We start from the raw sequence: 40,834 nt of genomic DNA on the forward strand, positions 1-40,834 counted from the left end.
AACGACCTCCCATAAACCCCGCAACGCCCGCCTCGATCGCCCCATCTTAATCGAGGCACCGAGACTTACGACCCATAACCCCAGGGAGTAGTTTTGCGGAAGGTCTCTACAACCGAGTTTCATGGAGAGATCACGCGGTATGGGTCCCCCGATGCGCAATTGCGCATCTGCGTTCGCCGGGACGACGATTCACAGGGTGCCATATGCCCCCCAAAAACAGTCCAATCCGGCCAAAACCCTATACTTAACAAACCCGTAATGGCCCGGACCGAAACCGCCTTGATCCGACCAAAAAGCCGTTGTTGGTTGACCGCGCCGGAGCCCGGGACGCCGATTCACATGATTTTGGCGGTTGATAGCGAGAAGGATCGCAAATGCGCAGGAATCTCACCTTTCTCCTCGGCACGGTCACCGGCGCCTGTTTGACCTTTCTGGTCGCCGGACCGCAGGGGACGCATCTGGTTGCGGCCGCCAAGGCTGCGGCCCGCACCGACGGCACCTATTCGCAGCTCAATCTGTTCGGGGACGTGTTCGAGCGCATTCGCAGCAGCTATGTCGAGAAGCCCGACGATTCCAAGCTGATGGAGGGCGCCATCAACGGCATGATCTCCTCGCTCGATCCGCATTCGCGCTACATGAATGCGAAGGGCTGGAGCGACATGCAGGAGACCACGAATGGCGAATTTGGCGGGCTCGGCATCGAGGTGACGATGGATGACGGCCTCGTCAAGGTGGTGGCGCCGATCGACGACACGCCCGCCGCCAAGGCCGGCATCATGTCGGGCGATCTGATCACGCAGATCGACGATGATTCCATTCAGGGGATGACGCTCGATCAGGCCGTCAGCAAGATGAAGGGGCCAGCCAACAGCAAGATCCGCCTGAAGATCGTTCGCAAGGGCGCGGATACGCCGGTCGAGGTCGCGATCGTGCGCGAAATCATCCGGGTGCGGCCGGTGCGCTTCCGCACCGAGGGCGGCGATATCGGCTATATCAGGATTACCAGCTTCAACGAGCAGACCACCGACGGCCTGCGCAAGGCGATCGGTGAGATTACAAAGTCGATCCCGTCCGACAAGCTCGTGGGCTACGTCATCGATCTGCGCAACAATCCGGGCGGCTTGCTCGATCAGGCGGTGTCGGTGTCGAGCGCCTTCATGGGGCGGGGCGAGGTGGTCTCGACCCGTGGCCGGACGCCGGAGGAAACCCAGCGTTTCGTCGCGCGCGGCGGCGATCTGACCAAAGGCAAGCCGCTCGTCGTGCTGATCAACGGCGGATCGGCATCGGCGTCCGAGATCGTGGCCGGCGCCTTGCGCGACCACAAGCGCGCCACCATCATCGGCACGCGTTCGTTCGGCAAGGGCTCGGTGCAGACGATTATTCCGCTCGGCAAGTCCAACGGCGCGCTGGCATTGACGACCGCGCGCTATTTTACGCCGTCCGGAAAATCGATCCAGGCCCAGGGTGTCACGCCTGACATCGAGGTGCTGCAGGACGTGCCGGACGAGTTGAAGAGCCGTGCCGAGCTGAAGGGCGAAGCGTCGATGCGCGGGCACCTGGCCGCCGACGGCGCCGAGCAGACCGGTTCGCAATCCTACGTGCCGCCGTCCGAAAAGGACGACAAGGCGCTCGGCGCCGCCTACAATCTGCTGCGCGGGGTCACCGTCAACGCCAATGCGCCGGCGGTTGCGGCGAAGCGGCCGGTGCCGAACTAGAGCGTCCTCAAACGAAGAAGACCCGTCTAGGCGGCGGGCTTGCGCCTGCGGGAGCCCACAGGGCTCGCGGCGGCAGGCATCGGCCGGTGCGCGAGCAGCAGGGGCTTGATGTCGGCGCCGGGTCGTGGCGGGCTGAACAGATAGCCCTGCATCTCCGAACAGCCGAGCGCGCGCAGCAATTCGCGCTGCTGCTCGGTCTCGACCCCTTCCGCGGTCGTCGTCATGTGGCGCGCGGCGGCGATGTTCACGACAGCCTCGACGATGCTGGCCGACCCTTCCGGCTCGGCGATATCGGTGACGAAGCAGCGGTCGATCTTGATCTTGTCAAACGGGAAGCGCTTCAGATAGCTCAGCGAGGAATAGCCGGTCCCGAAATCGTCGAGCGCGATTCTGACCCCGATGGCGCGAAGCTGGTGCAGGATGGCAAGCGCCGCATCGTCGTCGCGGATCAGCACCGCTTCGGTGATCTCGAGTTCCAGCCGGCCCGCGGCCAGGCCCGACGCCCCAAGCGCTGCCATCACCTTCAGCGCCAGCGTGCCGCTCTTGAACTGTACCGGCGAAACGTTGACCGCAAGGCGGACATCGTCCGGCCAGGTGGAGGCCTCGGCGCACGCCGTGGTCAGCACCCACTCGCCGAGCTGGTTGATCAGGCCGGTCTCTTCGGCGATCGGCACGAAGTCGGCCGGCGAGATGATGCCGCGCTCCGGATGGCGCCAGCGCACCAGCGCTTCGCAGCCGGTGATCCTGCCGTCCCCGAGGTCCAGACACGGCTGGTAGTAAACCTCGAAGCCGCCATCGATGATGGCCTGTCGCAGGTCCATTTCCAGCACGCGGCGGGCGCGCACCTGGGCGTCCATTTCCGGCTGGAAGAAGCGATGGGTGCGGCGGCCGGCGGCCTTGGCGGCGTACATCGCCAGATCCGCGTTCTTCAGGATCTGGTCGAGGTCGGAACCATCCTGCGGCGCCAGCGCGATGCCGATCGAGGCGTCGGTGGTCACCTGATGGCCGAGGCATTCGTAAGGAGCGCGGATCGCATCATAGATGCGGCGGGTGAGTTCGGTGACATCGTCGGCGCCCGTCACCCCGGTCTGCACGATGGCGAATTCGTCGCCGCCGAGCCTCGCCACGAAATCGGTCTCGCGCACGCAAGCACGCAGGCTGACCGCGACGGCCTTGAGCAACTCGTCGCCGATCATGTGTCCGAGCGAGTCGTTGATGCTCTTGAACTCGTCGATGTCGATATAGAGCACCGCAAGCTGCCGGTCGGCCGCGACGTGAGGCAGTTCCTGCTTGAGTTGTTCGTGGAACAGGGTGCGGTTCGGCAGGTCGGTCAGCGCGTCGTAATGGGCGAGGTGGGTGATGCGTTCCTCGGCCTGGCGTTGTTCGGTAACGTCTTCATGGGTGGCCACCCATCCGCCGTCCGCCAGCGGTTCGTTGACGACCTGGACCGAACGTCCGTCGGGGGTCGTGATGATCATCGCGTTGCGCTGCCCGACGTCGCGCAGCACCCGCACGACGTAGCGGTCGACGTCGCCGGTGAACGATCCGGTCTGTTTTCGATGCGCGATCACGTCGCGGAAGCTGCAGCCCGGCTTCACGATCTCGGCCGACAGGCCGTACATGTCGAGATAGCGCTGGTTGCAGATGACGAGGCGCTGCGAGGAATCGAACAGCAGCAGGCCTTGCGTCATGTTGTTGACGGCGGTGTCGAGCCGCTGTTTTTCCAGCGTCAGCCGCTGCTGCGACGCGCGATGCTGCTGCAAGAGCTTGCGCACAACCAGGAACAGCAGGATGGCGATCGCCGCCACGGACAATCCGGCCACCGCGATCAGGATGGAGATTTGCGCGCGCCAGTCGGCCAGCGCCGCCGCGGTGGTCGTCGCTGCGACGATCACGATCGGAAATTTGCTCAGCGCGCGCGAGGAGATCACCCGGTGCTCGCCGTCGAGCGGGCTGGTCAGACGGGAGGTGGTATTGGCGCGCTCGAACACAAGCCGCTGGCTGGCCGGGCCGGACTTGAAGTTCTTGCCGATCATCTCGGCGACATGCGGATAACGGGCGAGCAGCGTGCCGTCGCGGTGGTGCATGGCGATCGCGGCATCCGATCCGAGCGCCACCGAAGCGAAGAATTTCTCGAAATTGGCGGGTTCGATGCCGCGGCCGATGGCGCCGAGGAATTCGCCGTTCGGCCCCGTGACCTTGCGCGCGATCACTGTGGTCCAGACGCCGGTGACACGGCTGTAGACCGGCTCGATCACCACGGTCGGCGATTCCGGCCCGGACTTGAAGGTCTTGAAATAGGCCCGGTCCGCGACGTTGACGGGCGGGGCGGGCCAGGCCGCCGACGAATTGATCAGTCTGCCCTCGACGTCGAAGACGTTGACACCGCCGACATAGGACACCGCCTCGATCTTGGACTTCAGCATCAGATGGATTTCCTCGCTCGACATCCGGCGCCGGAAATGTTCCGTCGTCGTGATCAAGCTGGATCGGATGAAGCTGATCAGGTCCTTCTGGACCACCTCCAAATCCTCGAGTTGCTGGTCGAAATGGCGGGCCAGCAGCAGCACGGTGTTTTCCAGCTCGCGTTCGCTGTTGCGCAGCGCGCGTTCGCGGAAATTGCCGGCCATGATGGTCGCGCCGATCGCGATCGTGGCGATCAGCAGCACGCCGCCCAGGATCAGCCATCGGATCGGACCGCCGCGAAAGATGGGCTTGATCTTGAATGAGGCGGTGTTGATTGAACCCATTGAACGAGATCGCTGCCAGCAAATAATCCCGAAAGCAGTATTGCGTGCTTCCGGCCCGTGACTTTGCTACCGCGCCGAGATGGAATTGACGTTAGCAAGTCTGGTTAACGAAACGTTAGCCAGGTAGCGAATGCTGCCGATGACAACCTCGGCAGGGCCTAGTTCCGAAGGGGTGCGTGGGGTGGGCGGAACATGATCGCAACGATGGCGGCGGCGATGACGTTGGCGGCGACGCCGGCCAGGATCGGCAGCGTATAATCGCCCGTGAGATCGAATACGTAGCCGGCGGTGCTGGGACCGATCAGGGTGCCGAACGCGACGCTGGTGTAGAGGATGCCGATGATGCCGCTGACATGGCGCCCGCCGAAATGATCCATCACAACGGCCGGAAGTACCGCAACCCACGCGCCGTAGACCATGCCGTAGATGAAGGCGAATCCGGCAAGCTGCCAGAAACTCGTCGAGATCAACCAGATTGCGAGAGCGAGCGCCATGCCGATGAACAGCAGCAGCAGGGCGGTTTGGCGGCCGATCCGGTCGGCGAGCCCGCCGAGGAAGAAGCGGCCGGCGGTAGAACCGATGCCGATGATTCCGAGCAGCAGCACCGCGGAGGAGGCCGCAACGCCGTGATCCCCGGCATAGGGAACGAGGTGCACGAACGGCACGAACAGGCCGAACGAGCAGATCAGGCAGGCGGCATAAAGCGCAACGAAGTGTGGTGAGCGGATCGCCTCGCTGACCGTGGCGCCCTGCGCCTGCGCCGGGATGGCGCCCGGCAGGACCGCATCGCCGTCGGGGTTGAGACCGCGCGCGCGCGGATCGTTCTCCAGCAGCAGCGCCATCCCGCCGCCAACGACGGCGGCGATGGCGCCGAGCGCCAGGTAAGCGCCGCGCCATCCCAGCGTCTCGATCAGGAGCGTCGCCAGCGGCGGCATCACCAGTGTGCCGACGCCGATGCCGCTCACGGCAAGACCGGAGGCAAAGCCGCGCCGCCGTACGAACCACCGCTGCACCGCGCCGACCGCGGGCACATAGGCGCAGCCGATGCCAAGTCCGACACCGAGGCCGTAAGCGGTATAGACCTCGAGCAAATTGCGTGCGGCACCCGCCGCGGCGAGCCCGAGGCCGATCAGCAGCATGCCTGCCAGCGCGAGGCGGCGGGAGCCGTAGCGGTCGGCGAGGGGGCCACTGACGATGCCCAAGGCAAAATAGAGAAAGCCCGCGAGCGAAAACACCAGCGAGACCGAGCCGCGCGAGGCGCCAAAATCGCGCTGCAGCGATTCCAGGAACGCGCTGAACGTATAGGCGCAGCCGAAGCCGACGAAGGTTACGGCGAATGCGGCTGCCACGACGAACCAGCCGTAGAAAATCCTCGTACGGGACCAGGTTGCCTCGTGGCTCATGGCGGGTTCCTCTCGAACGGGTTGCGGGGCAAACACCAGTATATTAGTTATATTGGTGTCTCTTGCTGTCAACCGGTAAATATGCTTTACTGGTGTCGATGTCGCGAGAATCAAAAAAGTTCGGCGTTCCGGACGAGCTGGCCAATCTCTATGATTTCGCCAATACGCTCGACGTCAGGCACTTCACGCATCACGGCGTGCCGCATCCGCAAGGCGATGAACTGACCAGCGCGCGGGAGCTCGCGAGGTGGATGTCGCAGCGCGGGCTGGCGCCCACCAGCGCGAAGATCACGCCGGCGATGTTTGCAACCGCGATCGAACTGCGGACGTTGGTGCGCGACTATCTGCAGTGCGATCCGCTGGAGCGGCGCGGAAACAAGGATGCGGTTCGCGCGCTGAGCAAAGCGCTGAAATATTTTCCGTTGGCCGTGGCGGCAGGGGATGACGGCATGGTGCTGCGGGCGGCGCGCGAAGATGCGCTCGCGGGACTATCGCCGATTGTCGCAGAACTCTATGACGGCTCGAGAAATGGAACTCTTGATCGGCTGAAAACGTGCGCGTCTGACGAATGCCGCCGGGTGTTTTTCGACCGCTCGAAACCATCGACGCGGCGCTGGTGCATGTCATCGCTGTGCGGGAACCGGATGAAGACACGCAGCTATCGCGAGCGGCAACGCAACGCCGGATAAATCACATCGCACGGAGAATCAGGTTCCATTTCCGGAACTGCAGAAATTGCCGCCTCACGCGAATGGAGGTGGAACTATTTGCCGGCCTGCGCGCGCTGAAACCAACTCTTTACCATCTAACATCATGAAAGTGTTCAGGCGTGCTGCTGGCACGTAGTTTGCGAGTTCTCATCGCTTGCAAAGTTTGTCATCGCGTTTGTGCGTACACAGGTGAGGGCGTCATGAAAAAGATGTTGAAGGAATTCATTGCGGACGAAAGCGGCGCGACCGCGATCGAGTACGGGTTGATCGCTGCGGGCATCGCGCTTGCGATCATCGCTGCAGTTCAGGGCGTCGGAGGCAAGCTTGCCACCAACTTTGGCAAAATCAGCACGTCGCTCAAGTGATTTGACGTGAGCACGGACAAGCGTGGCGACCGCAGGGCTTCGGCTCGACCGGCGGACTGATCAGTCCCCGGCGCGGTAATGTCCGGACTTGCCGCCCTTTTTCTCGACCAGATGAATGCCTTCGATCCGCACACCGCGCTCGACTGCCTTGATCATGTCGTAGATCGTCAGGCACGCGACCGACACCGCCGTCAGCGCTTCCATCTCGACGCCGGTCGGCCCGGTGACCTTCACGGTGGCGCGGACGACGCAGCCGGGCAATTTCCTGTCGGGCGTGATGTCGAGCGTGACCTTCGATAGCGCCAGCGGATGGCACAGCGGGATCAAATCCGAGGTGCGCTTGGCCGCCATGATGCCGGCAATACGGGCGGTGCCGAGCACGTCGCCCTTTTTGGCGTTACCGGAGACGATCAGTTCGAGCGTCGCCTTGCTCATGACCACGCGGCCTTCGGTCACGGCTGTGCGTTCGGTGGCGGGTTTGGCCGACACGTCGACCATTCGCGCTTCGCCCGATGCATCGATGTGGGTGAGGGCGCCGCCTTTGGAAACCTTCCGCGCCATCGCCTAGCGCGTCCCGGTGGCGCGCGGCACGTCGGTACGGGCCAGTAACGCCCGCGTTGCCACCGTGACGTCGGCCTGGCGCATCAGGCTTTCGCCGACCAGGAAGGTCGCCATGCCGACGCGCGCGAGGCGCGCAAGGTCTGCCGGAGTAAAGATGCCGCTTTCACCGACCATCAGGCGATCCCCAGGGATCAGCGGCGCGAGCGCCTCGCTGGTCACCAGCGTGGTTTCGAAGGTGCGCAAATTTCGGTTATTGACGCCGATCATCGGCGAGCGAAGCTTTAGCGCGCGATCGAGCTCAGCGCGGTCGTGGATTTCGATCAGCACGTCCATGCCATGCGCGATGGCGGCATCTTCCAGATCCCTGGCCGTGCCGTCATCAAGTGCGGCCATGATGATCAGGATGCAGTCAGCGCCATGGGCGCGGGCCTCGACCACCTGATAGGTGTCGAACAGGAAATCCTTGCGCAGCACCGGCAAATTGGTCGCCGCACGTGCCGCGACCATGAAATCGAGATGGCCCTGGAATGACGGCGTATCGGTCAGGATCGACAGACACGCCGCCCCGCCGGCTTCATAGGCTTTTGCCAATGCCGGCGGATCGAAATCGGCGCGGATCAGCCCCTTGGAGGGCGAAGCCTTTTTCACTTCGGCGATCAGCGCATAGTCACCGCGATCAAGCTTTTCACGGATCGCGCGCAAGAAGCCGCGCGGCGGCGGCGCGGCTTTGGCCAGTGCTTCCAGGCTTGCCAGCGGATGCGCACGCTTGGCGGCGGCGATCTCCTCGCGCTTGTAAGTCTCGATCTTGCTCAGGATGTCGGACATGTCAGGCGCTCCCGCGGTCAGCCGTTGGACACCGCGATCAAATGCTTGAGTTTTGCAGCTGCGGCACCGCCGTCGAGCGATTTGGTGCCCAGCGCGACGCCTTCCTTCAAATCCCTGGCGCGGCCGGCGACGATCAGCGCCGCCGCGGCGTTCAGGAGAGCGACGTCGCGATACGCGCTCGGCTTGCCGTTGAGCACGCTTTGCAGCGCCACTGCGTTGGCGTCGGCATCACCGCCCTTCAACGCTTCGCCGCCGACGCGGGCGAGGCCGGCCTCTTCCGGTGTCACCTCGAAGGTGCGGATATTGCCGTTCTCGAGGCTCGCGACAAAGCTCGGGCCGGTGAGGGTAATTTCGTCGAGACCGTCGGAGCCGTGCACCACCCAGACCGACTCGGAGCCGAGGTTCTTCAGCACCTGCGCCAGCGGCTGCACCCAGTGCCTCGAGAATACGCCGACCATTTGCCGCTTGACGCCGGCCGGGTTGGACAGCGGCCCGAGCAGGTTGAAGATCGTACGCGTGGCGAGTTCGACCCGGGTCGGGCCGACGTTCTTCATGGCCGGATGGTGGGCGGGCGCGAACATGAATCCGATGCCGGCTTCCTGTACGCAACGGCCGACCTGGGCGGGTGAAAGGTCGATCCTGACACCGAGCGAGGCCAATACGTCGGCCGCCCCGGAGCGCGAAGACAGCGCGCGGTTGCCGTGTTTTGCGACGGGCACGCCGGCGCCCGCGACAATGAAGGAGGCGCAGGTCGACACGTTCACCGACCCGGAACCGTCGCCACCGGTGCCGACCACGTCGACGGCCTCAGCCGGCGCCTTGACCCGCAGCATCTTGCCGCGCATCGCCGACACCGCGCCGGTGATCTCGTCGACCGTCTCGCCGCGCACCCGCAGCGCCATCAATAGTCCGCCCATCTGCGAAGGCGTCGCCTCGCCGGACATCATGCTGTCGAAGGCGGAGGCGGCCTCCTCACGCGACAGCGTCGCACCGGTGGCGACTTTTCCGATGATAGATTTGAGGTCGTCCATCGCGTTGCTTTCAGGATTGGGACGTCTTTATCTCTTGAGCATGACCTTCGAGCAAACGCTACGCGCTTGTCGAGGGAAAACCGGTGCCCACGTCCCGGATCATGCTCAGTTGCTGTTCGCGCCCGTCACCTGTGCGAAGGCCGCCTGGTTGATGGTCGTGCCGATCTCTGACTCGATCTTCGTGACGTACTGTGCGACCTGTTCGTCGGTGAGGCCCCGCAGCAATGTCTCCTTCAGTTTCTTGACCTCGTCGGCAGCGACGTTGACCGAGGGCATGCTGACATCGGTGACGCGGTACACGATCCACTCGCTGCCCCCGGCGCCGGCGGTTTGTCCGACGCCATCCTTGGCGGTGCGAAACGCCGCGGTGATGAGGCTCGAGGGCACGCCGGATGGAGCGGCGTCGCGCCGGAAGCCGGTTGCGGTTTCGAACTTCGAGCCGATCGACGCGGCTTCTTCGGCCAAGGTGCCGCCACGCTCGAGCTTGCCGACCATCTCGGTCGCCTTCGCGCGCAGCTTGCTCGATATCTGGTCTTCGCGCCACTTGGTTTCGACCTGGGCGCGGACCTCGTCGAGATTGCGTTCACGCGACGGCGTAACGCCGATAACGTCGTACCAGACATAGCCGCCGGCAAACTGGATCGGATCGTTGTCGACGCCGACATTGCTTGCGAAGGCTTGCGAGACCACGTCGAGACCACGCGGAATATTGCCGACCGGCCGGCCGTCAGGGCCGCGGCCGGAGCGGTCGACGGCCTCGATGGTGACTGCGCTCAGTCCGAGCTTCTGGGCGGCTTCGACCACGCTGGCGCCGCCGCCACGCTCGTCTTCCATCTTGTTGTGGAGTTCGGCGACTTTGCTGCGCGCCCGCTCGGTCGCGATCTCCTTTTTGATCTGCGCTGCGACACTTTCATAGGAAGGCGTCGTAGCCGGTTCGATCTTGCCGACCTTGACCAGCGCCACGACGAACTGGCCTTTTATCGGCTGGCTCACCTCGCCGGAGGACAGCGCGAACGCCGCGTCGGCGATGGCCGGATCGATGATGGCGGATTTTGCCGTCATGCCGAGGTCAACAAGATTAGCGTTGTGTTCCTTGGCGACGTCGTCGAACGACATTCCGGATGTGATGCGGCTGCGCGCGGTGAGCGCTTCCTCGGCGTTTTGAAACACCATCTGCTGCACTTCGCGCTTCTCGGGCGTACCGATCCGGTTACGGCTCTGTTCAAATACCTTCTTCGCATCCTCGTCGGAGACTTCGGACCATTTGCCGATTTCCTCGGGGCTGATCACGATGAACGATAGTTTGCGAAATTCGGGTGCGCGGAACTGGGTCTTGTGGTCTTCGAAATAGGCGGCGAGCGTCTCGGGCGAGGGCGTGTCGATGGCGCCGGCCTGCGCGGCGTCGAGTTTGATGTAGTCGACCGACCGCTGCTCGTTCTGGAACCGGGTCAAGGCATCGATCATGAGCTTCGGCGGCTCGAGCCCGGCCGTGACGGTGTCCGCGATCTGGCGCCGCAAGCCCAGGCGCCGCCGCTCGGCGAGGTAGCGCTGCTCGGTGTAACCGAACTGGCGGATCGTGGCCTGGAAGCGCGCCGGATCGAAATTGCCGCCCAATCCCTTGAAGGCGGGATCGTTGTAGATAACCCGCATGGCCTCGGCATCCGACTGGGCAAGGCCCATGCGCCGCGCCTCCTCGTCGAGGGCGGCTTCCGCGATGGTCTGCTGCAGCACCTGACGATCAAGCCCAAACAAGCGGGCCTGCTCCTGGGTCAGCGGCCGGCCGAACTGACGGCCCAGTTGCTGGAGCTTGTCGGTGTAGATCTGGCGGAATTGCTCGGTCGAGATCTCGGTCTTGCCGATCTTGGCCAGCGTCGACTGCCCAAAGCCCTTGAAGATGTCGGCGATGCCCCAGACAGCAAAGCTGAGAATCAGCACGCCCATCACGACGCTCATGATGGCCTTGCCGAGCCAGTTTGATGAGGCTTTGCGTATTCCTCGAAGCATGGGTCCAACTTGTTTTGTAGGAGGGGAACCGGGTGATACCCAAGGCGGTTTCCGATTGGAATACCGCAACAGGGCGTCTACCCGAGTTGATATCGCATCATAAAGTGGCAGTCGCCCCCCCGCAACCTCGGTTCGGGCCCTAGCAACCTCGGTTGCGTGCCCGTAACCTCGCCAATTGAAGCGGTTAACGGCTCAGAGATCATTTGAAGCGGTGTCTGGAACTGGTGGCGCGCCTCTGCTAGCGGAGGGGGACCCCATTTTCGAGAGAAAATCGACATGCCCGACGCCATTCGGCACCTGATTGCCGGCAACTGGAAAATGAACGGCCTCAAGTCCTCGCTGGCCGAATTTGAGGCGATGCGCGAAGGTGCCGCAGCGGTGGCCGCCAAGGCCGACCTGCTGGTCTGCCCGCCGGCGACGCTGATCGCGGGCTTTGCCGATAAGGCGAAGGGCTCAAAAATCGCCGTCGGCGCCCAGGATTGCCACCCGAAGGCCTCGGGCGCCCATACCGGCGACCTCTCGGCTGAAATGCTGGCCGATGCCGGCGCCAGCGCCATCATTGTGGGCCATTCCGAACGGCGCGCCGATCATGGCGAAACCGATGCCCTGGTCCGGCAGAAGGCGGAAGCCGCCTGGCGGGCGGGACTGACGGCCATCGTTTGTATCGGCGAAACCCAGGGCCAGCGCGACGCCGGGCAAACCCTGGACATCTGCGGAGGCCAGCTCAAAGGCTCGCTGCCGGACGGATCGACCTCAGCCAATCTGGTGGTGGCCTATGAGCCGGTCTGGGCGATCGGCACCGGGCTGACCCCGACGGCAAAAGATGTCGAGCAAGTTCATGCGTTTATCCGGGGTGTTCTCACCGACCGATTTAAGGCTGAGGGCGGCAAGATCCGGATTCTCTATGGCGGTTCGGTCAAGCCATCCAATGCGGCCGAACTGATGGCGGTCGCCAACGTCAACGGTGCACTGGTCGGCGGCGCCAGCCTGAAGGCGGCGGACTTTTTGGCGATCGCAGCGGGATGCTAGCCTTGCGCGGGGGCGTTGTTCTGCAGGCGCTTCCAGTAGAACATCGTGCCCGTCATGCCGCCGAGGGGCTTGTACGCATAGTCCGGAATGATCCCGGCCAACTTGAAGCCGACACGCTCGTATAATCCGGACGCGCCTTCGTCGTCGGCGGTGTCGAGCACAAGCAGCCAGCGCCCATGATCGATCGCCACGCGCTCGGCCGCGTATAGCAGCGCCTTCGCCACGCCGCGGCCGCGATGGCTGACCCGCGTCATCATCTTGATGATTTCCGCCCGGTGTGGCTGGTTGAGCGCAAGGTCCAGCACCAGCGTTACCGTTCCGACCAGTTGGTCGCCGTCGAAGGCGCCCAGAATGATCCGTTCTCCGCGCGCCGCCGCGGCCAGCGATTTCTCCCAGAAGGCATTTGCGACCTCCTGGTGCAGCGGATGCATGAAGTTGACCGAGCCGCCATGGGCCACCGCTTCGATCAGTATCTCGCTGAGGCTCGCGCGGATATCGGGCGACGGGCTCAAGGGTTTGATTTCGATATCAGGCATGTCGTTCAGCCTCGTTTCCTGGCCGCACGGGCCTGCTTGATCTCTGCAATCCGCTCGACATCCTCGATCTGGAGATGGCGGCCGCGTTCGAGAATTTCCAACGTGTACTCTTCATAAGTGAGCCCGAGCCGTTCAGCCTTTTGAATACGAAAGGCGACGATGCCGGGTGAGAGGTTGTGCCACGCCCTGCGGTGCGCAGCCTTCCAGTAGAAGTAATTTCCGATTCCCCCATCACCCCATTCCGGCCTGTGCCTATCGTCGAGAGGTGGGCCGCCATTGTGGCCGGCCGCAATAGTGTTGTCGGGGGACGCTTGTTCGATCGCGGTGCTCTTGAGGGTGACCTCCGGCATCGTTGCTAGCTCCGGGCCAGCGCCACGACATAGGTGCAGGGTGCTGCGCTCTCGTTGGCGAAGGTCGTCTCCGCGGGCGGACCGAATCCGAGGCAATCGCCGGTGCCAAGAAGATACCGTTCGCCGGCCTCGATGATCACGAGCGCGCCGGCCTGTACCCAGACCACCTGACGGATATGCGCATAGGACGAAGCCGGCAGCGTGACGCGCTGGCGTGCCGGCAATTCGACCCTGATGACTTCGAGCGGATGATCGGGGCGATTGAATACCTGTGTGCGCAGGTAGCCGGTTTCGGGATCGCGCCAGACCGGCTGTTCGCCGGCACGCGAAAGGCGCTCGCCCTGGCCCTCGGCGCGCAGCATCAGGCCGGCAAGCGTGAGGTCGAAGGCGCTTGCGAGCCGAACCAGCACCACCGCGGTCGGGCTGACCTCGGCGCGTTCGATCTTGCTGATGGTCGCCTTCGAGACCCCCGAGCGTTCGGCGAGATCGGCCAGCGACCAGCCGCGGCTGTCGCGCTCGAGACGCAGGCGCTGCGCCAGCCGGTTGCTCAGATCGTCTACAATAGTATCCATATGTCCATTATAAGAGAAGTCGGCCGCCGTTCGCAAGCTGGAAATGTCGCGACTTCGTGCGCCTTCGCAGCTTGTTGGAAAGCCTGCGGCAATTATCTCCGGTGCAGCTGTTGGGGGTGACAATGCCCCGTCCGATCGTGTAACACCGCGCAACTTCAGGAAAACCCGCAAGCTCAATAGTGCAGCCGAAGCCCGGCGCTCATCGCTTGTGACGGAAGGTTAGAAATGCAGGCCGTCGTTATTGTCGTTCACCTCATGATCGTTGCCGTGCTGATCGGCGCGGTATTGCTGCAGAAATCCGAAGGCGGCGGCCTTGGCATGGGCGGCGGCGCCGGCTTCATGTCGAGCCGCGGAACCTCCAATCTGTTGACGCGGATGACCGCGATTTTGGCGGCAGGCTTCTTTGTCACCAGCCTGTATTTGGCCTGGTCCGCGGGCCTCGATCGCAAGCCAAGCTCGATTCTCACGGGCCCCGCGATGCCGTCCCAGCCCGGAGGGGCGCCGATCGCGCCGCCGACCAGCGGCGGCGTTCTGGATACGCTGAAGAAGGTTGATGAACAGCAGAGTCCGCCGGCGCCATCGGGCCCGCAAGCTCCGCGTTCGCAATAAAGCAGGGTGGCTATGCAGGACGGCGACTACCGTCCTGCATCAGAACTTCCCATCAATGCTCTGATATCGCTTTAAATTTCACGTCACCCACAGCCCGGCAAAATGTTCGCTCTGGCGAACGATTCGTTTTGGCGAATCGGAGCAGTGGCCTTAAAGGTTGAGTCCCATGGCGCGGTACATATTCATCACCGGCGGCGTGGTTTCTTCGCTCGGCAAAGGTCTGGCTTCAGCGGCACTCGGTGCGCTGTTGCAGGCTCGCGGGTACAAGGTCCGTCTCCGCAAACTCGACCCCTACCTCAACCTCGATCCCGGAACGATGTCGCCGTATCAGCACGGCGAAGTGTTCGTGACCGACGACGGCGCCGAGACCGATCTCGATCTCGGCCATTACGAGCGCTTTACGGGGCGTCCGGCCACCAGGGCCGACAACATCACCACCGGGCGCATCTATCAGGACATCATCACCAAGGAACGCCGCGGCGATTATCTGGGGGCGACGATCCAGGTGGTGCCGCACGTCACCAACGCGATCAAAGAGTTCGTCCTCTCCGGCAATGACGAATATGATTTCGTGCTGGTGGAGATCGGCGGCACCGTCGGTGACATCGAGGGCCTGCCGTTCTTTGAAGCCATCCGTCAGCTCAAGAACGAATTGCCGCGCGAGCACGCGGTTTACATTCATCTGACGCTGCTGCCGTTCATCCCGAGCGCCGGCGAGCTGAAGACCAAGCCGACCCAGCATTCGGTCAAGGAGCTGCGTTCGATCGGCATCCAGCCGGATATCCTGCTGTGCCGCACCGACCGCGAGATTCCGAAGGAAGAGCGGCGCAAGCTCGGTCTGTTCTGCAACGTGCGCGAAAGCGCGGTTATCGAGGCGAGGGACGTCGACAACATCTACGCGGTGCCGCAAGCCTACCACGAGGCCGGCCTCGATGACGAAGTGCTGGCCGCGTTCGGCATCGCGCCGAAGATCCCGCCCGCGATGCAAAGCTGGAACGACATCAACGAGCGGGTGCGCAACCCCGAAGGCGCGGTCACCATCGCCATCGTCGGCAAATATACCGGCATGAAGGATGCGTACAAATCGCTGATCGAGGCGCTGTCGCATGGCGGCATCGCCAACAAGGTGAAGGTCAATCTCGACTGGATCGAGAGCGAGGTGTTCGAGCACGAGGATCCAGCTCCGTTCCTCGAACACGTCAACGGCATCCTGGTGCCCGGCGGGTTTGGTCAGCGCGGCGCCGAGGGGAAAATCCGCGCGGCGCAGTTCGCCCGTGTCCGCGACGTGCCGTATTTCGGCATCTGCTTCGGCATGCAGATGGCGGTCATCGAAGCCGCGCGCAATCTCGTCGGCATCGAGGACGCCAATTCCACCGAGTTCGGTCCGACCAAAGAACCGCTGGTCGGCCTGATGACGGAATGGCTGCGCGGCAACGAGCTCGAGAAGCGGTCGAAGGCGGGTGATCTTGGCGGCACCATGCGGCTCGGCGCCTATCCCGCGGCGCTTACCCGCGGCAGCCGGGTATCCGAAGTCTATGGCGGGGCCACCGAGATTTCGGAGCGCCACCGTCACCGCTACGAGGTCAACACCGCCTACAAGGATCGCCTCGAACAGCACGGCCTGCGCTTCTCGGGCCTGTCGCCCGACGGCGTGCTGCCGGAGATCGTCGAATATGAGGACCATCCCTGGTTCATCGGCGTGCAATTCCACCCCGAACTGAAATCGCGCCCGTTCGAGCCGCATCCCTTGTTCGCATCGTTCATTCAGGCGGCGGTGGTGCAGTCGCGGCTGGTGTAGTGGCGGGCGGCCTTTGACGAACGCGCCAATTGTTGCGACAAACCGCTTCCGTGACCTGCAAGAACAACAATCAGGGGAGTGAAGCTGATGATTATGGAAATGCGTGTCTATCGCTGTCTGCCGGGCCGTCTGCCGGCGCTGATGAAGCGCTTCGATACGCTGACGCTGAAACTGTGGGACAAGCACGGCATCAAGCAGGCCGGTTTCTACACCACGCTGATCGGGACCTCGAACCAGGAACTGACCTATTTCGTCGCCTGGGACTCGCTCGCGGACCGCGAAAAGAAATGGACGGCATTTCAGTCCGATCCCGATTGGATCGCCGGCCGCGCCAAGAGCGAAGAGGACGGCCAGATCATCGACAACATCGTCAGCCAGTTGCTGGTGCCGACGGCGTTCTCCTCGGTGAAGTAACCAGCGGCGCAACCCTGACATTCCGGGGGTAAACAGGGTTGATCCTGATGGCGCGGACCGGCATGGTCCGCGTCAGGCAAGAAGGAAATGCCCTTGAACGCGAACATTTCTGCTGCGCCCATTGTGACGGTAGGCCCGGTCAAATTCGGCAATGCTTTGCCGATTTCGATCATCGCCGGCCCATGCCAGCTCGAAAGCCGCAGCCATGCGCTTGAAGTGGCGAGCGCGCTGAAGGAGATCGCAGGGCGCCTCGGAATCGGGCTCGTCTACAAGACTTCGTTCGACAAGGCCAACCGCACCAGCGTTTCGGCCGCGCGCGGCATCGGGCTTACGCAGGCGCTGCCGATCTTCGCCGAGATACGTTCCTCGCTCGGACTGCCCGTGCTGACCGACGTGCACGAGGCTTCGCAATGCGCCGAGGTGGCGCAGGCGGTGGACGTGCTGCAGATCCCGGCGTTCCTGTGCCGTCAGACCGACCTGCTGACGGCGGCGGCGGCGACCGGCAAAATCGTCAACGTCAAGAAGGGGCAGTTTCTGGCGCCGTGGGACATGGCCAACGTCGTCAGCAAGATCACATCAGGCGGCAATCCGAACGTGCTGGTCACCGAACGCGGCGCATCCTTTGGCTACAACACGCTGGTGTCTGATATGCGCGCGCTGCCGATTATGGCGCGCACCACAGGCGCGCCCGTGATCTTTGATGCCACCCATTCAGTGCAGCAGCCGGGCGGGAAGGGCACTTCATCCGGTGGCGAGCGCGAATTCGTGCCGGTGCTGGCACGCGCGGCCGTCGCGGTCGGGGTGGCCGGCGTGTTCATCGAGACTCATCCCGACCCTGACAACGCGCCGTCAGACGGACCCAACATGATGCCGCTGCGCGAGTTCGAAGCGCTGGTAAAAACCCTGATGGAGTTCGACGCGCTGTCCAAGCGCGGAGCGCGCCAGTGAGGCTGATATCACGGTGACCGCATCCAGCCGCCTGCCGCCGGCGCTCAACATCATTACGCTCGCGACCTTTTCGGCAAGCCTGTCCGCCCGTGCACTCGATCCGGTGTTGCCGCACGTCGCCGAGGATTTCTCCATCAGCATCGCCACGGCGGCCGGTTTCGCCGCCGTCTTTGCCTTTGCCTTTGCCATCATCCAGCCCGTGCTCGGTGCGGTCGCCGACATCTTCGGCAAGGCGCGCCTGATGATCGTGTGCCTGATGCTATTGGGCATCGCCAACATTCTCGGCGCGGTGGCGACATCGTTTCCGTTGTTGTTTGCAAGCCGCATCCTTGCCGGTATCGGCTCAGGCGGCGTGTTTCCGATTGCGCTCGGGCTCACCAGCGATCTCGTCGGGCCCGAGAAACGCCAAATCGCGATGGGGCGCACGCTGGCCGGCGCCATGACCGGCAATCTGCTGGGTGCTTCGGTATCCGGCCTGATCGGCGACTTTCTCGGCTGGCGCGGCGTGCTCGCCGTTCTCGGCCTGATCGTGGTTGTGGCCTCGGTCGTGGTGGCAATCGCCTTTCGCGGCGCGGCGTTGACGCGTCCGCCGCGGACCAGCCTGTCGGCGCTCAAGCAAGGCTATCGCACGATTTTCACCAACCCGAATGCGCGCATCTGCTACTCGGCCGTCTTCATCGAAGGCTGCTGCGTGCTCGGGCTGTTTCCCTTCATTGCCGCGTTCCTGTTCGAGCTCGGCGAAACCTCGCTATCGATCGCGGGCATCGTGATCGCGGGATTTGCGGTCGGCGGTCTTTTCTACACCATGACGGTATCGCGCTTCCTGCCGCGAATTGGTGTCAGCGGCATGATGATGACGGGTGCCGCCATGGTCGGCCTGCAACTCATCGGTGTCGCGATGGGACCGCAGTGGAAGCTGCAAACGCTCAGCCTGATTTTCATGGGCTGGGGCTTCTACATGATCCACGGCAGCCTGCAGGTATTCGCCAGCGAATTGTCCGTGGAAGCGCGCGCGACCGCGTTGTCGCTGCATGCGTTCTTTTTCTTTATGGGCCAGACGCTCGGCCCCATCGCCTACGGCTTCGGTATCCAGCACGCCGGCAAGGTTCCGACCTTGCTCACCGCGGCGGCCATCATGGTTGCGCTCGGAATTGTCTGCGCGCGATTGCTGAAGCAGACCCGGCCGGCGGATGCGCGGCCGGGCTAGCTTCGTATCGAGCCCTCGCTATTCCATCTTGATTCCCGCGTCGGTGATCACCTTGCGCCAGCGCGCGATCTCTTCAGTGACGAAGCCGCGGAATTCCTCCGGGCTGCTGCCCATCGGCACGATGCCCTGTTCGACCAGTTTTGCCTGCAATGCGGGGTCGGCCAGCGCCTTCTTCGCCTCGGCGGAGACGCGGTCGACGATCTCCTTCGGCGTGCCCGCCGGTGCGATGATTCCGGCCCAGGTGCCGGACACGAAATCCGGCACGCCCTGTTCCGCCATCGTCGGCACGTCGGGTGCCGCCGGAATGCGCTCTTTCGCGGTGACGACGATCGCCTTGGCGTTGCCGGAGCGCACCTGCGGCATCAGCGGACCAACGATGTCGAACATCACGTTGATTTGCCCGCCGACGGTATCCTGCAGTGCGCCGGCCGTGCCCTTGTACGGAATGTGCTGCATTTTGATGCCGGTGCGGCTCATGAACATCTCCATGGTGAGATGTGCCGCAGCGCCGATGCCGCTCGACGCAAAATTGAGCTCGCCCGGCTTCGCCTTTGCGAGCGCGATCAGCTCTTTCAAATTGTTGGCCGGCACCGAGGGATGCGCGATCATGATCAGCGGTGCGACGCTCATCAGCGAGACGTAGCTGAAGTCCTTCAGCGTGTCGTAGGGCAGTTTTGGATTGAGCGTGGCATTTGCCGCATGCGCCGCGATCACGGTGCCGAACGTGTAGCCGTCGGGCGCGGCCTTGGCGACGACGTCGGTGCCGATGATGGCGTTGGCGCCTGGCTTGTTCTCGAAGACGATGGGCTGGCCGAGCGCCTCGGAGATCTTTTGCCCGACGAGGCGGGCCATCAGGTCGGTGTAGCCGCCCGGCGTGTAGGGAACGACCATGCGGATCGACCGGTTCGGCCAGCCTTGTGCCCAGGCGCCGCCTGAGCAGCTCAGCAGAAGCGCGAACGCTGCAAGAGCGCGGAACAGATATTTCATGATGTCGTTTCCTCAACAGCGCCAGCGTCTGAGATGCGCGGCGCTTCCTGCGGGCAGGCTACATCATATGGACGTGAGTGAGATAGGTGTCGAGGCAACGTCTCTTGTTGCACAAGGTGCATGGCTAGCCGTCTGACGCGGGTGTGCAATGCACGCCGGAGTGCACGTGCGACGGCTCAGGATCAATGGGTTCACGCCCTGGCTGTGACGCCTCGCGCTAGTTTCCCATCGCCTCCGCCAGCAAGGCCTGCGCCTGCCTGGTCGCTTCGGCAAATGACGGCTGCTGCGGCGCGCGCTCGGTAAAGCATTTCTTGTAGGCGTCTTCGCCCTTTTGCCTGAGATCGCCGAGCTTGTCGTAGGACTTCCTGTCGATGCGTTTGGACTGCAGATCGTCGGCGGCCTTGTCGGCCTTCTTGTCGTAATCCGCCTTGATCGCAACGCAGGCCGGGACCTCCACCTTGGGCTTGATCGATCCATAGGCGACGTAGACCTTGCCGTTGGCCAGCGCTGAAACGAACACCTCGTCTGCGGCCTCGGGGACGGCGTCCTGGGTTCGCCCGCCCAGCATCGCAAAGGCTGACGTGGCGGAGGCGGGTTTGGCGATCGGCAATTCGTTGAAGTTCACGACCGCCGCATCGGTCGAGATCGCCTGGGTGTAGAAGCTTTCGTCCTTGAGCGCGGCGCCGATCTGTTGCGGCACGTTCTTGAGTTTCTTGCCCCACCAGTCCTTGTGCGCGCGCAGCCAGCGCTCGAACATCGGCTGCGTCGTCACGATGATATGAGACTTCGGCTCGACATATTGGCCGTCGCGGCCGTTCTGGCCGGCCTTCTCGCCGTTGTCGCCCAACTCGGAGTCGAAGCGCACGCCGTCGAGCAGGCCAAAGCCCATGTCGCCCTTGGACAAGGCATCGAGATTAAGCTTGGCCGTTCCAAATCCCTTGCGACCGGATTCGGCGACAATCGGCGCGAGCTTCGCCAGCAGGTCAGCGCGCAGCTTTTCCGCAGCCTTGAAGGCCTCGTCGTCCTTCTTGTCCGCGTACATTTTCGTGATTTTCGCGATCGCGGCGTCGCGGGCCGCGATGTAGCGGTCCTCGGGCGAGGGCTGTGCCGCTGAGGCATTCGAAAGCATCAGAACGACGCACGGCGCGGCGGCAAGTCGGATGAAGGCGGCGAGGGGCTTTTGCATGGGCGGTTGTCGGGATAATTAGCCGTTAGGTTCAACCCCGGCCGCGATAGGGCGCGACGCCCTGGTCGGGCACCCATACGCCCTTGGGCAGCTTGCCGGTCTGCCAGAACACGTCGATCGGGATGCCGCCGCGCGGATACCAGTAGCCGCCGATGCGCAACCATTTCGGCTTGATCTCGCCTGCGATCCGCTTTCCGATCGAGACCGTGCAATCCTCATGGAACGCGCCGTGATTGCGAAAACTCGCGACATAGAGTTTTAGCGATTTGGATTCCAGCAGCCATTGGCCCGGCACGTAATCGATCACCAGATGGGCGAAATCCGGCTGTCCCGTCACCGGGCAGAGCGAGGTGAATTCGGGCGCCGTGAACCGCACCAGATAATTGGTGTCCTTTTGCGGATTGGGCACCCGGTCCAGCGTCGCCTTTTCGGGACTGTCCGGCCATTCCACGGCGCGGCCGAGTTGCAATGATTTTTTGGCCATCATGATCGTCCTGTTGCGACCGCTGACATGGACGCATCAGGGGTGGCCGTCAACCGTCAGCGCGACGCGGGATCTGAGAGAAAGCGCACCAGTGCCGTTCGCTCGGTGGCATCTTCGATCCCGCGCATCGACATCCACAGCCCCGGAAACATCTCGGCGGGATCGGCCAGGAAGGCTTCCAGACGCGGCATATCCCAGCGCAAACCATCATCGCGCGCCTTGCGCAGCACCGGCGAATAGTCGAACGCCGGATCGCCCGCGACCACACGTCCGGCCACGCCGGCAAGATTGGGGCCGGGCAGGCCGCGCTCAGTGGGATCAAGGCTGTGGCAGGCCCGGCATGGCGCGAACAGCCGCGCGCCGTTTTCGTCCGCCGAGGCGGGGGCGGCAGCCAGCATCGGCAGCAGCAACAGGAATGCGTACCATTTCACGCAGGCGCGACCGTCTGGATCACGACCAGGCGGTTATTGCCGGACTCGCCGCCCCAGGTCTCGCCAGGCTTGCCGTCGAGCTGCCGCACATTCGCGCCGGCCTTGTCGCTCGGGAACGCGTTGAATTTCTCGGTCACGGGATCGAAGCGCACGATCGCGTTGGCGCCGAAATCGGTAAGCCACACCTTGTCCTTGTCGTCGACATAGACCGCATAGGTGCGCGGGTTGTCGCCGGGCAGCTTCCAGGCCTTCCAGGAGCCATCAGAAGGATCGTGCATCGACACGTTGCCGCTGTTCCATTCGCTGACCCAGATCCGGCCCTTGGAATCCGACCACACCCGCCGCGCGCCCTGATTGGGCGTCGGCGGGTCCACCACGGTGGCATTGCCGGTCGCCGGATCAATCTTCGCGATGTGATTGCCGGCGAGCGAGGCGTACCAGATGTCACCCTTCGGCGTGATGGTCATGCCATAGGTGCCGCGGCCGCGCGGCGACTTGAACACCGTCATGTCGCCCGATTTCGGGTCGAGCCGGCCATAGATGCCGGACTGGCCGGTGAACCAGTAGATGCCGTTTTTGTCGAACACCGCGGTGTTGAGGTTGGCATAGGCCTCGTTCTCGGGCAGGCGAAACAGCGTCACCTTGTGATCGCCGGGGTCGACGCGGGCGATGGCGTTCTGCCCGCCTTCGGTGACCCAGGGCGCGCCATCGGGGCCGATGATGACGCCATGGGGAGCGGCGCCCTTGCCGAGGTCGACCAGCTTGTACGACCCGTCGCGCGGATCGAGCCGGCCCAGCGTGCCGTTGCGCTGGCCGCAGAACCACATCGTGCCATCGGGCGCCGGCGTGACGTCGCGCGAGCCCATGCCTGCGGCGACCGGATAATATTTGACCCGGAACGGGCTCTCCTGGGCATCCGCAAAGCGCGCAAGCGCAGGCGTGGCTAAAATTCCGGCAGCGGAAGTTTTGAGAAACTGGCGGCGATTCATTGCGTTACCCCGGTTCTTGAACGAGAAGGTTTGGACGCGAAGATCAACCTCGAAACAGCATAGTCCTACCACATCCGCCCGTCAGGCGAACCCGGCAGACTAAGCGTTCACATTTGCTTGCGCGCCGTGTAAGACGCGCCCAAATCCAGCCCCGGAACCATCCAGGAAAGTGCAAGACATGACCGCCATCATCGACATCATCGGCCGCGAAATCCTCGATAGCCGTGGCAATCCCACCGTTGAGGTCGATGTGGTGCTGGAAGACGGCTCGATCGGCCGCGCCGCGGTGCCCTCGGGCGCGTCCACCGGCGCGCATGAGGCGGTGGAACTGCGGGACGGTGACAAGAAGCGCTATCTCGGCAAGGGTGTGCAGAAGGCGGTCGAGGCCATCAACGGCGAAATCTTCGAGGCGCTCGCTGACCGTCCGGTCGAAGAACAAGTCCAGATCGACCAGGTCATGATTGATCTCGACGGCACGCCCAACAAGAGCCGGTTAGGGGCCAACGCCATCCTCGGCGTTTCCTTGGCCTGCGCCAAGGCGGCCGCGGAATCCTTCGACATGCCGCTCTATCGCTATGTCGGCGGCACCTCGGCGCGCACTCTGCCGGTGCCGATGATGAACATCATCAATGGCGGCGTGCACGCCGACAACCCGATCGACTTCCAGGAGTTCATGATCCTCCCGGTGGGAGCGGCGAGTTTCGCCGAGGCGCTGCGCTGCGGCGCTGAAATCTTCCATACCCTGAAGGGCGAGCTGAAGAAGGCCGGCCACAACACCAATGTCGGCGACGAGGGCGGTTTCGCGCCCAACCTGCCGTCGGCGGATGCCGCGCTCGAATTCGTCGTCAGCGCGATCGGCAAGGCCGGCTACAGCGCGGGCAGCGACGTCATGCTCGGCCTCGATTGCGCCGCGACCGAGTTCTTCAAGGATGGCAATTACGTCTATGGCGGCGAGAACAAGACCCGTTCGCGCTCCGAACAGGCGAAATATCTCGCCGACCTCGTCGCGCGCTATCCGATCGTCACGATCGAGGACGGCATGTCGGAAGACGACATGGACGGCTGGAAGGAATTGACCGACCTCGTCGGCAAGAAGTGCCAGCTGGTCGGCGACGATCTGTTCGTCACCAACGTCACAAGGCTCGCCGATGGCATCAAGAACGGCCGCGCCAATTCGATCCTGATCAAGGTCAACCAGATCGGCACGCTGACCGAGACGCTGTCCGCCGTCGAACTGGCGCACAAATACGGCTACACCTCGGTCATGTCGCACCGTTCCGGCGAGACCGAGGATTCCACCATCGCCGACCTCGCGGTCGCCACCAATTGCGGCCAGATCAAAACCGGGTCCTTGGCGCGCTCCGACCGCACCGCCAAGTACAATCAATTGCTGCGCATCGAGCAGCAATTGGGCGCGCAGGCGAAATACGCGGGGCGGGCGGCGCTGAAGGCGCTGGCGTAAAGCTAGCGCGCTGCAGCAAGCCGGCTGGATGGTTTGCTGCCCGGCGGTTTCGCGGCAACCTGGCGCTTGGCCGTGCTGGCCTTGGCCTTGCTGGGCTTGGCCTGAGCGACTTGTTTCTGGCGTTTCTTCGCATCGGCGGCCGCCGTCTTCGTTCCGCCGCGGCGGGACGCATATTCCGGGCCGTCGATCGGGCCGACATGCGGTGGATCGAAGGCGAGATACGGTCGGCCGATCCCGAACTGCTTTCCGTTCGCATCGACCCATTTCCACAGCGTTTCGGTCGAAGCCCATCGCTGCGAGCGATTGACGCCATTGACGCTCACGATATCGGCGGCAAGCCCGCGGCCATAGCCGCCGCGGAGACTGCCGCCGTGAAATGACCGGTTGGCCGCCGCCTTCAGGCCGCTTGCGATCGATTGACGGTAGTCGTCGCGGAAGGCGCTGGTGATACCGGGTCTCAGTCCGGCGGCCTCGGCGGCGTAAAGCGTATGAAACAGCTTCATCTTGAAGCTGCGATCCATGCCGCCGATCACGTAGTCCATCATCGGCATGCCGACTCGTTCCGCCGCCTTGGGATCCTTCCAGGTGAAATCGTTGTCGACGAGCTTGGTAAAGCTTCTGGTGACCGTCACCAGTTTGCCCTTCCTCTTGATCGTCACTTTCCTGAGCTCACGCTCCTTGGTGGTGTCCTCCTTGGGCGTCCGCTGGTAAAGCGCCCACAGAAACTGGTCGATGCAGGCCTCTGCCAACTGGCATTCGCCGACAAGCTCGACGCGGCCGGGCGTCGTTGCGGCGGCGGCCATGCCTGCGGTTGGCGCCGCGATGGTCGGGATTTCCGGCGGCAGAATTTCCGCCGGATCGCTGAGCGCGGCCACGACGATGGTTTGCTGCTTGTCCGGGGCGGCTGTGGCTGCGACGGCCACTTCCGGGTTGGCCGTGCTTGCGATTGGCGCCTGGACGGTTGGGACTACCGGCGGCAGAGTTTGCGCCGGATCGGTCAGCGCGGCCACGACAATGGTTTGCTGTTTGTCCGGGGCGGCTGTGGCGGCGACGGCCACCTCCGGATTGGCCGTGCTTGCGGTTGGCCGCTGGACGGTCGGGACTACCGGCGGCAGAACTTCCGCCGGATCGCCCAGTGCGGCCACGACGATGGTTTGCTGCTTGTCCGGGGCAGCTGCGGCGTCGATCGCCACCTCCGCCAGAAGTTCGGCGGCCTTTGCCGTGTCAGCACTCTTGATGATCGGATTGCCTGTCGTAACGGCTGGATGGCCCGTCGCGGATGCCCGCGGTGCGGCCATCAGGGCGGCGTTGGCGGCAAGAGATGGTGCGAGGCGGTCCACGACGCGCACCGCGTTGACCTTCTCGGTGCCGGTCAAGCCGACGACCGCAAACCACACCACAAGTCCGCCCGTGAAAACGAGCGTGGGCCACATCTCGGTGGCAAGCCGACGCGGGTTCATGATTCCAGCCTCCGAGGCTCGAGTCAGTTCACAGCTAAGCACGCGACACCGCCAATGTTTCGGCTCACAATGTGGGCGTGCAAGGGCGGAAACGGTTGTCACAGCACGGTTTCCGGGAACTGTTGCCGGAGTGCAACGCGCCGGCCGACCCTGGTTCGGGCGTTCTTCGCTGCGCAATTTGATTGAAATTGCCGATACCGGTGGACATCACCGCCGGCCGCGACCATATCGCTGACACCAAGCGCGGATCGGCAACAGGTTGCCTAACCGCCGGCAGGGAGGAAACAAGTATGAGTGACGGCAAGACCGGGCTGCAACTTCGTTCGCTATTGAAGAAGAGCGGTGAACTCGAGCTATCGCTGGCCAGCGTCCCGACTCCAGAACCGGCCGACGATGAAGTCGTGGTTCGCGTCGAGGCCTCGCCGATCAATCCGTCCGATCTCGGGCTTCTGATCGGCCCCGCCGACATGTCGACGGCCAAGGTCTCGGGCACCAAGGACCAGCCCGTGGTCACCGCGAAGATGCCGGAAGCGGTGATGCGGATGATGGGGGCGCGGCTCGATCAGTCGCTGCCGGTCGGCAATGAGGGCGCCGGCACCGTGATCCGGACCGGATCATCCGATGCCGCCAAGGCGCTGATGGGCAAGACGGTCTCGATCATCGGCGGCGCGATGTATTCGCAATTCCGCACCATGAAGGTGAGGGACGTGATGGAGCTTCCCGCCGGCACCACCGCCGCCGACGGCGCGTCCTGGTTCGTCAATCCGCTGACCGCGCTCGGCATGACCGAGACCATGCGGCGCGAAAATCACAAGGCGCTGGTGCATACCGCAGCCGCCTCGAACCTCGGCCAGATGCTCAACAAGATCTGCATCAAGGACGGCATCGGCCTCGTCAACATCGTGCGCAGCAAGGAGCAGGCCGATATCCTGCACAAGATCGGCGCCAAATATGTCGTCGATTCCACCGCCGACGGCTTCATGGACGATCTCACCAATGCGCTGGTGGAGACCGGCGCCACGATCGCCTTCGATGCCATCGGCGGCGGCAAGCTTGCGGGCCAGATCCTCACTTGCATGGAGGCGGCGGCCAACAAGACCGCCAAGGAATACAGCCGCTACGGCTCGAATGTATTTAAGCAGGTCTATATCTACGGCAGCCTCAACACCGCTCCGACCGAGTTGAGCCGCGCGTTCGGCTTGACCTGGGCGGTCGGTGGCTGGCTGCTCACGCCGTTCCTGCAGAAGATCGGGCCGGCCGACATCGGCAAACTGCGCCAGCGCGTCGCCTCCGAACTCAAGACCACGTTCGCCAGCCACTACACCAAGGTGGTGTCGTTGCAGGAGACGCTCGATATTGCCAATATCGACGTCTACAACAAGCGCGCCACCGGCGAGAAATTCCTGATCAATCCGAACAAGGGCTGATAAGGCTCCCGCCAGCAAAGAGACAAACAGGCCGTCCGTATGGGCGGCCTGTTTTACTTAGCCTCAGTTACGCAAACGCTGCGTTTCCAGAATTGCTCATTTCATGCACTTGCATCCTTGTGCCGATGTGGCGTAAGTGAGCGCCGGCGCTTCAGCTTCAAAAGGGAATTCCAATGGCTCACACGATCGTCACCATCGTCGGCTCGCTCCGCAAGGAGAGCTTTTCTCTCAAGATCGCCAATGCCCTGGCCAAGCTCGCGCCGGCCTCGCTGAAGCTCGACGTCACCACGCTGGAGGGGATCTCCTTCTTCAACCAGGATCTGGAAGCCGCCCCGCCGGCCGACTGGCTCGCGTTCCGCGAAAAACTGCAGAAGTCGAACGGCGTGCTGTTCGTGACGCCGGAATATAATCGTTCTATCCCAGGCGTCCTGAAGAACGCCATCGACGTCGGCTCGCGCCCCTATGGCAAGAGCTCGTTCCTCGGCAAGCCGGTCGGCATTGTCAGCAACTCGCCGGGAGCGCTCGGCGGCGTCAGCGCGGCCAAGCATCTGCAGAACATCCTGCCGGGCATCTCCGGTCCGATTCTGGGCCAGCCCGAGATCTACCTGAATGGCGTCGGCGACGCCTTCGACGACAAGGGCGCGCTCACCAAGGAAGCCCTGCAGAAGACGCTGCAACAGTATATCGATGCATTCGCGGCCTTTATCGAAAAGCAGAACCGCTAAGCCGAACCCTCAGCGTCATTGCGAGCGAAGCGAAGCAATCCATCTATCCGTTATGCCGTGCTATGGATTGCTTCGCTGCGCTCGCAATGACGGGGTGTCGGAGACACCCAGTTTCCGTCATCTTAGGATTCAATTAACCTGACCGTCGCATCTTGGCGTCATGGTCTCCCGCACCCGACTGAAATCGATACTGACCGGGCTCGCCCTCTACACGATGGCGGCGCTGATGGTCGGCTATTTCGGCGTCAACGCCTATACCGGCAAATACGGGCTCAACGCGCGGCAGGAGCTCGATCAGGAGATCATCGCGCTGACGTCCGAATTGGCGCGGCTGAAGCGGGAACGGGCCCAGGGTGAGCAGCGCGTTTCGCTGCTCCGCTCGGACCGGGTCGACCCTGACATGCTGGACGAGCGCGCACGCTTCCAGCTCGACTACGCCAACCCCCGCGACCTGATCAAGGTCCTCAAGCCGAACTAGCTTTCAGGGTATTTGCAGGCTGCTTGCCGCTCGCGCGCCCCGACTGTTACGCCGGGATGACGGCCGACCGGATTCCGCAAATTTCAAAATCTCGCGATATCGATTACAAAAATGTCGCGCCGCGTTGCACTGCGGCATAGCAATATTTTCTCCAGCGCACGCAATCCTTTCACGGCGGTTTGAGTTGGGTTAGAGAGGCTGATCTTCTCTCTCATCCGGAATTGCCATGGCCGTACCCAAAAAAACCGTCACCAAGGAAGCAGGGCAGGAAAATGGGAAAGAGAAGGGTCAACAGAAGGGCTTCGCCGCCCCACCGGAATTCACCAAGGCACAGGAACTGGCAGCCCTTCGGGACATGCTGCTGATCCGCCGTTTCGAGGAAAAGGCCGGGCAGCTCTACGGCATGGGCGCGATCGGCGGCTTCTGCCATCTCTATATCGGCCAGGAAGCCATCGTGGTCGGCATGCAGATGGCCTTGAAAAAAGGCGATCAGGTCATAACCGGATACCGCGACCACGGGCATATGCTGGCCTGCGGGATGGAAGCCAAGGGCGTGATGGCCGAACTGACCGGACGCCAGGGCGGCTATTCCAAGGGCAAGGGCGGCTCCATGCACATGTTCAGCAAGGAGCAGAATTTCTACGGCGGCCACGGCATCGTCGGCGCCCAGGTTTCGCTCGGAACGGGTTTGGCCTTCGCCAACCGCTATCGCGGCAATGATTTCGTCAGCCTCGCTTATTTCGGCGACGGCGCCTCCAACCAGGGGCAGGTCTATGAGAGCTTCAACATGGCGGAGCTGTGGAAGCTGCCGGTGATCTACATCATCGAGAACAACCGCTACGCCATGGGCACGTCGGTGACGCGCTCGTCCGCCCAGACCGATTTCTCCAAGCGCGGCATTTCCTTCAACATCCCCGGCGAACAGGTCGATGGCATGGACGTGCGCGCGGTGAAGGCCGCCGGCGACAAGGCGGTGGCCCATTGCCGCGCCGGCAAGGGGCCGTTCATCCTGGAAATGCAGACCTATCGCTACCGCGGCCATTCGATGTCGGATCCGGCGAAGTACCGGACCCGCGAGGAGGTCGAAAAGGTCCGCCACGACCAGGATCCGATCGAGCAGGTGCGCAATCGCCTGCTGGCGGCCAAGGTCACCGAGCAGGAATTGAAGGCCATCGACGCCGAAGTGCGCGAGATCGTCAATGAGTCGGCGGATTTCGCCCAGCACGATCCCGAGCCCGATGCGTCGGAGCTCTGGACCGACGTCTATCGTTGATACGCGTCCAACGACGTAGCGCAGAACAAAACTAAAGAGTGATCCCGGGAGCTGATATGCCCATTCAAGTATTGATGCCTGCGCTTTCGCCAACCATGGAGAAGGGCAACCTTGCCAAATGGCTGAAGAAGGAAGGCGAGACGATCAAGTCGGGCGATGTCATCGCCGAGATCGAAACCGACAAGGCGACGATGGAAGTCGAGGCGACCGATGAGGGCACGCTCGGCAAGATATTGATCCCGGAAGGCACCAACGACGTCGCGGTCAACACGCCGATCGCGACCATTTTGGCTGACGGCGAAAGCGCCGCCGATCTCGGCAAGGCCGCGGCACCAGCTCCCGCGCCCAGTGTCGCGAAGGAAGTCGAGGAGTCCCGTTCGCCGGTCGGCGAAGGCAAGCCGATGATCTCGGCGCCGAAGGCGACCGCGGCACCCGTTGCCGTGGCCGAGCCCGATCCGGAAGTGCCTGAGGGCACCGAGATGATCTCCCAGACCATCCGCGAAGCGCTGCGCGACGCCATGGCCGAAGAGATGCGGCGCGACCCCGACGTGTTCATCATGGGCGAAGAGGTCGCCGAATATCAGGGCGCCTACAAGGTGACGCAGGGCCTGCTGCAGGAATTCGGCGCCAAGCGCGTGATCGATACGCCGATCACCGAGCATGGTTTTGCCGGCGTCGGCGTTGGCGCGGCGATGTCCGGCCTGAAGCCGATCGTTGAATTCATGACGTTCAATTTCGCGATGCAGGCGATCGACCAGATCATCAATTCGGCGGCCAAGACGCTGTACATGTCGGGCGGCCAGATGGGCTGCTCGATCGTGTTCCGCGGACCGAACGGCGCGGCGTCCCGCGTCGCCGCCCAGCACAGCCAGGATTATTCGGCCTGGTACTCGCAGATTCCGGGATTGAAAGTGGTCGCGCCGTTCTCGGCCGCTGACTACAAGGGCTTGCTGAAAGCCGCGATCCGCGATCCCAACCCGGTGATCTTCCTCGAAAACGAGATGCTGTACGGCCACACCGGCGAGGTCCCGAAACTCGACGACTACGTGATCCCGATCGGCAAGGCGCGCATCGTCCGCTCCGGCGGCCATGTCACGCTGATCTCCTGGTCGAACGGCATGAGCTATGCGCTCAAGGCCGCCGACGAGTTGGCAAAAGAAGGCATCGAGGCCGAGGTGATCGACCTGCGCACGCTGCGCCCGATGGACACCGACACGATCATCGCCTCGGTCAAGAAGACCGGCCGCGCGGTAACGGTGGAGGAGGGCTGGCAGCAGAGCGGTGTCGGCGCCGAGATCGCCGCCCGCATCATGGAGCACGCCTTCGACTATCTGGATGCGCCGGTGGCGCGGGTGTCGGGCAAGGACGTGCCGATGCCCTATGCGGCGAATTTGGAAAAGCTCGCATTGCCCAATGTGGCCGAGGTGGTCGCCGCCGCCAAAGCCGTTTCATACCGGTAGACTCCGATGGCCGGTCCCAAGGAGCAGCCCTTACCGCCCGACGTCATCGGTCGCGACGACGCGATCGAAGTGCTGCGCGCCTTCGTGGTCGATGGCGGGCTCTCGATCGCGTTCCAGCGAGCGTTCGAGGAGCCGGACATGTGGGGCCTGCTGCTGGTCGACATCGCGCGCCATGCGGCGAGGGCCTATGCGCGCGAAAGCGGCCACACCGAGGACGAGGCGCTGGCGCGTATCGTCGAAATGTTCGAAGCCGAGATCAATCGGCCGACTGACGTGGGTAACACCACGCTGCGGTCGCAACAGGGTCACTGACAATGCCGATCAACATTTTGATGCCCGCGCTGTCGCCGACGATGGAAAAGGGCAACCTTGCCAAGTGGCTCAAGAAAGAGGGCGACAAGGTCAAGTCCGGCGACGTGATCGCTGAGATCGAGACCGACAAGGCGACGATGGAAGTCGAAGCCGTCGATGAGGGCACGATCGCCAAGATCCTGGTGCCTGAAGGCACGCAGGACGTTCCGGTCAACGATGTCATCGCGGTCCTGGCCGGCGATGGCGAGGACGTGAAGGCGGCCGGAGCCGCGTCTGCGCCGGCAGCAAAAGCTGCACCTGCGCCCGCTGCGGCACCTGCCGCAGCCGCACCGGCGCCTGCCGCCGCGCCCGCGCCGAAGCCCGCAGCAACCGGGCCGACGCAGGCTGCCGCGCCGGCGGCGGCTTCCGCCCCGCAAGCCGCAACTCCTCAAGCCAATGGCCACGCCCGGGTGTTCTCGTCACCGCTCGCCCGGCGTTTGGCAAAAGAAGCCGGCATCGAACTCGGGCGGATCAACGGCTCGGGTCCGCACGGCCGCATCGTCGCGCGCGACGTCGCGGACGCCAAATCCGGTAAGGGCCTCAAGGCGCCAGCCGCGGCCCCCGCCGCCGGACCCTCGGTCGCGCCGTCGATGTCGGACAAGCAGATCCTCGCGCTGTTCGAGGAGGGCTCCTACGAAGTCGTGCCGCATGACGGCATGCGCCGCACCATTGCGCAGCGCCTGACGGCGTCGGTGCAGACCGTGCCGCATTTCTACCTGACGATGGACTGCGACATCGGCAAACTGCTCGCCGCGCGCGAGGAGATCAATGCCGCCGCGCCAAAGGACAAGGAGAAGAAGCCGCTCTACAAGCTCTCGGTCAACGACTTCGTCATCAAGGCGATGGCGATCGCGCTGCAGCGGATTCCGAATTGCAACGTGAGCTGGACCGAAAGCGGCATGCTCAAGCACAAGCATTCCGACATCGGCGTTGCCGTGGCGATGCCGGGCGGCCTGATCACGCCGATCATCCGCAAGGCCGAAACCAAGTCGCTCTCTACCATCTCTGCCGAGATGAAGGATTTCGCCGCGCGCGCCCGCTCGCGCAAGCTGAAGCCCGACGAATACCAGGGCGGCACCACGGCGGTGTCCAACCTCGGCATGTTCGGCATCAAGGATTTCACCGCCGTGATCAACCCGCCGCACGCGACCATCCTCGCGGTCGGCACCAGCGAGGAGCGCGCGGTGGTGCGGGGCGGCAAGATCGAAGCCGCTCACATCATGAGCGTGACGCTGTCCTGCGATCACCGCGCCGTCGACGGCGCACTCGGCGCGGAGTTGATCGGCGCCTTCAAGATGCTGATCGAAAATCCTGTGATGATGATGGTGTGACCGTCGTCATTGCGAGCGCAGCGAAGCAATCCATTTCACCGCCGGAAACATGGATTGCTTCGTCGCAAGTGCTCCTCGCAATGACGGAAGCGAATAGTCCGGTTGAATGATGAGAATGAGCGCATGGCCGACACTTCCTTCGACGTCATCATCATCGGCTCCGGCCCCGGCGGCTATGTCACGGCGATCCGCGCCGCCCAGCTCGGCTTCAAGACCGCAATCGTGGAAAAATCCTATCTTGGCGGCATCTGCCTGAACTGGGGCTGCATCCCGACCAAGGCGCTGTTACGCTCGGCGGAAATCTACCACTACATGCAGCACGCCAAGGATTACGGCCTGTCGGTGGAAAAAGTGTCCTACGACCCCAAGGCCGTGGTGCAGCGCTCGCGCGGCGTCTCAAAGCGCCTCAATGACGGCGTCGGCTTCCTGATGAAGAAGAACAAGGTTTCGATCATCTGGGGCGACGCCTCGATCGACGCGCCGGGCAAGGTCACGGTGAAGAAATCCGCGGTCGAGGCGCCGAAGGGTACCTTGGGCGAGGGCGCCTATCAGGCCAAGCACATCATCGTCGCGACCGGCGCACGGCCGCGCGTGCTGCCGGGGCTGGAGCCCGACAAGAAGCTGGTCTGGACCTATTTCGAGGCGATGGTGCCGGACAAGATGCCGAAGTCGCTGCTGGTGGTCGGCTCCGGCGCGATCGGCATGGAGTTCGCTTCGTTCTTCCGCACCATGGGCTCCGAAGTGACTGTTGTCGAAGTGCTGCCGCAGATCCTGCCGGTGGAAGACGCCGAAATATCGAAGTTCGCCCACAAGGCGTTCGAGAAGCAGGGCATCAAGCTCCTCACCAATACCAAAGTCACAAAACTCGAGAAGAAGAGCGACAGCGTCATCGCCACCATCGACGACGGCAAGGGCAAGCCGCAGAGCATCGAAGTCGACCGGGTAATCTCGGCCGTCGGCGTCGTCGGCAATATCGAAAACCTCGGTCTGGAAAAACTCGGCGTCAAAACCGATCGCGGCTGCGTGGTGATCGACGGCTATGGCAAGACCAACGTACCCGGCATCTACGCCATCGGCGACGTCGCAGGCCCCCCGATGCTGGCGCACAAGGCCGAGCATGAGGGCGTGGTCTGCATCGAGGCGATCAAGGGCCTGCATCCGCACGCCATGGACAAGAACCTCATTCCCGGCTGCACCTATTGCCACCCGCAGGTCGCCTCCGTCGGACTTACCGAAGCGAAGGCGAAAGAGGGCGGCCGCGAAATCCGCGTCGGGCGTTTCCCGTTCGTCGGCAACGGCAAGGCGATCGCGCTCGGCGAGGACCAGGGCCTGGTCAAGGTGATCTTCGACAAGAAGACCGGACAATTGCTCGGCGCCCACATGATCGGCGCCGAGGTCACCGAACTGATCCAGGGTTACGTCGTGGCGATGAATCTGGAGACGACGGAGGAAGAGCTGATGCACACGATCTTCCCGCATCCGACGCTGTCTGAAATGATGAAGGAAGCGGTGCTCGATGCTTATGGCCGCGTGCTGAACATGTAGTGCCGGCGTCATTGCGAGCGAAGCGAAGCAATCCATCTATCCGCTCGCGGCGCCATGGATTGCTTCGTCGCTGCGCTCCTCGCAATGATGGGAGATAATCGGAACAAGAAAGAACAAAGCCCGTGAAAGACAACGACAACCTGACCATCGAACGTCCGACGTTCGTGACCCATCTCGAATGCGCGATGGAAGGCGATCATTATCCCGCCGACCAGATCCACAATCTCTCGAAAGCCAACAAGCCGCTGCTGGTGCGCTACGATCTTGCCGGCGTCAAGACGGCGCTGACCAAGGACGCGCTGGCGCAGCGGCCGGCCGACATGTGGCGCTACCGCGAGATGCTGCCGGTGCGCAAGGTCAGCGATATCGTCAGCCTCGGCGAGGTCACGACGCCGCTGATCCGGCTGCCGAAGCTCGGCAAAAAGCTCGGCGGCGGCGAGATCATCGTCAAGGACGAGGGCCGTCTTCCCACTGGTTCGTTCAAGGCCCGTGGCCTTGTGATGGCGGTGTCGATGGGCAAGGCGCTCGGCATCAAGCACATGGCGATGCCGACCAACGGCAATGCGGGCGCGGCGCTCGCCGCCTACGCCACCTCCTGCGGCATCAAGACCACGATCTTCTGCCCGGCCGATACGCCGGAGGTGAATGTCAGCGAGATCGAGCTGCAGGGCGCCACGGTCTATCGGGTCAACGGCCTGATTGACGACTGCGGCAAGATCGTCGGCGAAGGCAAGGCCAAGGCGGGCTGGTTCGACACTTCGACCCTGAAGGAGCCATACCGGATCGAAGGCAAGAAGACGATGGGGCTGGAGCTCGCCGAACAGCTCGGCTGGGAAGTGCCCGACGTGATCTTCTATCCGACCGGCGGCGGAACCGGCCTGATCGGGATGTGGAAGGCGTTCGCCGAACTCGAGGCCATCGGCTTCATCGGCTCAAAGCGCCCGCGCATGGTGGCGGTGCAGGCATCGGGCTGCGCGCCGATGGTGCGCGCCTTCGAGAACGGCACCGAGCACGCGCCGCGCTGGGAGGACGCCCACACGATTGCATCGGGTATTCGCGTGCCGCAGGCGGTCGGAGATTTTCTGATCCTGCGCGCGGTCCGCGAGAGCAAAGGTTTCGCCATTGCGGTCGATGACGAGAGGATTTCTGCTGCACTGGGCGAAGTCGCGCGCGAGGAAGGCTTTTTGTTGTGTCCGGAGGGCGCTGCGACCTATGCTGCGTACAAGCAAAGCCTTGCCGACGGCCGCGTCACGAAAAATGATCGTGTGATGCTGTTCAATTGTGCGACAGGGCTTAAGTATCCGTTGCCGCCGGTCACGCGCACGCTCGATCGTCATCAGCCGATCGACTACGCGCAATTCTAGGCCGTGCGAAACTATAGATCGTCATTGCGAGCGAAGCGAAGCAATCCATAGCGCGGCATCAGAAGCATGGATTGCTTCGTCGCTTCGCTCCTCGCAATGACGACAATGGTCGTTTTTAGGGAGGGGTTGATGCGAAGATTATTTCTGACGGCACTTGCGGTGTTGGCGTTCGGCGGCGCCGCGGTCGCGCAGAATTTTCCCTCGCGTCCCATCACCATCATCGTGCCGTTCTCCGCCGGCGGTCCGTCGGACGTGATGGCGCGAATCCTGGCCGAGCGCATGAAGACGACGCTCGGCGAGGTCGTCCAGATCGAGAATGTCACCGGCGCCGCCGGTTCGATCGGCGTCGGCCGCGTGGTACGATCAGCCCCTGACGGCTACACCATCAGCTTCGGCCATCTCGGCACCCACGTGGCCAACGGCGCAATCTACAAGCTCGGCTACGACCTCGTCACCGATCTTGAACCGGTCGTGCTGCTGCCGAGCAACACCATGATCGTCGTCAGCAAGAATGCGGTGCCCGCGAAATCGCTGAGCGAATTGCTGGCGTGGCTCAAGGCGAGGCCTGAGCCGGCGGCGACCGGCACCGCCGGCGCCGGATCGGGCAGTCACATCGCCGGGCTCTATTTCGAGAACGTCACCGGCATCAAGCTGCAATATGTGCCGTATCGCGGCACCGGGCCTGCCATGAACGATCTCGTCGCCGGGCAGATCGATATGATCGTCGATCAGCTCTCCAATTCGATCAACCAGGTGCGCGCCGGAAACATCCGAGGCTACGCCGTCACCGATACCAAGCGCTCGGAATCCGCCTCCGACATCCCGACCGCCGAAGAGGCGGGCCTGGGCGGGTTTCACATGACGCTGTGGTCGGGCTTGTGGGTACCGAAGGGTACGCCGAAGGAAATCGTGACCAGGCTGAATGCCGCCGCCGTCGAGGCATTGAACGATCCGGCGGTGCGCAAGCAGCTCGAAAACCTCGGCCTGCAAATGACGCCGAAGGACAAGCTGACGCCCGAAGCGCTCGGCGCCTGGCAGCAGGCGGAAATCGCAAAATGGTGGCCGATGATCAAGGCCGCGAATGTGAAGGTGGATTGAGCACCGTTGTCGTCCCGGCGAACGCCGGGACCCATAGCCACCGGCTGCAATTGTTGTGCGCGCTGGCCGTTATCTTTCTTTTCCAACAACACCAGCCGCGGCGTATGGGTCCCGGCGTTCGCCGGGACGACGGAAGGTCATTGCGCCGGTGTCGCCGCCACTGCTGACGGCGCCGCATTGCTCTCCTGCGTCACGACGCGCTCGCCGGTCTTTGCCGCCATCGCCCTGCCGCTGTCGAAGCGGACGCGGTAGACCGCCAGATTCTCGATCACGCGCTGGACATAGTTTCGCGTCTCGGAGAACGGAATGCGCTCGACCCAGTCGACCGGATCGACCTTGGGGTCGCGCGGATCGCCATACGCCTTGAGCCAGTCCCGCACCCGGCCGCGGCCGGCGTTGTAGCCGGCGAAGGTCATGATGTGGGAGCCCTTGTACTCGCTGAGCAGCGCGCTGAGTTCGCCGGCGCCCATTTGCGTGTTGTAGACGGGATCGGAAACCATCCGGTCCCAATCATATTTGACGCCAAAGCGCTTGGCGGTATCGCGTCCGGCCTCCGGGGTGATCTGCATCAACCCGACCGCATTGGCGTGAGACTTGTCGCGCTGGTCGAACGCGCTCTCGGTGCGCGCCACCGAATAGATCATGCTGTGCTCGATTTCGGGCGCGATCTGCTTGTGCGGCGGAATTCCGATGGTCGGGAACGCGTAATGGTCGAGCGCCAGCCCGCGGCCGAGCGAGGGTTTTCCGATCTGCAGCATCGCGCGGGCATCGTTGCGGCGGCCGGTGAGTTCGCCGAGCGCTTCGAGCAGGGTGACGTCGGAGCTCTGTTCGCCGAGATCGGTAACGAAATAGAGCACGACGTCGCGCTCGCCGATTTCGTACAGCATGTCGGCGGCGCGAACGCGTTCGTCGATGCTCGAAGCGTCGGCCGATGCGAGAGCCGGTGAGGGCGGGCGCAATTCGATCTTGTCGCGGCCAAGTTTTGCGTGCGCGAGCTGGCCGTAATAGGCGGTCGGGTAGCGTGCGGCTGCGTCATAGCTTGCGCGCATCATGTCGTTGTTGCCAAGGGTTTCGGCGGCCCGCCCGCGCCAGTAATTCGCCCGCGACAGCACGGTTGGATTGGCCTGGCCCTCGTCGATGCGGGCGAAATGCTCGCGCGCGCTAATGGGTTCATCGAGATAGCGCAGGGCGATCCAGCCGCACATGAAGTGGTAATCGGACCGGTAGTACTCGTTGGCAGGCGCGGCCGCGGGCTGGATGACCTGGTAGGCGGTCAGGAATTTGCCTTCATCGAGCAGCTTGCGGGCGAGCGAGCGCCGCTCGCGCCACCATTGATCGGTGTCCTGCAGCGCCATCGTCTCGGGCCGCGCCGCCAGCATCAGACGGGCCGCGTCATCAATGCGCTTCTCGGCGAGCATCCACTGGATCCGGCACAGCGTGTAGCCAAGATCGGCGCGCGCCTCGGCCGGGACGTCGTCGAGCGCATCCTTGGCCTTGTTCGATTTGCCCCTGACCGCGGCACAGGCCTTTACGATCGCCAGGTCGTCGTCGCCGAGGAGTTTTGCGGCGCGCTTCGCGCCTGCGAGATCCTTGGCGCCGATGCGTTTGTCCATGCGCGCGCGGTGGTCGTCGCGGGTGAGGAGGTCGCGGAACAGCTCCAGCACGTCGGGTTCGACGCGTTCCGACAATTCGTCCGATCGCCACGCGTCGCGCGCCAGCCGGCCCGCGCCGTCGCGATCGCCTTCACTGAGCTTGACGCGCGCGAGCGCCAGTTTGCCCCTGGCGCTGATAGGCGCCTCTCCGGTGAAGCCGCGCACCTTGGCCCCATCGGCGCGCTCCTGCCACAGCCGCGCTTCCACCCGCCGGCGCAGCTGCGCCGCGCTCGGCCATTCCGGATTGGCGGCGATGAAGGCGGCATAGCGGCCGAAATTCGCCGTGGTCTCGGAGTGGCGCAGGATGAACCATTCGACGAGCTTTTGGGCGGCCGGATCGGCGATCCTGTTGCGCGTCGCGGTCGCCTCGTCGGTCTTCGCCTTGCGCGCGAGATTGATTGCTTCCTTCACCAGTGCCAGATCGCCGGTCAGCGCTGGAGCGGCCTCTTTGGCGGTTTCCTTGGCAGTTTCCTTGGGAGCAGGGGCGTCCTTTACTCGCTTTGACTTCTTCTGCGCATCGGTATGTTTCGCGTTCTTCGCAAGTTTCGCGTGGCGGCGCTTTTCGCCCGCGGCGTTGCGTTGCGGACCAGCATCCTTTTTCGCATCGAGCGTTTTCTTCGCATCGTGCGGCTTCTTCGCATCGTGCGTTTTCTTGGCGGGTTGCTGTTTGGGATTGGTCCGCGCCGTCGCCTCGGGTGCGAACAGCGCGAGCGCGGTTGCGGCGAGAAGACAGGACAGTGAACGCAAGCAACGGTTCATTCCATGGTGCTCCCCTGCGAGTCACAAACCAAGAAATCGCACGTCACGTGCGGCCCGAGCCGTCCGAGAGGTAGCATGAGATCGATTAATCAATTGTCGCATCGGCGCAACAGCGCGCGGGAAACCGCGCGGTAGATGGAACCCGAAGGTCGATGGAATCCAGCAGGGCGGCTGACCTATTTGGGTGTCTGCAGTTCGTGCAGGCCCATTCGTCCGCTTGGGAGGGGCCTTCAGGTCGACGGGCCGCTTCAAGGCCGCAAGCCGGAACAGGCCAACGACCACGATTGCCGCGAGGACAATGCCGGCGGCGGAGAGCGCCAGTAGCGAGGTCCACATGGCAGCATCAATCTTGCTGCCCCGCGAACCGGAGGGGGACGGGCGGTGTTCCCAGAAACAAAACAAGCCGCCGTGATGTGGAACCAACATTTCCGATGCAACTTGATTCAATCCATCGGGCGATTACCGCTGATTTGCGTCCGATGCGGAATGACGGCCCCAGCCATTAGCCCCCTCCCACTGGGGCCGTTTCCTTGGGTACCGGTTTTCGCTCCCCAAAAACAGAAGATGCGGCCGCTCCGGAACGAATGACACTTGTGTCGGTTAGCGGACTCGCGGGGTAAGCTCAGATGAGCAAGCAAAGCGAAGATCTCAGAGACCAGGCCCGACGAGCAGCCCGCCTCGCGCTGACGATCAGCGACTTCGCGGCCTCGGTGAAACTGAAAAACTTGTCCAAACAGTACGACGCCGACGCCGAAAGGCTGGAGAAGATCGACAGTCCGGCGTCCGGCACGACGCGTGGTGACCTTCAAGAATGAGGGTATCTCCGGTTCAGGTTCGTCCCATGTACCCTTGGCAGTTTGGCGAATTCGACAATGTGATGGATGACGCGCTCAATATCGCGATGGACTATCTCATTCGCACCGACCAGGCCGTCGAATTCCGGGAGACGCAGACCGTGGCCGCAAACGCCATCGCGGACGCCTGGCGCGCAGGTGTACGCAGTCGCATGCGGCTTACCAACGTGGCGATAATGGCGGTCGAACAAAACCGCGATACATCGGGAAACCCTTAGCGTGCACCATCGCGGCCGATCGGGTGGCCAGGCGAGGGCCGGTTGAACAATAACGGCTTTCCGGGATTGGATAATCCAAGAGGTCACCGTGGTGATTTTTTGGCCCTTGTTGTGGAAGACGAGCTTCGCAAATTGTGATCACGTGTCGCATGCCGGATGATCTAGCCTTCGCAGAACATTCGAACGTTCATCACGGCGCGTAGCGCACGACGCCCTTGGCCGGCGTAGGAGCGGGTGACGTTGGAGAACTCGCCGTTGAATGCCGCTCATTGCGCCGTGCCATATCGCGCTGACGGCAGGTAACGTGCGACAAATCAACCCGACGGGCAAAGCAGTTCTGATTTACGGAAATCGTGTCAAGCCCCAAAATAAAAAATATTTCTGTTTACCAGAACACAAATCAGGTGCATATATTCGCCCATCCCGTCCTACTCAGAAGGGCGTCGGCCGTCGTCACGGACGTTGGACGGGTT

The 40,834-nt window shown here is 63.2% G+C and carries 39 protein-coding genes; 23 read left to right on the top strand and 16 right to left on the bottom strand.

Annotated features, from left to right (window positions below; genetic code table 11):
• Nucleotides 1-374: 374 nt before the first annotated feature.
• Nucleotides 375-1,715, top strand: a complete 1,341-nt coding sequence (locus tag JQ629_RS32755; protein WP_212416123.1) for a S41 family peptidase — start codon at nt 375-377, stop codon at nt 1,713-1,715.
• A gap of 26 nt (nt 1,716-1,741) precedes the next feature.
• Here JQ629_RS32755 and JQ629_RS32760 read toward each other — a convergent pair whose 3' ends face one another.
• Both JQ629_RS32760 and JQ629_RS32765 read right to left on the bottom strand, forming a co-directional pair.
• Nucleotides 1,742-4,465, bottom strand: coding sequence for a bifunctional diguanylate cyclase/phosphodiesterase (locus JQ629_RS32760; RefSeq protein WP_212416124.1), 2,724 nt, complete (start codon nt 4,463-4,465; stop codon nt 1,742-1,744).
• A gap of 158 nt (nt 4,466-4,623) precedes the next feature.
• Complete coding sequence (locus tag JQ629_RS32765) at nt 4,624-5,868, bottom strand: MFS transporter (protein ID WP_212416125.1); 1,245 nt, start codon at nt 5,866-5,868, stop codon at nt 4,624-4,626.
• A gap of 98 nt (nt 5,869-5,966) precedes the next feature.
• On the opposite strand from JQ629_RS32765, the gene JQ629_RS32770 reads away from it, so the two are divergent.
• Together JQ629_RS32770 and JQ629_RS32775 are read left to right on the top strand one after the other, a co-directional pair.
• A complete protein-coding gene (locus JQ629_RS32770; RefSeq protein ID WP_212416126.1) occupies nt 5,967-6,557 on the top strand; it encodes a CGNR zinc finger domain-containing protein in 591 nt (196 codons plus the stop codon).
• 221 nt (nt 6,558-6,778) lie between these two features.
• Complete coding sequence (locus JQ629_RS32775) at nt 6,779-6,943, top strand: Flp family type IVb pilin (RefSeq protein WP_212416127.1); 165 nt, start codon at nt 6,779-6,781, stop codon at nt 6,941-6,943.
• A 60-nt stretch (nt 6,944-7,003) separates the two neighbouring features.
• On the opposite strand, the gene moaC is transcribed toward JQ629_RS32775, so the two are convergent.
• From moaC to JQ629_RS32795, 4 genes are all read right to left on the bottom strand, one after another.
• Nucleotides 7,004-7,504: a cyclic pyranopterin monophosphate synthase MoaC gene (moaC, locus tag JQ629_RS32780; protein WP_212416128.1), complete on the bottom strand. Its 501-nt coding sequence runs from the start codon at nt 7,502-7,504 to the stop codon at nt 7,004-7,006.
• A gap of 3 nt (nt 7,505-7,507) precedes the next feature.
• Nucleotides 7,508-8,329: an indole-3-glycerol phosphate synthase TrpC gene (trpC, locus tag JQ629_RS32785; RefSeq protein ID WP_212416129.1), complete on the bottom strand. Its 822-nt coding sequence runs from the start codon at nt 8,327-8,329 to the stop codon at nt 7,508-7,510.
• A 17-nt stretch (nt 8,330-8,346) separates the two neighbouring features.
• Complete coding sequence (trpD, locus tag JQ629_RS32790; RefSeq protein WP_212416130.1) at nt 8,347-9,360, bottom strand: anthranilate phosphoribosyltransferase; 1,014 nt, start codon at nt 9,358-9,360, stop codon at nt 8,347-8,349.
• A 105-nt stretch (nt 9,361-9,465) separates the two neighbouring features.
• Entirely contained in the window at nt 9,466-11,364 is a 1,899-nt protein-coding gene (locus JQ629_RS32795) for a peptidylprolyl isomerase (RefSeq protein WP_212416131.1), read from the bottom strand.
• Nucleotides 11,365-11,640: 276 nt separating this feature from the next.
• Here JQ629_RS32795 and tpiA point away from each other — a divergent pair, with 276 nt between their 5' ends.
• Nucleotides 11,641-12,393: a triose-phosphate isomerase gene (gene tpiA / locus JQ629_RS32800; protein ID WP_212416132.1), complete on the top strand. Its 753-nt coding sequence runs from the start codon at nt 11,641-11,643 to the stop codon at nt 12,391-12,393.
• Here the strand turns inward: tpiA and JQ629_RS32805 are convergent.
• From JQ629_RS32805 to JQ629_RS32815, 3 genes are read right to left on the bottom strand one after another with little or no spacing between them, the layout of a single operon-like run.
• Nucleotides 12,390-12,929, bottom strand: a complete 540-nt coding sequence (locus JQ629_RS32805) for a GNAT family N-acetyltransferase (RefSeq protein ID WP_212416133.1) — start codon at nt 12,927-12,929, stop codon at nt 12,390-12,392. The genes tpiA and JQ629_RS32805 overlap by 4 nt on opposite strands.
• A 5-nt stretch (nt 12,930-12,934) precedes the next feature.
• Nucleotides 12,935-13,279: a hypothetical protein gene (locus JQ629_RS32810; protein WP_249135431.1), complete on the bottom strand. Its 345-nt coding sequence runs from the start codon at nt 13,277-13,279 to the stop codon at nt 12,935-12,937.
• A gap of 5 nt (nt 13,280-13,284) precedes the next feature.
• Nucleotides 13,285-13,851 carry a helix-turn-helix domain-containing protein gene (locus tag JQ629_RS32815; RefSeq protein WP_212416134.1) on the bottom strand — a complete coding sequence of 189 codons (567 nt, stop codon included), beginning with the start codon at nt 13,849-13,851 and terminating at the stop codon, nt 13,285-13,287.
• A 225-nt stretch (nt 13,852-14,076) separates the two neighbouring features.
• Between JQ629_RS32815 and secG the strand changes: the two genes are divergently transcribed.
• From secG to JQ629_RS32840, 5 genes are all read left to right on the top strand, one after another.
• A complete protein-coding gene (gene secG / locus JQ629_RS32820) occupies nt 14,077-14,460 on the top strand; it encodes a preprotein translocase subunit SecG (RefSeq protein ID WP_212416135.1) in 384 nt (127 codons plus the stop codon).
• A gap of 166 nt (nt 14,461-14,626) precedes the next feature.
• Nucleotides 14,627-16,258, top strand: coding sequence for a CTP synthase (gene pyrG / locus JQ629_RS32825; protein WP_212416136.1), 1,632 nt, complete (start codon nt 14,627-14,629; stop codon nt 16,256-16,258).
• 87 nt (nt 16,259-16,345) lie between these two features.
• Nucleotides 16,346-16,672 (top strand): NIPSNAP family protein, encoded by a 327-nt coding sequence (locus JQ629_RS32830; protein ID WP_192739554.1) that lies wholly within the window; start codon nt 16,346-16,348, stop codon nt 16,670-16,672.
• 93 nt (nt 16,673-16,765) lie between these two features.
• On the top strand, nt 16,766-17,620 hold the full coding sequence (kdsA, locus tag JQ629_RS32835) for a 3-deoxy-8-phosphooctulonate synthase (protein ID WP_212416137.1): 855 nt from the start codon (nt 16,766-16,768) through the stop codon (nt 17,618-17,620).
• A gap of 13 nt (nt 17,621-17,633) precedes the next feature.
• Nucleotides 17,634-18,827 carry an MFS transporter gene (locus tag JQ629_RS32840; RefSeq protein ID WP_212416138.1) on the top strand — a complete coding sequence of 398 codons (1,194 nt, stop codon included), beginning with the start codon at nt 17,634-17,636 and terminating at the stop codon, nt 18,825-18,827.
• 18 nt (nt 18,828-18,845) lie between these two features.
• Here the strand turns inward: JQ629_RS32840 and JQ629_RS32845 are convergent, their stop codons facing one another.
• The 5 genes from JQ629_RS32845 to JQ629_RS32865 all read right to left on the bottom strand — a co-directional run bounded on the left by JQ629_RS32845 (nt 18,846) and on the right by JQ629_RS32865 (nt 22,904).
• A complete protein-coding gene (locus tag JQ629_RS32845) occupies nt 18,846-19,814 on the bottom strand; it encodes a tripartite tricarboxylate transporter substrate binding protein (RefSeq protein ID WP_212416139.1) in 969 nt (322 codons plus the stop codon).
• A gap of 217 nt (nt 19,815-20,031) precedes the next feature.
• Nucleotides 20,032-21,000, bottom strand: a complete 969-nt coding sequence (locus JQ629_RS32850) for a hypothetical protein (RefSeq protein WP_212416140.1) — start codon at nt 20,998-21,000, stop codon at nt 20,032-20,034.
• Nucleotides 21,001-21,031: 31 nt separating this feature from the next.
• Nucleotides 21,032-21,484: a preQ(1) synthase gene (gene queF / locus JQ629_RS32855; RefSeq protein ID WP_212416141.1), complete on the bottom strand. Its 453-nt coding sequence runs from the start codon at nt 21,482-21,484 to the stop codon at nt 21,032-21,034.
• A 56-nt stretch (nt 21,485-21,540) separates the two neighbouring features.
• Nucleotides 21,541-21,915, bottom strand: a complete 375-nt coding sequence (locus tag JQ629_RS32860) for a c-type cytochrome (RefSeq protein WP_212416142.1) — start codon at nt 21,913-21,915, stop codon at nt 21,541-21,543.
• Nucleotides 21,912-22,904, bottom strand: a complete 993-nt coding sequence (locus JQ629_RS32865) for a Vgb family protein (protein ID WP_212416143.1) — start codon at nt 22,902-22,904, stop codon at nt 21,912-21,914. Before JQ629_RS32865 ends, JQ629_RS32860 begins: the two co-directional genes overlap by 4 nt.
• A gap of 178 nt (nt 22,905-23,082) precedes the next feature.
• Between JQ629_RS32865 and eno the strand changes: the two genes are divergently transcribed.
• The gene (gene eno, locus JQ629_RS32870; RefSeq protein ID WP_212038308.1) at nt 23,083-24,366 is read left to right on the top strand and encodes a phosphopyruvate hydratase; all 1,284 of its coding nucleotides are present in this window, start codon (nt 23,083-23,085) and stop codon (nt 24,364-24,366) included.
• 2 nt (nt 24,367-24,368) lie between these two features.
• Here the strand turns inward: eno and JQ629_RS32875 are convergent, their stop codons facing one another.
• Entirely contained in the window at nt 24,369-25,346 is a 978-nt protein-coding gene (locus JQ629_RS32875; protein ID WP_502753588.1) for a hypothetical protein, read from the bottom strand.
• Between the two features lie 770 nt (nt 25,347-26,116).
• On the opposite strand from JQ629_RS32875, the gene JQ629_RS32880 reads away from it, so the two are divergent.
• From JQ629_RS32880 to JQ629_RS32925, 10 genes are all read left to right on the top strand, one after another.
• The gene (locus JQ629_RS32880) at nt 26,117-27,253 is read left to right on the top strand and encodes a zinc-binding dehydrogenase (RefSeq protein WP_212416144.1); all 1,137 of its coding nucleotides are present in this window, start codon (nt 26,117-26,119) and stop codon (nt 27,251-27,253) included.
• 173 nt (nt 27,254-27,426) lie between these two features.
• The gene (locus tag JQ629_RS32885; protein WP_212416145.1) at nt 27,427-27,978 is read left to right on the top strand and encodes an NADPH-dependent FMN reductase; all 552 of its coding nucleotides are present in this window, start codon (nt 27,427-27,429) and stop codon (nt 27,976-27,978) included.
• 160 nt (nt 27,979-28,138) lie between these two features.
• Nucleotides 28,139-28,456: an FtsB family cell division protein gene (locus JQ629_RS32890; protein ID WP_192739542.1), complete on the top strand. Its 318-nt coding sequence runs from the start codon at nt 28,139-28,141 to the stop codon at nt 28,454-28,456.
• A gap of 226 nt (nt 28,457-28,682) precedes the next feature.
• A complete protein-coding gene (pdhA, locus tag JQ629_RS32895; protein ID WP_212416146.1) occupies nt 28,683-29,729 on the top strand; it encodes a pyruvate dehydrogenase (acetyl-transferring) E1 component subunit alpha in 1,047 nt (348 codons plus the stop codon).
• A 56-nt stretch (nt 29,730-29,785) separates the two neighbouring features.
• A complete protein-coding gene (locus tag JQ629_RS32900; RefSeq protein ID WP_212416147.1) occupies nt 29,786-31,189 on the top strand; it encodes a pyruvate dehydrogenase complex E1 component subunit beta in 1,404 nt (467 codons plus the stop codon).
• Nucleotides 31,190-31,195: 6 nt separating this feature from the next.
• Nucleotides 31,196-31,501 carry a DUF5076 domain-containing protein gene (locus tag JQ629_RS32905; RefSeq protein WP_192739539.1) on the top strand — a complete coding sequence of 102 codons (306 nt, stop codon included), beginning with the start codon at nt 31,196-31,198 and terminating at the stop codon, nt 31,499-31,501.
• Between the two features lie 2 nt (nt 31,502-31,503).
• Nucleotides 31,504-32,871 (top strand): pyruvate dehydrogenase complex dihydrolipoamide acetyltransferase, encoded by a 1,368-nt coding sequence (locus JQ629_RS32910; RefSeq protein WP_212416148.1) that lies wholly within the window; start codon nt 31,504-31,506, stop codon nt 32,869-32,871.
• Nucleotides 32,872-32,994: 123 nt separating this feature from the next.
• Complete coding sequence (gene lpdA, locus JQ629_RS32915; RefSeq protein WP_212416149.1) at nt 32,995-34,416, top strand: dihydrolipoyl dehydrogenase; 1,422 nt, start codon at nt 32,995-32,997, stop codon at nt 34,414-34,416.
• Between the two features lie 122 nt (nt 34,417-34,538).
• Nucleotides 34,539-35,780 (top strand): threonine synthase, encoded by a 1,242-nt coding sequence (locus JQ629_RS32920; protein WP_212416150.1) that lies wholly within the window; start codon nt 34,539-34,541, stop codon nt 35,778-35,780.
• Between the two features lie 129 nt (nt 35,781-35,909).
• Nucleotides 35,910-36,878 carry a tripartite tricarboxylate transporter substrate binding protein BugD gene (locus JQ629_RS32925; protein WP_212416151.1) on the top strand — a complete coding sequence of 323 codons (969 nt, stop codon included), beginning with the start codon at nt 35,910-35,912 and terminating at the stop codon, nt 36,876-36,878.
• A 137-nt stretch (nt 36,879-37,015) separates the two neighbouring features.
• Here JQ629_RS32925 and JQ629_RS32930 read toward each other — a convergent pair whose 3' ends face one another.
• Entirely contained in the window at nt 37,016-39,289 is a 2,274-nt protein-coding gene (locus tag JQ629_RS32930) for a lytic transglycosylase domain-containing protein (protein WP_212416152.1), read from the bottom strand.
• Between the two features lie 626 nt (nt 39,290-39,915).
• On the opposite strand from JQ629_RS32930, the gene JQ629_RS32935 reads away from it, so the two are divergent.
• From JQ629_RS32935 to JQ629_RS32945, 3 genes are all read left to right on the top strand, one after another.
• Nucleotides 39,916-40,104: a hypothetical protein gene (locus JQ629_RS32935; RefSeq protein ID WP_212416153.1), complete on the top strand. Its 189-nt coding sequence runs from the start codon at nt 39,916-39,918 to the stop codon at nt 40,102-40,104.
• Nucleotides 40,105-40,130: 26 nt separating this feature from the next.
• Nucleotides 40,131-40,361, top strand: a complete 231-nt coding sequence (locus tag JQ629_RS32940; RefSeq protein WP_212416154.1) for a hypothetical protein — start codon at nt 40,131-40,133, stop codon at nt 40,359-40,361.
• Between the two features lie 259 nt (nt 40,362-40,620).
• The coding region (locus tag JQ629_RS32945; protein ID WP_212416155.1) for a hypothetical protein at nt 40,621-40,834 on the top strand (214 nt) is incomplete at its 3' end.

This window comes from Bradyrhizobium sp. AUGA SZCCT0222, from assembly GCF_018130205.1.
GTDB lineage: Bacteria > Pseudomonadota > Alphaproteobacteria > Rhizobiales > Xanthobacteraceae > Bradyrhizobium.

Excerpts from the sequence above, each read along its gene's own strand:
- JQ629_RS32940 (WP_212416154.1), top strand. The coding sequence starts at position 40,131 with ATGTACCCTTGGCAGTTTGGCGAATTCGACAATGTGATGGATGACGCG.
- JQ629_RS32905 (WP_192739539.1), top strand. The coding sequence starts at position 31,196 with ATGGCCGGTCCCAAGGAGCAGCCCTTACCGCCCGACGTCATCGGTCGC.
- JQ629_RS32770 (WP_212416126.1), top strand. The coding sequence starts at position 5,967 with ATGTCGCGAGAATCAAAAAAGTTCGGCGTTCCGGACGAGCTGGCCAAT.
- JQ629_RS32885 (WP_212416145.1), top strand. The coding sequence starts at position 27,427 with ATGGCTCACACGATCGTCACCATCGTCGGCTCGCTCCGCAAGGAGAGC.
- JQ629_RS32890 (WP_192739542.1), top strand. The coding sequence starts at position 28,139 with ATGGTCTCCCGCACCCGACTGAAATCGATACTGACCGGGCTCGCCCTC.
- JQ629_RS32765 (WP_212416125.1), bottom strand. The coding sequence starts at position 5,868 with ATGAGCCACGAGGCAACCTGGTCCCGTACGAGGATTTTCTACGGCTGG.
- JQ629_RS32925 (WP_212416151.1), top strand. The coding sequence starts at position 35,910 with ATGCGAAGATTATTTCTGACGGCACTTGCGGTGTTGGCGTTCGGCGGC.
- queF (WP_212416141.1), bottom strand. The coding sequence starts at position 21,484 with ATGGCCAAAAAATCATTGCAACTCGGCCGCGCCGTGGAATGGCCGGAC.
- JQ629_RS32775 (WP_212416127.1), top strand. The coding sequence starts at position 6,779 with ATGAAAAAGATGTTGAAGGAATTCATTGCGGACGAAAGCGGCGCGACC.
- JQ629_RS32815 (WP_212416134.1), bottom strand. The coding sequence starts at position 13,851 with ATGGATACTATTGTAGACGATCTGAGCAACCGGCTGGCGCAGCGCCTG.
- lpdA (WP_212416149.1), top strand. The coding sequence starts at position 32,995 with ATGGCCGACACTTCCTTCGACGTCATCATCATCGGCTCCGGCCCCGGC.
- JQ629_RS32755 (WP_212416123.1), top strand. The coding sequence starts at position 375 with ATGCGCAGGAATCTCACCTTTCTCCTCGGCACGGTCACCGGCGCCTGT.
- eno (WP_212038308.1), top strand. The coding sequence starts at position 23,083 with ATGACCGCCATCATCGACATCATCGGCCGCGAAATCCTCGATAGCCGT.
- trpD (WP_212416130.1), bottom strand. The coding sequence starts at position 9,360 with ATGGACGACCTCAAATCTATCATCGGAAAAGTCGCCACCGGTGCGACG.
- JQ629_RS32845 (WP_212416139.1), bottom strand. The coding sequence starts at position 19,814 with ATGAAATATCTGTTCCGCGCTCTTGCAGCGTTCGCGCTTCTGCTGAGC.
- JQ629_RS32865 (WP_212416143.1), bottom strand. The coding sequence starts at position 22,904 with ATGAATCGCCGCCAGTTTCTCAAAACTTCCGCTGCCGGAATTTTAGCC.
- JQ629_RS32795 (WP_212416131.1), bottom strand. The coding sequence starts at position 11,364 with ATGCTTCGAGGAATACGCAAAGCCTCATCAAACTGGCTCGGCAAGGCC.
- moaC (WP_212416128.1), bottom strand. The coding sequence starts at position 7,504 with ATGGCGCGGAAGGTTTCCAAAGGCGGCGCCCTCACCCACATCGATGCA.
- JQ629_RS32810 (WP_249135431.1), bottom strand. The coding sequence starts at position 13,279 with ATGCCGGAGGTCACCCTCAAGAGCACCGCGATCGAACAAGCGTCCCCC.
- JQ629_RS32935 (WP_212416153.1), top strand. The coding sequence starts at position 39,916 with ATGAGCAAGCAAAGCGAAGATCTCAGAGACCAGGCCCGACGAGCAGCC.
- JQ629_RS32910 (WP_212416148.1), top strand. The coding sequence starts at position 31,504 with ATGCCGATCAACATTTTGATGCCCGCGCTGTCGCCGACGATGGAAAAG.
- JQ629_RS32900 (WP_212416147.1), top strand. The coding sequence starts at position 29,786 with ATGCCCATTCAAGTATTGATGCCTGCGCTTTCGCCAACCATGGAGAAG.
- JQ629_RS32805 (WP_212416133.1), bottom strand. The coding sequence starts at position 12,929 with ATGCCTGATATCGAAATCAAACCCTTGAGCCCGTCGCCCGATATCCGC.
- tpiA (WP_212416132.1), top strand. The coding sequence starts at position 11,641 with ATGCCCGACGCCATTCGGCACCTGATTGCCGGCAACTGGAAAATGAAC.
- JQ629_RS32930 (WP_212416152.1), bottom strand. The coding sequence starts at position 39,289 with ATGAACCGTTGCTTGCGTTCACTGTCCTGTCTTCTCGCCGCAACCGCG.
- secG (WP_212416135.1), top strand. The coding sequence starts at position 14,077 with ATGCAGGCCGTCGTTATTGTCGTTCACCTCATGATCGTTGCCGTGCTG.
- pdhA (WP_212416146.1), top strand. The coding sequence starts at position 28,683 with ATGGCCGTACCCAAAAAAACCGTCACCAAGGAAGCAGGGCAGGAAAAT.
- JQ629_RS32830 (WP_192739554.1), top strand. The coding sequence starts at position 16,346 with ATGATTATGGAAATGCGTGTCTATCGCTGTCTGCCGGGCCGTCTGCCG.
- JQ629_RS32880 (WP_212416144.1), top strand. The coding sequence starts at position 26,117 with ATGAGTGACGGCAAGACCGGGCTGCAACTTCGTTCGCTATTGAAGAAG.
- JQ629_RS32760 (WP_212416124.1), bottom strand. The coding sequence starts at position 4,465 with ATGGGTTCAATCAACACCGCCTCATTCAAGATCAAGCCCATCTTTCGC.
- trpC (WP_212416129.1), bottom strand. The coding sequence starts at position 8,329 with ATGTCCGACATCCTGAGCAAGATCGAGACTTACAAGCGCGAGGAGATC.
- pyrG (WP_212416136.1), top strand. The coding sequence starts at position 14,627 with ATGGCGCGGTACATATTCATCACCGGCGGCGTGGTTTCTTCGCTCGGC.
- JQ629_RS32850 (WP_212416140.1), bottom strand. The coding sequence starts at position 21,000 with ATGCAAAAGCCCCTCGCCGCCTTCATCCGACTTGCCGCCGCGCCGTGC.